Below are 56,975 nucleotides of genomic sequence, written 5' to 3'. Positions count from 1 at the left end.
AACGACGAGCTCTACGGCATGGAGCAACCGGACGATCCTGTTCGCTGACACACGTTCAGTTGTGTTCAAGCTGCCGCGCGCGGCGTGGCGGAGCGCCATAGCGTTTGGCGAAAGCCCGGGAAAAGGATGCCGGGCTGGAAAACCCGCACATATTGGCGACAGCCTTGACCTGACGCCCGGCAGCGAGCTCATCCCGTGCAATGTCGAGCCGCCAATTCGACAAATATGTCATCGGCGTAATCCCGATCAGGCTCTTGAAGGTCACCGCAAATTGGGTCCGCGACATGCCAGCGATCTCCGCAAGCCGTTCCAGTGTCCAGTTTTCGCCCGGTGCCTCGTGAATGGCAACAAGCGCCTGCGCGACCCTCGGATCAGAAAGCCCGTTCAAAAGCCCTGAATCGATCTCATTGCCTTCCATCGCATGGCGCAGCAACCGAATCACCACCACCTCGCACAAGCGCTGAAAGACAGCCTGGCCGCCACAGCGGGGCCGCATCACCTCTTCCACCAGCGGCATCACCACTGACGACAAACTCGGATCGTCTGAAAGGTCGACGGACAAACAAATGGGAAGCGCGGCAAAGAGCCGTTTGCCAACTCCGGATATCTCGATGTTTGTCGATACGATGATGCTTTCATCAGCCCTTGGGCGAACGAGATCAAGAGCACCTGAAGCACTGTCTTCCGGCGGGCGCAACACAAGACGAAGGTCTTGGCGCGGATCTTTGCAGATCATCAGCATGGCATGCTGTACATCCGGGCCGCCTGCTCCGCCGTCGCTCACATGAACCCGCAACCTGTCGATCAGGGACGACAACCGGTCCAGCCGGCCATTGAAGTTTGTGCGATAAGGCGCCTGCATATCCGTACTCTCGGCTTCTTTATTTGTACTTTTATATCGAGATCGTTCGATATTCTAGCCCAAGTCGATCCGATTTATCCAAGACAAAGGAAGCATCATGCTCATCCCTAGACAGACCGTTCCAGCACTGACCGTTGAGACACTCGGCGGCGGGTCGTTTGATCTTTCAGCGGTATCCGCTGACTTTGCAACACTGGTCGTCTTTTACCGCGGGCTGCATTGTCCGATTTGCGCCACCTATCTGAAGGAACTTGGCCGTCTTCTGCCCGATCTGAAAGAACGCGGCGTTGAAGTCATTGCTCTGTCATCCGATGATCAGGAGCGGACACAACAAATGGCTGAAAAGGTCGGACTCGATGACCTCACGTTCGGTTACGGATTGCCGCTCACAATGGCAAAGGACTGGGGGCTCTACATCTCCACGGGCCGTGGCAAGACGTCTATCGGGATTGAAGAGCCAGACCTGTTCTCAGAGCCAGGTGTCTTCTTGGTCAAGCCCGATGGCACTCTCTACTTTGCATCCGTCCAAACGATGCCGTTTGTCCGGCCGCATTTTCAGGAGATGCTCGGCGCGCTGGATTTCGTCAAGAAAAACGACTACCCGGCACGTGGCGAGTACACTGGCGCAGTCTAACCCAGGACACCTTATGAATTGCAGGCGCCCGCGGAGGTCGGGCGCCTGCGAAATCCGGGGCCTATCGCTTCAGAAGCTGAAGGCTGCTGCTTAAGAAGGCCGGACATCGGACCCCGGACATTTGATGACCAAGCACGGTGTTTCAAAAAATGCGCAAGGCGCATTACCAAGTCACCGCAAGTCCGGGCCCTGCCAAAACGGCTTTTCAATCTCAACCAGCACATCGGATCTCTTCAAGCCGATGTCCTTCAATTGATCATCCGTCAGGCTGGCCAATTCGCGCCGGCTTCTGGCAACGGCCATCCATTGCAAGACCAACCGCGCTAGATTCCAGCGCGGGAACGAGACTCTTGGCTGGTCTGTGCAGCTGGGTGCGAAGATTGATTCCAATGCACTCATTTTAGATACTCCAAGAGATACAATCGACACAATCACTGTGTCTTTCACGGTGACAATCTTATGAATTGACTCCTTGACGGTGGCAATATACTAAATTGTCACCATGACAAATTGGCTTCCTCAGATCCCGGACGGGCAAGGTCCGATCTATCTGCGGCTCGCAGATCAGATCTCCGCAGATATCGCCTCCGGCGCGCTCGCAGCCGGAACCAAGCTGCCGCCGCAGCGTGACCTCGCCTATGATCTTGGCGTCACGGTCGGCACCATCGGCCGGGCCTATGCCACTATCCGTCAACGTGGTCTGGTGAATGGCGAAGTGGGGCGTGGAACATACGTTCTTGGCAGTGCAGAGCCGATCCAGCTTCAAGAATCTACAAAACCGAACCTTGACGCCCCCGCAGGCAACCCTGCCCCGTCCGCTCCAGCCGTTCACCAACGCACCGGAGACACTTCGTGGGTGCAAGGTGCGATGCAGCCGCCAAAAGACCGGGCGTTTGCGGGCACGCGCATCGCGGTTCCGCACGAATCTTCCATCCGGTTCGACAGCACATCAGCACCGGAAATCGGACAGGCAAAGCTGATCGCGCAAATCACGTTGGACATCACACGCGACCATCCGCACGAGATCGCCAGTTACACCCGCGCTGTCCCGCCGGATTGGCGCGCCGCCGGTAAGATCTGGTTGTCACGCGGCGGCTGGGAACCTGATGAAGGCAGCATTGTTCCGACTACCGGTGCTCAGGCGGCAATCATGTCGATTATTGCAGCGACCACAGCACCTGGTGACCGGATTGCCTTTGAAGATCTGACCTACAGCTCTATCGCGCGGGGGGCGGCCCTGTCTGGACGACGGCCGGTGTTGGTCGAGCGGGATGAAGAAGGGCCCTTGCCCGAGGATCTGGCTCGCGTGTGTGCCCAAACACACCCACGCATTCTGTTTTTGATGCCGACCATGCACAATCCGACAACGGGGTTCATGAGCGAAACGCGCCGGCATGAGCTTATCGAGGTTGCCCGGCAGCACAATCTCTGGATCATCGAGGACGAGGTCTACGGCTCTTTGCGGGATACATCGGTTCCGCCGATTGTCTCCTTGGCTCCGGAGCGCACCTTTCACGTCGGATCGTTGTCAAAGTCTGTGACGGCCGGCGTGCGCGGCGGCTGGCTCTCCAGCCCTCAGTCCTACGCCCAGCGCATTTACACCGCCCACAAGATGCTGACCGGCGGCATTTCTTTTCTTCTCTCGGAGCTGTCTTCCAGGCTGATCTTGTCTGGTGCAGCTTCTGACTTTCGCGAGAAAGTCGGTGAAGAGATCGCGGCCCGCCACGCGCTTGTGCGGCAGCATCTCAGCCCGTTCGAGTATCGCTCAGCCGCCGACTGTCCATTCCTTTGGCTAAAGGTGCCCGAACCCTGGAACCCCGGAACTTTCAAAGCAGCAGCCGCTGCGGAAAATGTTCTGGTGGATGATGAAGACGAGTTCAAACCAGGTCGCACAGGCAAGGTCTATCACTGCATCCGCATTGGCTTCAGCAATCCGCTAACCCGGGATCAGACCGTTGAGGGTCTTGTGGCTGTGCGCGACCTTTTGAACGACAACTGCGCCTGCTACGACAGCTTCGAGTGACGTTGCCAGTCGCGCAGCCAAAAGCCTTCCGGACAACATGCAAATGAATCGGCTGAGGCCTCTCCCATTTTGAGGTTTTGTCTGCTAAACCGGCGCGAAACTGGCCCAGGCGCACAAAAGCATTTCGCAAAACGCTCTAAACGCCGCAGATTTCCGGACCGACATGATCCCGAACGACATCAAGATCACGCCCGAGCTCATCGCTTCCCACGGCCTCAAACCTGACGAATATGACCGCATTCTGGAATTGATCGGCCGTGAGCCGTCGTTCACGGAACTTGGCATCTTCTCGGCGATGTGGAACGAGCATTGCTCCTACAAGTCTTCCAAAAAATGGCTGAAAACCTTGCCGACGGAAGGCCCACGTGTGCTTCAGGGTCCAGGTGAAAACGCCGGGGTTGTCGATATCGGCGACGGTCAGGCCGTTGTCTTCAAAATGGAAAGCCACAATCACCCGTCCTACATCGAGCCCTACCAGGGCGCGGCGACAGGTGTTGGCGGCATCCTGCGCGATGTCTTCACAATGGGAGCCCGCCCGGTCGCAGCCATGAATGCCCTGCGATTCGGTGAACCGGATCATCCGCGCACCCGCCACCTCGTCTCCGGTGTTGTCTCCGGTGTGGGCGGTTATGGCAACTCCTTCGGCGTTCCGACCGTCGGCGGCGAGGTTGAGTTCCACGCCCGCTACAACGGCAACTGCCTGGTGAATGCCTTTGCCGCAGGCCTTGCCGACAGCGACAAGATCTTCCTGTCCGAAGCCAAGGGCGTCGGCCTGCCGGTCGTCTATCTCGGTGCCAAAACCGGCCGGGATGGTGTTGGCGGGGCGACCATGGCGTCAGCAGAATTCGACGACACGATCGAAGAAAAGCGTCCCACCGTTCAGGTGGGCGATCCGTTCACGGAAAAATGCCTGCTGGAAGCCTGCCTTGAGCTGATGGAGACTGGCGCGGTCATCGCGATCCAGGACATGGGCGCCGCCGGCCTCACCTGCTCCGCCGTTGAAATGGGTGCCAAGGGCGACCTGGGCATTGAACTGAACCTCGACCAGGTGCCGGTGCGCGAAGAGCGCATGAGCGCCTACGAGATGATGCTGTCGGAAAGCCAGGAGCGCATGCTCATGGTTCTCAGCCCGGAAAAGGAAGCTGAAGCCGAAGCCATCTTCAAGAAATGGGGCCTCGACTTCGCCATCGTCGGCGTCACGACCGACACGCTTCGCTTTGTGGTCAAACACCAGGGCGAGATCGTTGCCGACCTGCCGATCAAGGAACTCGGCGACGAAGCCCCGGAATACGACCGTCCATGGATCGAACCTCAAAAGCGTCCTGTTCTGGCAGCCAGCGACATTGCCGAACCCGACGACTATGCCGAAGCGCTTACGACACTGGTCGGCAATGCCAACGGCTCGTCCCGCCGCTGGGTCTATGAGCAATATGACACGCTGATCCAGAGCAACACCGCGGCAACCCCGGGTGGCGATGCCGGTATCATCCGCGTGGACGGCACCCGCAAAGGTCTCGCCTTCTCCGTCGATGTGACGCCGCGCTACTGCGAGGCGGACGCCTTTGAAGGCGGCAAACAGGCGGTGGCCGAAGTCTGGCGCAATCTGACCGCCGTTGGTTCAGAGCCGCTTGCGGCCACCGACAACCTCAACTTCGGCAATCCGGAGCGCCCAGAAATCATGGGCCAGTTCGTCGGCTGCATCAAAGGCATCGGCGAAGCCTGCCGGGAACTCGACTTCCCGATCGTCTCGGGCAACGTCTCGCTTTACAACGAAACCCACGGCGAAGCGATCCTGCCGACCCCGGCAATTGGCGGCGTTGGCCTGTTGCCGGATGTGACCGTGCGCGCAGGTGCGGCCTTTGCCAACGAAGGCGACGTTATCCTCGTCATCGGCGGCCGCGGCACCCATCTTGGCGCCTCGCAGTATCTCAGCGACATCCTCGGCCGTGAAGAAGGCGCTCCGCCACCGGTCGATCTCGCGGCTGAGAAGCGGCGCGGGACGCTTGTCCGCCAGCTGATCGGCGCAGCACGCCTCACCAGTGTCCATGACATTTCCACCGGCGGCCTCGGGGTTGCTCTTGCCGAGATGGCGATGGCCGGCGGAATGGGCGCGAGCGTGGAGATAGACGGACCTGCGCACGCAGCGCTCTTCGGCGAAGACCAGGGCCGCTATGTCGTCACTGTCAGCCCGGACCGGCTCGATGCGGTGCTGGAAGACATTGTCGATGCCGGCATTGAGGTTGACCGGATCGGAACAACCGGCGGAACGGATTTGACAGTTCAAGGTGTTCTCACCATATCCGTTGCAAAGCTGAAAAAAGCACACGAAAATTGGTTCCCAGATTACATGACAGCCGTGTGAGTCGGCCATGAGGGGGAAACAGGCAATGAAGGGGCGCGCTTAACATGCCAATGAACGCAAATGAGATTGAAACCCTGATCAAGGAGGCATTGCCCGATGCTCAGGTGGAGATCCGGGATTTGGCTGGCGATGGCGATCATTACGCGGCGAATGTTGTCTCCGAAGCATTCCGGGGCAAGAGCCGCGTGCAGCAGCACCAGATGGTCTATGAGGCGCTGAAGGGCAACATGGGCGGCGCCCTGCATGCCCTCGCCTTGCAAACCAAGGCACCTGATTAAACCGAATTTGCCCCGTGCATTTGACCGCCTGATTGCCCATATACGTATTATCCCGCATTATCAGGCATCATAAGGTTAGCCGCCCGCTGCAGGCAGACAGACAAGGACAAGTGAAATGAGCATCCAAGAGTGGATCAAGAACGAAGTCGACACCAACGACGTTGTGCTGTTCATGAAGGGCACACCGAACTTCCCGCAGTGCGGGTTCTCCGGTCAGGTCGTTCAGATCCTCGACTATGTCGGCGCGCCATACAAGGGCATCAACGTTCTGGAAGACGATGAACTTCGCAACGGCATCAAGGAATTCACCAACTGGCCGACCATCCCGCAGCTTTATGTGAAGGGTGAGTTCGTCGGCGGCTGCGACATCATCCGCGAGATGTTCCAGAACCAGGAACTCCAGGGCCTGATGAGCGACAAGGGCATCCAGACAGCCCAAAGCGCCTGATCGGCGGCTTCAATCAGACGGGTTTTGGAGGGGCGGTTTTCCGCCCCTTTTTCTTTGTGACCTGCCTTTTTCCGAGCGCCGGCACCCAGGCAGCATCGGCACCTATGCATCTAATCGATTAAACAAAAAGTGGGTCTGGACATTGCGTTTGGTCTAGCGATAAACCGCACGCGCAGGCGGGAAAACCCGCCCATCATTGTGCGTTAATCACCCAAAGGGAGTTGGTCGGCATGGCGGCTATGGATAATCACTTCGATAACTGGAAGGAACAACAATCCGCCGCTGAGCAGATGATCCCGCTGGTTGGCCACCTTTACCGCGACTACGGCATCAACATCCGGATTTTCGGCCGACGGCTCCTCAACAACTCCGCCATCGAGATCATCAAGGCGCACCGCTACGCCCTGCAGATCACCGGCCAGGAGCTGGACGTTGCCAAGAGCCTTGAGATCGTCAAGGCGATGCTGGAAATGGATCTCGCCGCCTCGCGCGTCGATCTCGGCAAGCTGTGCCACCGCTACATGACGGAAGGCGGCGATGCCAAGACCCTGGTTGAAGAGCAGCTCGCCAGCATCAACACCGGCAAGACCTCCATCCTGCAGGAGCCGCAGGACGTTGTTCTTTACGGTTTCGGCCGCATTGGACGCCTGCTGGCCCGCATGATGATCGAACGTGTTGGCGCCGGCAACAAGATGCGCCTGCGCGCCATCGTCGTGCGCGGCGGCAAGGAAGGCGATCTGAAAAAACGCTCCAGCCTGCTGCGCCGCGATTCCGTTCATGGCGCCTTCAGCGGCTCGATCACGGTCGATGAAGACAAGAACGCCATCATCGCCAACGGCAACTACATCCAGGTGATCTACGCCAATTCTCCGGCCGAGGTCGACTACACCCAATACGGCATCAAGAATGCACTGGTCGTCGACAACACCGGCATGTGGCGCGACGAGGAAGGCCTTAGCCAGCACCTGAAGTGCCCGGGCGCTGCAAAAGTCATCCTGACCGCACCGGGCAAGGGCAACATCAAGAACGTCGTCTATGGCGTCAACCAGGGCGACGTCACCCCGGACGACGACATCCTGAGCGCAGCGTCCTGCACCACCAACGCGATCACGCCGGTGCTGAAGGTCATCAACGACGAGTTCGGCATCGAGAACGGCCACGTCGAAACCATCCACGCCTTCACCAACGACCAGAACCTGATCGACAACTACCACAAGGGCGACCGCCGCGGCCGTGCCGCCCCGCTCAACATGGTTCTGACCAGCACGGGCGCTGCCAGCGCGGTTGCCAAGTGCCTGCCGGAAATGAAGGGCAAACTGACCGGCAACGCTGTCCGCGTGCCGATCCCGAACGTCTCCATGGCGATCCTCAACCTCAATCTCAAGCGCGAGACATCAGCTGAGGAAATGAACGACTACCTGCGGCAGGTGTCGATCCAGTCGCCGCTGCAGGACCAGATCGACTACACCGCCTCCACCGAGCTGGTCTCCTCCGATCTCGTCGGCTCCATCCACGCCGGCGTCGTCGACAGCCAGGCCACCATCGTCGATGGCGACCGTCTGGTGCTTTATGTCTGGTATGACAACGAGGCCGGCTACAGCACCCAGGTCATCCGCCTGATGCAGGAAGTCGCCGGCATGAAATACCCCTCCGTCCCGGCGTGATTTTTCTGGGACTTGGGCTGAGTATTATTTGAGAGATTTGTGAAAGGGGCGGTTTTCCGCCCCTCTGAGTTGGCGGAGAATAAACTTGGGTCCTTCCGTGTCTGGTAATTGTGAGCGGAACCTACGTCAATCGGGAAACGATGTATTGCTCAAACATCAGCGCAAATCGACATCCGCTGATGCTGTTATCTGAAATGGTTTTCACTGTTTCAGATAACTGAGCTCGTTTCAGTCACCCCATTCAATTCTCACAAATTTCCCTATTCGAGCTGCACGGTCGGTCACTTGAACCTCATCCCAATCACCGCGCTCCTTAATAATTGCCCCAACAGCCATTGTATCCCGCAGCCCACAGCTAACATACGCATCGGATTTCTGGCATGGAGGATCGTCTTGCAGAGATGAGTTCATACCCGGTGTGAGCATAACAAGATTTCCCAAGTGATGCTTAAACTCCGCATCGGCACTTTGTGGCACTATATGCTCAACAGACGTCGAAGGCTCGAGTGTCCAGATTTTATTCCACTGCAACTGGTTGATTTGCTCGCCAGATTGTGCCGCAAGATACTCATCATATCTGAAAAGTAAGTAACGCAGCTCCTCCGCCCACCCTTCGTAGGAATTGCTCCAAAAATCATTATCCGATAGCAAATCTTCTACACAGTAGTCTCGGCCTAACTCATTTATATATTTCAATATTTGGTCCGATGAAAGATTATCTTTAAAGACACTCTGTGCCAGTCTCACATATTCTCCCACCTTCATTCGAGTGTCAGCGCCAAAGAGCCCAAAGATACGAAAAGTTATTTTCTCCCACGCGCTAAGCAACTCCTCTTGGACTTCTTTATCAAACTCGCGCGCCATAATCGAAATTGCAAGGAACCTCGCATGAGAGATTTTCGTGACTGCTGCACGCCGCTTGTCAGAATTTAGATCGCTTACTAGACGAACCATTTTACGTAGCCACTGTGCAGTGTCGACGATAGTCCTCAGTTCGTTTCCACCGCTCTTGATCAACTCCAATGCAGCGTCTTCCTCTCCCAGTACGCGATTGGGCCGTGTTTCAATTGAAAGAGTAGCCGCAAACCGCAAAGACTCGCTCCCTAATTGCTGCTTAAGACCAAGAATTCGGTAAATATCTTGCCAGATACTACGCATTTCGCGAAGAGCATCAGCGCGTGAACCCTCGTCAACAAACTCGAAAATCGATGCCATTAATTGGCTTTTTGTTTTGTCGATCCACCTGACATCTAGGCCGCGGCTGTTTAACACCTCAAACACGCGGTATACTGTCGCCTCGTCAGAAAGTTCATGGTATACCATGGTCAATCGGTTGCGAATTGTTCCAAGAAGATCGATAATTTTGCCATTGGCAGCCCAGTCCGCAACAAAAGTCTCACACTCTTCTACTGCATCAACAATGTTTTTGTCAGACGCAGCGCTAATAGATTTTTGATCAACCCTACCAGTACGAATATAGCTAGTGAATACATTGCTACTATCGTGATTTGTTTGCAAAAGAACAAGTGAATGATCATCACCTTTTACAAGGAGGCTACCAAGAACGTGCTTGGCTTTTGATTGACCTGAGTCACCATCAGCAGGAAGTGCTTTTTCAATAGCTTTTAAGAGAATTACGATTGTTGTAATCCGCTGCTGACCATCAACCAGCTCCGCGGTTTGAAACTCGTCGGCCGCAATCCACCTCTTGTCTCGTGCGAGCGCAACGACAGTAGCCATAAAATGCTCACGGCCGGACCGATGCGCTTCCTCTATATCGCTAAACAGATCTTTCCTCTGACGCGTTTGCCAAGAATATGCTCGCTGATAGTCTGGAATCTGAAATAGCCGCCCATCAAGAAGTTTCGCCACAGACAAATGCATTGGATTGAGGCTCATCGGAAAATTCTCTCCTAGATAGAAATAACTGTAAAAAATGCGTATATAATAGCAATGATTTTAAGAAAAGAAGCTAACTAAAATTTCCTCGCACATCACTCGTGACGTCGACTGATTGGCGCTACGCCCCCTTGCCTACCTTGAGCACTTCATAGCTCATCGCACCCCGCCTTACCAATTCCCCCGCCCCAACAAATCCCTTGTCCGATCCCCACCAAAAATGCCAATTAGGGCCCTGATAAGAACAAAAGGACATCTCGATGTTTCACGGCAAGGTGCTGGTTGCGCAAGGGGGCGGGCCGACCGCGGTTATCAATCAATCCATGGTCGGGGCGGTGCTGGAAAGCCGCAAGTTCCGCAGTGTGGAGCTGATCTATGGCGCGGTGCATGGCGTGCGCGGCATCCTGGACGAGGACTTTTACGACCTCACCCAGGAAACCACCCACAATCTGGAGATGGTCGCCAACACCCCGTCCTCCGCGCTCGGCTCGACCCGCGACAAGCCGGACCTGAAATACTGCCAGGAGATCTTCAAGGTGCTGCGCGCCCATGAGATCGGCTATTTCTTTTATACCGGCGGCAACGATTCCTCCGACACGGTGCGCATCGTCAACGATGAAGCGCGCAAGGCCGGCTACGATCTGCGCTGCATCCACATTCCTAAAACCATCGACAACGATCTGGTCGAGAACGACCACACGCCGGGCTTTCCCTCCGCCGCGCGCTATGTCTCCCAGGCGTTCATGGGCATCAATCTCGACAACGCCGCCCTGCCCGGCATCTATATCGGGGTGGTCATGGGCCGCCATGCGGGCTTTCTCACCGCAGCCTCGGCCTTGGGCAAGAAATTCTCCGACGACGGGCCGCATCTCATCTATATGCCGGAGCGCACCTTCGACATCGATCAGTTCATTCAGGACGTCCGCGAGGTCTACAACCGCCTTGGCCGCTGCGTTGTTGCGGTCAGCGAAGGTATTCATGATGCCTCGGGCGAGCCGATCATCTCCAAGCTTTCCCAGGAGATCGAACGGGACGCGCACGGCAATGTGCAACTGTCGGGCAGCGGGGCGCTCGCCGATCTTTTGACGCAGAAGGTCAAGGATGCGCTCAACGTCACGCGGGTCCGGGGCGACACGCTGGGTTACATCCAGCGCAGCTTTGTCGGCTGTGTCTCAGATGTCGACCAGCATGAAGCCCGCGAAGTCGGTGAAAAGGCGGTGCAATACGGCATGTTCGGCGACCGCGACGGCTCGGTGACGATCAAGCGCACCGGCCACTATTCGGTCGACTATGAGCTGGTGCCGCTGGAAGCGGTTGCCGGAAAAACCCGCACCATGCCCGATGCGTTCATCTCCGCCGCCGGCAATGATGTCACCGATGAATTCCGCATGTACCTGCGCCCGCTTCTCGGCTCCGGCATGCCCGACGCCCATCGCCTGCGCCCCAACAAGGTGCCGAAGATCCTGGCGGCCGGGTCTTAAAGGGCGACTAAGCGCGTTACGCCTCTCCCGCTTTCCGGGGGAGATGTCCACGTCACGAGACAGAGGGGCGTTTCCAGGAACCAGCGTTCGCAGACCGAGAACGTCAAAGGGACTTCGTTGGCCGGACCGTTTGACAGCGGTCATCCCCGCCCCGTGAAACGGAAATGTGCGGGGATCCACTCTTAACTCCGCTTGCCGCAGGCTAAAGAGATCTTTCCAAGCATGCTCTGCAAACGAGTAGATCCCCGGACAGCGCTGCGCCGGGGATGACCGCCTTAGGGAGGGCAAATCCAATCTCCGAAGCGCCCATCGCGCGGAAATGGTCCGTTTCCCTATTCAGCTATGTTCAATCCACCCGCGGAAAGACGCCCGTTTTCTTGACAAAGCCATAGACGAAACTGGAGTCGATCGAGGCGATGCAGCCGATGGGGTGGATGCGGTGGCGGATGAAATCCTCATAGGCATCAAGCCCGGAGACGACGACGCGCAGCTGATAGTCGGTGGCCCCCGTCATCACGACACATTCCAGAACCTCGTCCATCGCCATGACCCGGCTTTCGAAGTGTTTGACGTCATCGGCGTTGTGCCGCTCAAGCCGGATGCGCACGAAGACGGTGACCGGCAAGCCGTAAGCTTTGGGGTCGACCTCGGCCGTATAGCCCTTGATGGCCCCGCTCGCCTCCAGGATCTTCACCCGGCGCAAACACGGCGACGGCGACAGGTTGACCTTAGCGGCGAGTTCCTGGTTGGTCATGCGGCCATTTTGTTGCAGTGCACGGATGATTTGACGGTCTTTCGCGTCCATTTCCAAGTCCTGTTAGCAGATTATGCCAATAACTAATCTTCTGATGGCATAATTTGAAATCAATTGCCATCGCCCTCGGCCCATCATGTCTTCAATTCAACGAGGGGACTTCCATGACCGATCATCTCAAGGGCTTTGCCACCCGCGCCATCCACCACGCCTATGATCCGCTGCAGAACGAGGGCGCACTGACCCCGCCGCTGCACCTGACCTCGACCTTCGCGTTCGAGAGCGCGGAAGCGGGCGGCGAGATGTTTGCAGGCGAGCGCGCCGGTCATATCTATTCGCGCATTTCCAACCCGACGCTGGACCTTCTGGAGCGCCGGATTGCATTGCTGGAAGGCGCGGAAGCCGGGCTGGCGCTCTCATCCGGCATGGGCGCGATCACCGCGGCTCTCTGGACGCTGCTGTCACCAGGCGACGAGATCATCGTCGACAAGACGCTCTACGGCTGCACCTTCGCCTACATGCATCACGGCCTGTCGAAATTCGGCATCACGGTGACCCATGTCGACCTGACCCAGCCGGACAACCTGATCCCGGCGATCAGCGGCAAGACGCGGGTCGTCTATTTCGAAACCCCGGCCAATCCGAACATGCGCCTTGTCGATATTGCGGCTGTCTCCAAGATCGCCCATGAGGCGGGCGCCACTGTGGTTGTCGACAACACCTATGCGACCCCCTACCTCACCCGCCCGATCGAACTCGGCGCGGATCTTGTGCTGCATTCAGCCACCAAATATCTCGGCGGGCACGGCGATGTCGTCGCCGGGTTGATCGCCGGCCGGGCCGAGCAGGTTCAGGAAATCCGCCTTGTCGGCATGAAGGACATGACCGGCGCCGTGATGGCCCCGTTCAACGCCATGCTGATCCTGCGCGGGCTGAAGACACTTGCCCTGCGCATGGACCGCCACTGCGCCTCGACCCAGCCGGTCGCCGAGTGGCTGGAAGCGCACCCTGCTGTCGGAGAGGTCCATTTCCCGGGCCTGACAAACTTTCCTCAGCATGATCTTGCCACGCAGCAGATGGCCAAGCCGGGCGCGATGATCGCGTTTGAGCTGAAAGGCGGGCTGGAGGCCGGGCGGTCCATGATGAACCGCTTGCAGATGATCGGCCGCGCCGTGTCCCTGGGCGATGCGGAAACGCTGATCCAACACCCGGCAACGATGACGCACTCGACCTATACGCCGGAAGAACGGGCCGAACACGGCATTACCGACGGGCTCATCCGTTTGTCCGTTGGCCTGGAAGACATTGAGGATATCCTGGCGGATCTTGATCAGGCGCTGTCAGGTGTCCCCGCGTCCATAGCCGCATAAGGCTTAGGGTGTTCGGGCGACGCCGGATTTGACCCTTCTGAGCGGGATGGAGCTTTCGATATTGGCAACGCCGGGCACCTTTGTGAGCTTGCCGGTCAAAAACGCTTCAAAGGCGGCAAGTCCAGTGGTCGCCACCCGCAGGAGGTAGTCCCGGTTGCCGGTCATCAGCCAGCAATCGACCACCTCCGGGAAAGCCTGAATGGCGGCTTCGAACTGATCAAGCGCAGCATCGACCTGCTTGTCCAGCTGCACGGAGACGAAGACAGACACTTCGTAGCCGAGTTTCATCTCGTCAATCAGCGCGCAATATCCGGTGATGATGTCCTGATCTTCGAGCTGTCGCAGCCGGCGGGCAACGGGCGTTGCACTCAGCCCGATCCGCTCTGAAAGGTCCTGTATCGAGATACGGCCATCCCTACGCAATTCGCGCAGGATCTGAATATCAAATGCGTCAAGCGCGCCGAAAGTCACCAAGTTTATCCCAATCCATAGTGATAACCAGCAACAAATAGCCTGATGTGGCGAGAGATCGCAAGAAACCAACTGAGGTATCGCGCTATATTTGCGTTACGGCATGCCTTTGCGGGAGTTTGGCAGAATGAAAACCACCCATCTGAAGACCATTGAACAACGCCTTTTGTGGCTGTCGCACTGGATGATCCATCACGCCAACCACATCCGGCCAAAGGTAGATGGCATCAAGATCGGCGGACACCAGGCCTCATCAGCGTCGATGGTCTCGATCATGACGGCCCTCTACTTTTCCGCGCTCCGCCCGGAAGACCGGGTCGCCGTCAAACCACACGCCTCGCCCGTGTTCCATGCGATCCAGTATCTGATGGGCAACCAGACCCGCGAGAACATGGAGAATTTCCGGGGCTACGGCGGCGTGCAGAGTTACCCGTCCCGCACCAAGGATGTCGACGATGTCGACTTCTCAACCGGTTCCGTCGGCCTCGGCGTTGCCATCACCTCCTTTGCCTCTCTGGTGCAGGATTACATCGCCGCCAAAGATTGGGCGGGCGACCAGCCACTCGGCCGCATGGTGGCGCTCGTGGGGGATGCCGAACTCGACGAGGGCAATGTCTACGAAGCGCTTCAGGAAGGCTGGAAGAACGATCTGCGCAACACCTGGTGGGTGATCGACTACAACCGGCAATCACTCGATGGCATCGTCCGCGAAGGCCTGTTCGAGCGCGTTGAAAAGATCTTTGATGCCTTCGGCTGGGACGTCGTGCGGGTTAAATACGGAGCTTTGCAGCGCGCAGCTTTCGAAGAACCGGGCGGCGACAAACTCAGAAGCTGGATCGATGCCTGTCCGAACCAAGAGTATGCCGCTCTTACCTTCATGGGAGGTGCGGTTTGGCGCAAACGCCTGATGGACGACCTCGGCGACCAGGGCGATGTCAGTGCCTTGATCGACCGCCGCAGTGATGCTGATCTGGCAGCACTGATGGAAAACCTCGGCGGCAATTGCGTAGAGACGATGGCTGAAACCTTCGCGTCGATCACCCACGACCGTCCGACCTGCTTCCTCGCCTACACGATCAAGGGTTGGGGCACGCCGATTGCCGGGCACAAGGACAATCATGGCGGCCTGATGAACAAGGCCCAGTTCGCCGATTGGCAGGCTCATATGGGCGTTCCGGACGGCGCCGAGTGGGAGCCGTTCGCAGCGGTTGATCATCCAGAAGATCTGCAGGCCTTCCTGAATGACGTCCCGTTCTTTTCCCGTGGCACGCGCCGGTTTGCCGACGCCAAGCTGAATGTGCCGGATATCTCCCTCGACACGGCGAAGTCGACATCAACCCAGGCAGCGTTCGGCAAGATCCTCGATGATCTTTCCAAAGGTGACAGCGCGTTGGCAGAGCGAATCGTGACGACATCCCCCGATGTTACCGGGACCACAAGCCTCGGCGCCTGGGTCAACCGGCGCAAGCTCTTTGCCCGCGCCGCGCAGGCGGACGCGTTCATCGAGCACCGGATCCCATCCACGGCCAAATGGGAATTCACGCCGGACGGCCAGCACATCGAACTTGGCATTGCCGAGATGAACCTGATGCTGTTCCTGGGCGCAGCCGGCCTGTCGCATTCCCTGTTCGGCAAACGCCTCATTCCAATCGGGACTGTTTACGACCCCTTCGTCTGCCGCGGTCTCGATGCCTTGAACTACGCCTGTTATCAGGACGCCCGCTTTATTCTGGTCGGTACGCCCTCCGGCGTTACCCTGGCGCCGGAAGGAGGCGCGCACCAATCGGTCGGCACGCCCCTCATCGGCATAAGTCAGGATGGTCTGGCGGCCTTTGAACCGGCCTTTGCCGATGAGCTTGCCGTTATCATGCAATGGGCCTTCGAATACGTTCAGCGCGATGGCGATGGCCAACCGGATGAGCGCACATGGCTGCGCGATGAGACCGGGGGATCTGTCTATCTGCGTTTGACCACCAACCCGATCGAACAACCGGGCAAGCGGGTCGATGAAGACTTCCGGCAAGGAGCCATTGATGGGGCTTACTGGCTGCGCAAACCCGGTCCGAACTGTGATGTCGTTATTGCCTATCAGGGCGCGGTCGCGCCCGAAGCGATCCGTGCGGCCGGAATGATTGGTGAAGCGCGCCGGGACGTCGGCGTTCTCGCAATTACGTCAGCCGACCGGCTGAATGCCGGTTGGACTGCAGCCCAGCGCGCCCGGTCCCGCGGCAACAAAGCCGCCACATCGCACATCGAAACCCTGATGTCCGGCCTGCCCAGGCACTGCAAGGTCATCACGGTAATCGACGGGCATCCGGCAACGCTGTCCTGGATCGGGGCGGTGGGCGGTCACCAGACGATCCCGCTGGGCGTGGAGCACTTCGGCCAGACCGGCACCATTGGCGATCTCTACCGCCACCACGGCCTGGACGCGGCAGCCATTGTCGAAAAAGTGCAAGGCCTGACCGACGGCAAGCCTGCGCCGGGCTACGGATTGGCTGCGGAATGGCCGCAGTCGTTCCGCCGCCACAAAGGCTCTTAATTTTCGTTTATCCCACGTTTAGCGTTTCAGATATCCCCTGAAACGCTGGCGTTATTCGGCAAAAATTGCCGAATCGCCTAACATGAACGCAAGGTGAATGCCGGATTCAGGGTGAGTATAGGTGCGTTCCGCCATTCTCCGTCCATACCGCAGCGCCCCATAACGGACCGGGGCCAGGACATGGGAACGGGGACTATGAACAAGTTTGCTTACGCAACCATCGCAGTGGCCGCAGTGATCGGCGCCGGATTGACCTTCGAATTGGTGATGCCCACACCGCAGGAAAGTGAACTGCGCCGGGTGGAATGCCAGGCCCTCACCATGTTCACGCCTTCCCGCAGCAAAAGCGCCGACGAACTTTGCGAGAACTATGGTGGCGTTGCCCTGAAAGATGCAGAGCCAAGCAAGGAAGGGCTCGTGATTCTGGTGCGCAACCAGCCGGTTGGAGGTTTCGCGGGCAATCCGAAGGTCCAGTAACGAGTTTAGGACGCAGCTAGCGCCTTCGAGACGGAATGTGCAAAAGCTTCGACGTCTTCCTGGACATTATGAAGGGCGAGCGCCCCCAGCCGTTCCATCGGGTTAGCCGTCGCTTCAGCCACTTCTCGTGACATAACAACGGCATGGCCGCGGGTCTTGCCATACTCTCCTAGCCGGGCAGCGATATTGGCAGCGCTACCGATGACTGTGAAATCGAGCCGCTCCCGTGACCCGACGTTGCCGTAAGTCACCTCACCATACGCGATGCCGATGGCAGAGGTTAGCGGATGATGGTCGGTTCCTGCGACATCGGCCAGTTTCTCGACAATCTGTTCCGCACTTGTAACCGCTTGAGCGCAAGCCTTCTGATTGCCCTGACTGGCCGGGAAAATCGCAAGAACGGCATCCCCGATAAATTTCAGAACCTCGCCGTCATGGGCATTCACAATGTCGGTGGCGACTTCAAAAAAGCGGTTGAGCTCCCGCACATAAGCTTCCCGGCCAAGCTCCGTTTCAAGCCTGGTGGAATGCCGCAAGTCGCAAAACAGGATCGCCGCGTCAATGACATCGCCGTCTCCGCGCCGGATCTCACCACCAAGAACGCGGGCCCCGGTTCTTTTGCCCAGATAAGTCTCCAGCAGAGAGGTCGCATTGGATGTAAGCGCGAACACCTCAAACAAGCGGCTGATCAGCGCGGAGCATTCATAAACCAGTCCGAGATTGGCTGTCGTAAAGCCGTTCGAGTGATCGCTGGCAAGGGTCAAAACATTGACGCGGCCGTCCGAAAACGGCAAAGGCATGGCGACATAATCCGTCACACCTTGCTTTCGGAAATCCTCCATCACAGGGAAGCTGAACTCATCGGGGTTGGTGTCGAGTTTTTGCCGGATCCCGCCCAGCCCATCAGCCACATGCCGGAGCGGGCTTTCCTGAAAAATCGGGCTTTCCATGAGCTCATAGGACGGCTGCCGGCTCTCGATCGTGTCCCCTTCCCGGTTCCAGATGATGTGCCGGCCGGCAATCATGGGATGAAGCGACCAGACGAGAACACTCATTCGCCAGACTGCAACGCCATCAGCGACCAGCCGCTTGCCCAGCGCAGCCAACAGCTCCTCAGGCGACTTGGCTGTCCAGGCCTCGCGCAAAAGCCAGTCTACCGTTGGGCCGGAAATATTGCCTCCGAGGATCGTATCAATCGCCGATCCGTTATGAGTAACATGCAGCCCATCTGCCGGCATGAAAGCAAGGCATCCGTCCACGGCCTGACCTTCAGGCAGGGCATTGGGATACCGCCAGGCCCCGTTTTCCAGAACGCGAGCGCCCACATGGACATGACTGTAAGAAGCCGTTCCCTTGAACGGGCAGAACGTCCTGTGCTCTGAGGCCGGCTCCAATTCTGCGACAATGTCTTCTTCTGGAAAATAGACCACCGGCGGCAAACGCGTTTCATACATCACCCGGGCACGAGTGGAGCGCGCCAGAACCTCACCACCAAGTGAGGCAACGGTTTCCCCAGCAAGCGGCTCCACCACGATGGTGTAGTCGTTCGACGTTAATTGCGGGCGCGCTGTCATGCCGGAAAGATAGAAACGCACCGGAGCATTGTCCAGCAATCCAGCGATGCGGGTCCGCAAGTAGGTTTGTTTCGGTTACTCAGCTGCAAAGAGCTTCGCGGTCATGGCAAGGCTCGCCCCGCACGGCTCTTCTGCTTCACCGCTGCTCTCTTCCCCGGCGCCTTCCTGTGGGCGCAAATTGACAAAATCATAGAGCTTGCGATCAAGCAGATGCGATGGCCGTGTGTGGCCGAGCGCGCGGGCCATAACACCCAGACGGCCCGGTGTTTCTCTTTCCCAGGCCTGGAGCATGCGTTTGACTTCCTCACGCTGCAGACCGTCTTGGGAGCCACATAAGTTGCATGGGATGATCGGGAATTCCATGCCGTCGGAAAACTTCTGGATGTCGCGCTCCGCCGCATAGGCAAGCGGGCGCAAAACCAGGAGATCGCCCTCGTCGTTGATCAGCTTGGGCGGCATCGACGCCAGCCGCCCGCCATGAAACAGGTTCATGAAAAACGTTTCGAGAATATCGTCGCGGTGGTGACCGAGGACGATGGCCTCGCATCCCTGCTCCCGTGCCACGCGGTAAAGGATTCCCCGGCGCAAACGCGAGCACAGCGAACAATAGGTTCGATGCTCCGGGATCTTGTCGGTGACAATGGAATAGGTGTCCTCGCGCACGATGATGTGCTCGATGCCGTTGTCTTCAAAGAACTTCGGCAGGATCTCCGGCGGGAACCCCGGCTGGGCCTGGTCGAGATTGCAGGCGACCAGATCTACCGGCAGCAGCCCGCGCCACTTCAGCTCGATCAAAACCGCCAGGAGCGTGTAGCTGTCCTTGCCACCGGACAGACAGACCAGCCACTTTGGCCGGCTGGTCTCCGATGCCCCCTCCGGCACCATCCCGAAATCGCTGATGGCTTCGCGGGCCTGGCGCAGAAGCCGTTTGCGCAGTTTCTTGAACTCAACGCTCGACGGCGCTTTGCGCAAGAGCGCTGGAACGTGGATGTTCGTGCTGTCGGCAATGTCGTACATGATCTGATGCCCTGGTACCCTGTCCGGAAACAATTGACGGCTGACATACCGGATTGCGGTCTCAAGGCCAAGAACTCTGGGCGGATTATTCCCCTCCATCATCCACCAGCCCAGTTCTGATCCAATTTCTCGGTTGCCAGACATGTCATAAATGACTATTGGTTTTTCTGTTATGTAATAACATTACATATCTTGTAAAAAGAGGTTTATCGTGAAGTTTCATTCGTCTGCAGGTCTTCTCCAAGCAACTGCTCTCAAGTTGGGTTTGGCCGCGGCACTGTTCGCTGCCGCACCTGTCGCAGCAACCGAAAAGGCCCAACCAAAAGACCACAATCACAGTCACTCTCACGGGTCCCATTCCGAGAAGTCAGAAATCTACAAAGGCTACTTTGAGGATGATCAGATTGAGAACCGGTCCCTTTCCGATTGGGCGGGAAACTGGCAATCGGTCTATCCGTACCTCACTGAAGGGACACTGGACCCGGTCATGGAACACAAGGCCGAACACGGCACAAAAACTGCCGATGAGTACAAGGACTATTACCTGATCGGCTACAAGACCGACGTCGATTCCATAGAGATTGACGGAGATATCGTCCGCTTTGTCAAAGACAGCGGAACCGCAAGCGGCGCCTATACCTATGACGGCTATGAAATCCTGACCTACAAGAAGGGCAATCGTGGTGTTCGCTACATCTTCCAAAAAGTGTCAGGCGATGAAAGCGCGCCGGAGTATATCCAGTTCAGCGACCATAAAATCTCACCGGCAGCAGCAGATCACTACCACCTGTACTGGGGAGACGATCGGGCTGCCCTTTTGAAAGAAGTGACCAACTGGCCAACCTACTATCCGGCTGAGCTGACCGGTCAGCAGATCGTGGAAGAAATGGTGGCCCACTAAACCGCCTCTCCACGGCGCTCTCGAAAATACATCTCCGCCACCGTGGCGGGGATGTAACTGCATAAGACCCAGCGCCAAAAGAAGGTCAAAAGTCCGGAATCTTTATTCCGTATTTGGCATAGACTTCGCCGAGAACACCGGAAGCCTTCAACCCACGCAAATAGATATTCAGTTGCTCAACCGTGATTGGCGCATAGGGAAAAACGACGAATTGCCGATTGTACGTGTGGTCCGGCTGGTCAGCGAATATCTGCAGTTTGGCGTAGACTTCTGGCTCGGATACCGAAACCCAATTGAGAAACGTTTCGCTCGCAATGCCTTTGTCAACGCGGCCATATTCGACGAGTTTGAGCACACCGCTTTCGTCACTAACAAGGCTCACATTCGGCATCGACCCAAGTTTTTCAGCATCAAAGTTTGAAAATGCATAGTGAAACCCCATCACCGCACCGATCTGCGCAGTGATTCCGTTTGTTTGGTTAGTGCCTTTCAGCTGAAAAAACAGATCCTTGCCATTGGTGAGATTGACACTTGGCTTACCGCCACGCTGCGCCCACCCCCAAAGAACGTCATTGTAGGCGATAAGATGAAAATCATCTGTCTGATGATTGGCAAGCAATCGCTTGGCTGGAACGAGGCTCGGCGTGAAAGTGAAGTCGTCCTGATGATCGTTAAGAGCGGCCAAAACATCGTAGATCAGGCCACGTTCTTCGCTCCCGCTGAAGACCAGTGGGGGTTGAATCGATGTCAAACCAACATTGACAATGGTTCGCGCTGACAATTGCCCTGACCACAAGACAATTGCGGTGAAAAGAAAGAAGCGAAATACCATTCAATGCCTCGTCCGGTGAAACCGAATGAAAACTCGCGGCCTGCTGCCATTGGGGATTAGGCCGCTCAATTCGGGCATCAGATTTTCTTTTTCAAGGAGAGCCGTCAAGGTCCGTAATCGAACGAATACGTTTTCGCAAAACACGGCCCTACCGATCGGTACAAATCTATCGAACCGCCATGCTTTGGAAAACAATTATCCGCCACAAAGAAGAAGGGCTGCCCGAAAGCAGCCCTTAGGTGTTTTGTATTCGGCGCTAGGTTTAGCGCGAATAGAACTCGACCACCAAGTTCGGTTCCATCTGCACCGGGTACGGTACATCTGAGAAAGCCGGAACGCGGGAGTAAGTTGCAGTCATTTTTGCATGGTCCGCATCGACATAGTCCGGCACGTCACGCTCAGCAGACTGGACAGCTTCCAGAACGATGGCGAGTTGCTTGGACCGTTCACGAACTTCAATCACGTCACCTAGTTTAGTTAGCCCGAAAATTTACGACACCTAAAATAGAATTTATTTTTAAAACACTCAAAAGTCGTGATAACCTTACCTTGCGGAAGTTCACTTATTGAACCCGTAGATTGTACAATAGGGAGAGTAGTTATGTCTGACGACTTTGCTAAGGTATTTTCAAATCTCAATCTCAAAGACGTTCGTGTCGACAGCATGGGCAATATCAGAATTACCAATCCTGATATCGCAAAACAAATTGCAGACATGAAGGGTGCATTTGACGCCGATGCTCTGGCAGACAGCTCCAATTTTGGAACCTGCAACAATACCGCGTGTATGGCACCAGCAATGGACCAACTTGCTCAGCGCCGGTGACATCCAAACGAAGATACTGGCACCCCTTCTGAGCCAGTATCTTCCTCACGAAATGTGTTAGGTTAGTTTGGAGCACCACTATGGAAGCGGGATCCAATTTCCCCAACAACGGGGGCAGTTTACATCTGGCTGACAACTTTAAAGCCGCTTGGAACCAGAACCATCTTCACCTCATCATCATGCCAACGGAGAAATGCAACTTTCGTTGCGTCTACTGCTATGAGGATTTTAAGATAGGCAAGATGAAACCCGATGTTTTGTCGGGTGTCAAAAACCTGCTTCGAACTCGTGTGCCCACCATTAAATCACTGGAAATTAACTGGTTTGGCGGGGAGCCAACAGTTGCGTTGGACACCGTCCTTGAGGTGATGGAGACTGCGAAATCCGTATGCCGGGAACACAACGTTTATTTGCGTGCCGGCATGACCACCAACGGTTTTCTGCTGACCGCAGACGCGTATCGCGCATTGGTCGACAATTATGTGGTCGATTACCAGATATCACTCGATGGCCCGAGCGAATTTCACGATACTACGCGCCTTCAGGCAAATGGAAAAGGTAGTTTCGAGCAGATAATGGCCAATCTGGATGCCATTTATCAATTGCCGATAGAAGCAGGAGAGATACTACTTCGGCTGCATCTGACCCGAAAAAACGAGTATGTTCTTAATGATTTCGCGCAGTGGCTTGAAACTAGGTACGGACAAGACAAACGTTTCCGCTTCACACTCCAGCCTGTCGAAAATTTAGGTGGTGACGCCGACCTATCTGAGCTTGTCCTGGAAAACCAGGAGCGCGGCTGGGGTGAAAACTCCCACCCGGTTCCATCAGATGAAGAAACCAGCGGCATGGAGCGCAAGCATGACGAGAGTTACGTATGCTACGCAGCGAAAGCGAACTCGTTTGTATTGCGCGCTGACGGTCGGGTCGGCAAGTGCACCGTAGCTCTCAACAATGATTACAATACAATTGGTGAGCTGAAACCGGATGGCAGCCTGTCGTTGGATGAAGCGAAGACCGCGCGATGGTTCAGAGGCTGGAGCACTCAAAACCAAGCTGATCTTGCCTGTCCGGCCGCATCGGTATTTTTATAATGAAACCGGTGTTCACACAGCCTTTCTGGAACGGCGACTATCTGATACGCCGCCCCATCCGGGAATGGCAACAAACAGTCCACGCAGCGTTCGACTCCGCCATAGCGGCTAATGACAACACAAGCCTCGCCGCAGCCGCCAACTCCTTTGCACTTTTGTTGGTGAAATGCCGTCAAATCGCAGATGCGGTATCGCTCTGCGATAGTCAGAAAAAAGCATTTTTACGCATCGATCCTGAACTCGCGGTTCAGCCGCATATAAATCTTGGACGGATCGCAGCACGCCAAGGTCATTGGGAAACGGCTCAGCACCATTTTTTTTGGCATGAAAGAGGTCACTGCCAAAACCAAGTTTTGGTGGACAATAAAACTGTGGTTCTCACGAACGCAGCCAACGTAGATGTCTGCACTACAGTTTGTATTACAGAAGGAACAGCGTCTTTTTTCAATTATTTGCGCAGGAATGGGAGTTCCTTGGAACCAGCTTTTAAGGCGTTGCACGAATTCGAAACAGCCAATCCGGGCCTCGTCGCTGAGACAACCGCATGGCTCGCTTTTCATACTAACGACGAAGTACGTTTAGCACGTGCTATTGGCAAATTGGTGCAATCAGGCGGAGATCCGCTAAGGGTGCTGTTTTTGCAGTCGCTGCAAGCATCCAAAAATGGAGATATGGATCGTGTTCTCCAAACGGTTCTGCTGCTGGCTAGCTGCCTTGATGATCACACCGACCAACTGCCTCGGCTGGCAAGTTTGTTGATATCCATTCGCACGCTTATGATCGAGAGTAATTTCCAACCCGACCAGATACGCATGATTGGCAGGCTACCCGCGATCAAATCTGCACTTTACTCGCTAAATGACTGCGAAATGTCTGCTGCATTTAACTGCGAAACATTCTCGTACAAAACAAATGAGAAGGAACAGAAGCGCGTAGATCAGACACTCGAGAAAATGCGTCAAACGTTTTACATGATGCAAGAACCGCGCAGGGCGTTTGCGTGAAACTCCAGGTGTCATGAAAAACCCCGCTGTCGCAAGCGGGGTTTGAAGTTTTTTCTATATTCGGCGCTAGGTTTAGCGCGAATAGAACTCGACCACCAGGTTCGGTTCCATCTGCACCGGGTACGGTACATCTGAGAAAGCCGGAACGCGGGAGTAAGTTGCAGTCATTTTTGCATGGTCCGCATCGACATAGTCCGGCACGTCACGCTCAGCAGACTGGACAGCTTCCAGAACGATGGCGAGTTGCTTGGACCGTTCACGTACTTCAATCACGTCACCCGGACGCAGTTGGTAGCTCGGGATGTTGACGCGCTTGCCGTTGACCTTGACGTGACCGTGGTTGATGAACTGACGGGCAGCGAAAACGGTCGGTACGAACTTCGCACGGTAAACGACTGCGTCGAGACGGCGCTCCAGCAGACCGATCAGGTTCTCAGAGGTATCGCCTTTCAGACGGGACGCTTCTGCATAGACCTTGCGGAACTGTTTCTCGGAGATGTTGCCGTAGTAGCCTTTCAGCTTCTGCTTTGCGCGCAGCTGAACACCGAAGTCGGACAGCTTGCCTTTACGGCGCTGACCGTGCTGGCCTGGGCCGTACTCACGACGGTTGACCGGGCTCTTCGGACGGCCCCAGATGTTTTCGCCCATCCGGCGGTCGATTTTGTATTTAACGCTATGGCGCTTTGACATCGCGGTTTCCTTTAAACTTCGCGTTGTTTTTCTAACAAGGAAACGCGCCCTCCTTCTTCTGGTCATCCGCAGCAGCGAGCGATCAGATCGACAGGGTTTCAACAGACGGCGCCGGCTGAAAACCCACGGGTGCGTATACCGGCCAGATCAAATCTAGCCAGATCGCGCGGAGTTACCGTTTCGGCTATCAAAAGTCAATGCCACCTGCCCGTTCGCGGCAGATTTCTTTCAGTTTCTAGGACTTGCTGCCGGACAAGACCGGCAAAAACGGACCTCAATCGGCCTCCTCACCAATCAGTGATGCCCGTACGTAATTTTCATGTCAGAATTAATGCATACATTTAGAAAATTTTAATTGCAGTTTTTCACTATGCCCGCCAATCACAACCATAAGAATAATTGCCAGTGAAATCTGCAACTCGGCCTCTTTTATGGCCCCAACGATTTTTCGTATTCTGAAGACATTAGTAGGTAGACATGTTCTCGCCCTCACATTCCGAACAAGAGGATGATGGCCCCGAGCCGGTTCCCGGCCAGCCGCCCATCAAGCACATATTAAACAGCCTGGATTATGCCCTTCAGCCGATTGTTGATGTCGGTACCGGTGTTGTTTACGGCTACGAGGCACAGATCCGCAATTGCAGCCGGGCTGGCGCCAGTTCTCCAGATGATCTTCTCAACCAGGCCCACGCCCAAGGTTTTCTACCGCACCTGGAAACCGCGCTCTTGCGCAAAGCCGCGACCAAATTTATGGCGCTACGGACCGCCAAGGGCACCAAACTGTTTTTTAAACTGGACGGCCGCGGTCTCGGTGAAAACGAAGACCCGCGCATGAACATGGACGCAATCCTGGTCGAATACGGATTGCAGAAAAGCCAGATATGCCTTGAGTTTTCCGGCCGCCATCAGGAAACCCTGAGTGATGTCTCCCACCATGCGCTGAGCGACCTGCGCCAATCAGGCTTCATGATTGCCCTGGATGATTTTGGCCGCGGGTCATCAGAACTGCGTCTTCTTCACGATATGTCTCCGGAATATGTCCGGATCGACCGGTTTTTCCTGAGCGGTATCGACAGCGATCCACGCAAGAAGCTCTTCGTCACAACAGTCGCAAATCTTGCCCACGTTTTAGGCGCCCGAGTCATCGCAGAATGCATTGAAACAGAACGCGAGTTCCGCGCCTGCCGGGATGCCGGTTGTGACCTGGTTCAGGGGTATTTTATTGCAAAGCCCTCGGCTGCCCCCGGATCAGCAAAGCTTTTCTACGACCACATCCGCGCCGACACGCCGAATGGAAAACGCAAGGAAGAGCAATGCCGGATCCGCAATGAGCTGTTGGAGTTGCCAACCGTTCAATTCGATTCGTCCATGAACGATCTTCTGGATCTTTTTGTTCACAATCAGGATGCCAGCATCATTCCCGTTCTGGATGCCAACCAGGAACCCCGCGGCATTATTCATGAACGCGATTTGAAAGCTTATCTTTACGCCGGAGGGCCGGATGACGAAGACGCCAAGGCGGCGCTCGACTTTCCATTGCGGTCATTCGTGCGGGCCTGCCCGATCGCGGATATCGATTCCAATGCGGACATGTTGCTGGTGACGTTTGCCTCCTCGATCAACTCCGATGGCATCATCATCACGCAGAATTTCCGTTACACCGGGTTCCTCTCGGCAACCTCCCTTTTAAAGATCATTCACGAGAAGCGTCTACAGGAGGCGCAAGATCAAAATCCTCTCACTGGCCTTCCCGGAAATGGCGCGGTGAGCCGGTTCATATCGAAATCAGCCTGCACGACGGCATCGGACCGGCATATTTGTTACATCGATTTCGACAACTTCAAGCCGTTCAACGATACGTACGGATACCGTCAGGGCGACCGCGCAATCATTCTCTTTAGTGAACTTCTGCAAAAACATGTAACCGGCAACAATTCGTTCCATGGGCATATCGGCGGCGACGATTTCATGGCAGGGTTCCTGACCGGCGATCAGATGGAAATCGCAACGAGAATGCGGGCTCTGCGACGCGCGTTCCGGACCGACGTTGAAAGCTTCTATCAGCCGGAACACCGCGAGCAGGGCTTCATGCGCGCGCAGGACCGCTATGGGACGATGCGGGACTTCCCACTTCTGCAATGCTCTGTCTCGATCCTGACCCTGCCGAAGGGTGTTCCGGCGAGCACCGGCTTGATCACGGAAGAACTCGGTCAGCTGAAGGGCGCGGCCAAAGCCACTGAAAACGGGATTGCTCTTAAGACATTGGCAGCCTGAGACCGCAACCGCGGCACCTGATTGAGTGCGGTCTTACGCATGATCATTCGCCCGGCATAAGCGCCAGACCAAAACCGGCGAGAAGCCGCTCGATTGCAGGTTTCCGGGCCCCTGACGTCAAAATGGCAAGGTCGGCAGTTTCGGATGGGGCCGATGCCAGATCCGGTTCCAGAACACGTGCCAACTGGCGCGCGATCGCCTCGGCCGGGTCCAGCCAGTCGACGGGCCATGGTGCGATCTTCCGGAACCGGTTCGCCAGAAAAGGATAATGGGTACAGGCCAGAACAACGATATCTGTCCGCTGGCCATTTTGCTCCAGAAAACAGTCCGAAATCTCCTGTCGCAGTGCCTCGTCAGACACCGGTTCACCGCGCAGATGCTGTTCGGCGAGTTCTGCTAGATTGTCAGAGCCTACGAGCCTGACATGACACTGCGCGGCGAAACTCTCTATCAACGAGCGGGTATAAGCCCGCCGGACCGTGCCAGGTGTCGCCAGCACCGAAATCAGACCCGACGCCGTCCGCTCTGCTGCCGGTTTGATCGCCGGGACCGTTCCGACAAACGGCACATCTGGAAAAGCTTTACGCAATGCCTCTCCGCCAAGCGTGAAGGCGGTGTTGCACGCGATCACGACCGCCTTTGGATCATATTCCTCGATCAGCCTGGCAAATTGGTCATTTAATCTGACAAGAAGTTCTGCTTCCGGCCAGCGACCAATTGGAAAAGCCGCATCGTCCGCCACATAAAGAAGGCGCTCATAGGGAAGCAGGTAACGCGCCTCACGAAGAACCGTGAGCCCGCCTAACCCTGAATCATAAAAGAGCACTGGCCGGACATCACCCACGGGCACTTCCTCAGGCTTCTGTCTCGTCGACGTCACGGGTTTTACGCGGACGTGTTTCCCGACGCTCCAGCGCAGCTATCACGCCCCGCAAGGTGCGGACTTCCTGTTCGCTGAGCTCAGCTTTTTGGAAAATGTTGCGCAAGTTCCGCACCATATGTGGGCGGCGCTCCGGCGGACGAAAGAAACTCACTTCGTCGAGAGAGCTTTCCAGGTGTTCGAACATCCGCAAAATGTCGTCCTTGGACGCCGGCGGATGCTCTTCCTCTGACAACAAGAATGGCAATTCACCTTTGCTCGCTGTTTTCCGCCACTCGTAGGCGCAAACAAGAACAGCCTGAGCAATGTTCAGCGATGCAAAATCCGGGTCGACTGGCAAAGTAACGATTTCGTCGGCAAGCGCGACTTCCTCGTTGTTCAGCCCCCAGCGTTCACGGCCGAACAAGTAGCCGACACCATGCTGGCGCTCACCAAGATCCACGGCCTTGACTGCTGCTTCATCCGGACCGCGGACAGGTTTTGGCACCTCGCGCGAACGGGCTGTTGTTGCGTAAACGAAATTCAGATCGGCGATCGCAGCTTCCGTTGTCTCGAAGACCTGAACCTTGTCGATCACATGGTCTGCCCGGCTGGCTGCAGCGCGCGCTTTTTCACTTGGCCAGCCATCGCGCGGATTGACGATCCGTAGGTCAACCAGGCCAAAATTGGCCATCGCCCGGGCGGCTGTTCCGATGTTTTCGCCCAGCTGTGGCTCACATAGGATCACAGCAGGCGGCCGCGCAGTAATTGTCCGCGCTTCATCTCTGATTTTTGCGTTTTTGCTCATGAAGCGGGATTTAGCCGAACGGCGGAAACTTTTAAAGCCCCTGCATTCCCAACCCGCACCGGAGTCAATCGGGGCCGCATCGAACGATGTCTTGAGATCTCTGGAAAACAAACTCCAAACATTCAACTCCGACACACCCAAATCAAGACACCTATTACGGGAGCCTTGGCAAACCTTCCAACCAAAAGCGGAAACAAACAAACAGGCAATAAACCAAAACCTCGTGTTTTTTGCTTTAGCTCAACACTCTCTTATTCTTCCTCTGAGAGAGTACGATCTGGTTCTATTAGCTATCAAAGAAGGATGCCATGCACCGTGCGGCAATCATTCCAGCTATAGTAATGGGGTTTGCGATTGGACTTGTGCCAATAACGGCAGCTTCTCAAGAGTGCCCCCGCGGCGGCACACTGATCGCTGGCGCAGGTGATTACCGGCCCTACAACATTGTCGAAGATGGAGAAGTCCGGGGCATGGACTTCGAGATCATTGAGACAATCCTCGACAAGCTCGGCTGTGATCTTGTGAAAGTACCCCTGCCCTGGACCCGACACCTCAATGCCTTGCGCAACGGCACGGTAGACATCGCCACACCCGTTACTAAGACACCTGAACGTGAGGCGTTTGCACATTTCTCAGCGCCCTACATTAAAGCCGACGAAGTGCTGTTCGTGCGGGCAGAAAACGTCGATACCTATGAAAGCCTCGGCGACTTCTTCCAAAACGATAAACGGTTGGGTGTGGTACGGGACTATGCTTATGGGGGTTCGTTCCCAGCACTGTCGGACGCCTATCCGCACCTCATCGAGACGACGGACAGCCTGGAACTGAACCTCAAGCAGCTTGAGCTCGGCCGGGTCGATGCGATTTTGGGGGAGATTTATGTGGTCACATCCGCGATCCAGTCTCTCCACCTTTCGAAAATAATCAAACCAACAGAAGTGATTGTCGCGTCAGAGCCAAATTACATCATGTTCAGCAAGAAAAGCGTTTCGGAAGGCTTCGTCGCCGAGTTCTCCAAAGAACTGCAAACCATGCAGGAGAACGGCGAGTTCGATCGCATCACGGCGCGCTACAAGGACAACGGCGGCGCAATCAACTGATTGAGAAAACGGGTTGAACCAGCTCCCAGTGGCTGATGGAAACAAATGGCATACTGGCATCTGTTTTCCTTCCGCCAATTGCGTTTTTCGTCCTGTTTGCTAGAACACCCACGGCTTTTGCGGCCTTCGCCTTTATGAGGGCTGGCAATTGATTGCGTACAATTGTATACGCTCTTCGAACTCCGTCCGGAGGCGCCTCCCTGCCCCGGCAGATCCCGTTGGACCATCAGGAAACGTGAGCAACATGGCCGATATTATCTACACCAAGGTTGACGAAGCGCCGGAACTGGCATCAGCTTCCTTCCTTCCGATCATCCGCTCCTTCACCAAGGCCGCCGGCCTGACCATCGGCACCAAGGACATCTCCCTTGCCGGCCGGATCCTGGCAACGTTTCCCGATTTTCTGACCGATGAACAGAAGCAGTCGGATGATCTCGCGCTCCTTGGCGATATGGTGAAGCAGCCGGACGCCAACGTCATCAAGCTGCCGAACATCTCCGCCTCGCAGCCACAGCTGAATGCAGCCATCAAGGAGCTGCAAAACCAGGGCTACAAGCTTCCGGATTACCCATCTGATCCAGCAAACGATACGGAAAAAGACATCAAGGCGCGATACGACGGAATCAAGGGCTCTGCCGTGAACCCGGTTCTGCGCGAAGGCAACTCAGACCGCCGCGCACCGAAAGCGGTCAAGGAATACGCCAAGAAGAACCCGCATCGCATGGGCGCCTGGGCGTCTTCTTCCAAGACGCATGTTGCGACAATGGGCGAGAACGACTTCCGCTCCAATGAGAAGTCCATCACTGTTTCCGCAGCTCAAGCCGGCACCGCCAAGATCGTCTTTGCTGCCAAGGATGGTTCCGAGACCGTTCTCAAAGGCGACTGGCCACTGGAAGACGGTGATGTCATTGACGGCACCTACATGAGCGTCAAGGCGCTCAGCGCATTTCTGGAAAAGGAAATCCAGGACGCCAAGGATCAGGGCATCCTGTTCTCGCTGCACATGAAGGCAACCATGATGAAGGTCTCCGACCCGATCATCTTCGGTGTCTGTGTAAAGGCGTTCCTGAAAGACGTCTTCGAGAAGCATGCGGCCACGTTCACTGAACTCGGCGTCAACCCGGATCTCGGCATCGGCGACCTCGAAGCCAAGGTAGCCACCCTGCCCGCCGACAAGGCGGCAGAAATCCAGGCGGACATCAAGGCCGCGCTTGACAACGGCCCGGCCATGTACATGGTGAACTCCGACAAGGGCATCACCAACCTGCACGTTTCTTCGGACGTCATCATTGATGCCTCCATGCCGGCTCTCATCCGCGCAGGCGGCAAGGGCTGGGGCCCGGACGGCAACGAGGGTGACGCCAAGTGCGTGATCCCGGACAGTTCCTATGCTGGCGTTTATTCTGCCGTCATCAATTTCTGTAAGGAAAACGGTGCCCTCGACCCGGCAAAAATGGGCACAGTGCCGAATGTCGGCCTGATGGCCCAAAAGGCCGAGGAATATGGCTCCCACCCGCAGACCTTCAAGGCACCAAGCGACGGCACGATCAAGGTCGTCAGCGCATCCGGCGAAACCCTGATTGAGCATGCAGTTGAAGGTGGTGACATCTGGCGCGCATGCCGGACCAAAGACGCGCCAATCCGCGACTGGGTGAAACTCGGCGTCAACCGCATGCGCCTGTCCGGTATGCCGGGCGTCTTCTGGCTGAACTCAGAACGCGCACACGATGCGGAGCTGATCAAAAAGGTGGAAGCCTATCTGCCGGATCACGACACATCCGGCCTCGACTACCGCATCCTGGCCCCGACCGAGGCCGCGAAATACTCCACCGAACGTATTGCCCGCGGCGAAGACACGATCTCCATCACCGGCAACGTACTGCGGGACTACCTGACCGATCTTTACCCGATCCTGGAAGTCGGTACGTCTGCAAAGATGCTCTCCATCGTTCCGCTCATGAACGGCGGCGGCCTGTTTGAGACAGGTGCTGGTGGTTCTGCGCCGAAACACGTTCAGCAGCTGCAGGAAGAAAACTACCTGCGCTGGGATTCTCTGGGTGAGTTCTGTGCGCTTGGCGCCTCTCTGGAGCACCTTGCAAACGTCAAGGGCAACGCCAAGGCCCAGGTTCTGGCTGATGCGCTCGACAAGGCAATCGAAGGCCTGCTTGACAACAACAAGTCACCGGCCCGGAAGGTCGGCGGCCTCGACAACCGCGGCAGCCACTTCTACATCGCGCTTTATTGGGCACAGGCTCTAGCCGCTCAGGATCAGGATGCGGATCTGAAGGCCCAGTTCGCTCCGATCGCCGAAGCCTTGTCCTCGAGCGAAAACAAGATTGTAGGGGAACTCAACGGCATCCAGGGCTCTCCTGCCGACACCGGCGGCTACTACCATGCCCCGCAGGCGAAAGTCGACGCCGTGATGCGCCCAAGCGCGACGCTGAACGGCATCATCGGCTGAGGCGAATAAGCCAAATTTAAAGATACAAAAGGCGGTCCAAGTGGCTGCCTTTTTCTTTGCGTTCAAAGGATCCCGTGTCACCTTCTGACAGCGCCTTTTCGATAGCGCCGAAAGAGAACCGCAGGGAGGATAAAATGAATGCTGCAGATCTGAAGATCATGAACTCGATGCCAGTGATCTTTTGGGCAAAAGACGAAGATGGGGTCTACATCTTCGGCAACGACACCATCAACGAATTCGGCGGCGGCGTTGTTGGCAAGACCGACCATGAACTCCCGTGGGCAGACACCGCGGATGAGCTCGTAGCCCATGACAAAAAGGTTCTTGCAGCGGGAAAACCTGGCTATATGCATGAATTCGTTCACAAGTCCTCCAAAGGTGAAGCGACCCTCAACGTATGCAAATGGCCAGGTGAACTTGACGGCGTTCGCTGCACCTTCGGCATTTCCTTCATCATCGAGGACTAACCAGCTTCATGGCCTGTACAGTCAAGGCGATCCTCTTCGACAAAGACGGCACGTTGCTGGACTTTGATGCGACTTGGGCAACACCACAGGAACAGGCAGCTGCATTCGCGGCAAACGGCGACGAGCTCTTGTCGAAGCGTTTGCTGGTTGCCGGTGGGATGGATCCGGGGACACGGAAAACTGCGGCTGGCAGCCTGTTTGCTGCCGGTAACGCTCTGGAGATTGCAGAGGCTTTCATAAACGACGGCGCACCGCGCACCCTTGAGCATCTGACATCGGTGTTGGACCGGATATTTCTGGAAGGGATGCAAAAGGCCAAATTGCTGCCGGAGCTCGAAGCATCGCTCCGCGAACTGCACAACGCTGGATATATCCTGGGGGTTGCAAGCAGCGACAGTGAGGCGTCTATCGCCACCTTTCTGCGCGCCACCGGTGTTATAGACCTGTTTTCATTCATCGCCGGCTATGACAGCGGTCATGGGCACAAGCCCGGCCCCGGCATGGTCAAAGCGTTTTCCGGAACCACCGGCATCCCAGTCAGCCAGATCGCAGTCGCCGGCGACAACACGCACGATCTGGAAATGGCAGCAAGCGCCGGAGCGGGTCTGAAGATCGGTGTCCTATCCGGCACAGGAACCGCAGCCGACCTCAGCCCTCTCGCCGATCTCATCCTCGAAAGCTGTGCGGACCTCTCAGAGCAGGTGCTTGTCCGCCCGTGATCTCACACGAGTTGGTGGTCAGCGCGACACCTAGTGCAGCACGGACGCAACTTCTGTTCTGACGGCACCGACGGACTGTGCCAGGATCATGGCGCGATATTCCGGAAAGGCCACAGCCGGGCTCCAAAGATACCCTTGTCCCAAAGTGCCGCCCCAAGCCTTCAGGTAGTCCTTTTGAAGCGGCGTCTCGATGCCTTCCGTCACTGTGTCGAGATTAAGCTGGTGAGCCATCAGGAAAATCAGTTCCACAATGGTCCGGCGATCCGCACATGTCGCAATATCCATGATGAAGGAGCGGTCGATCTTCAAAGTGTCGAAGGGCATGTTTGCCAGACTGCTGAGGCAGGAATACCCCGTCCCGAAATCATCAATGGCGAATTTGATACCTTGTTCCCGGATGGGGCGAATGCGATCCAGAACAGTGTCTGAGTAATCCATGAGGCTGGACTCGGTGATTTCCAACTCGACCTTTTCCGTCGAGACGCCACTTTCGCTGACGGTTCCAATTGTCTCTTCGATAAAGGTTTCTTCCTGAAATTGCGCCGGGGACACGTTCACAGCCACCGAGGTTTCTAGCCCTTCATTGTGGAGGTGCTTGGTATCGTGAAGCGCTTTTTGCAAGACGAACCGGCCAATGAGTGCAATCAACCCCCGTTCTTCGGCGATCGGAATAAACTTCGCAGGCGAGACATGCCCAAGGACTTCATCATTCCACCGGAGCAAGGCTTCCGATCCCACGATCCTGCCATTTTCCGGGATGACTTTTGGCTGGTAAAAAACCTCCAGGCCACCCGTATCAACCGCATGCCGCAGACGATCGGCAATCAGTTCGCGCTCATTGGCCTGTGTTCTGAGCGCTTCACTGTAGGAAACCGCCCGGCCCCGGCTTGCCGACTTTGCCTGATACATCGCCAGATTGGCGTTCTTCATAACCTCTTCAGCAGTATCACCTTGTTCCGGGTACGTCACAAAGCCGGCACTTGCACTCACTGAAAGAGACATGCTCCCGATCTGCACCGGCCTGCTCAGAAGCCGGAGTACGGTTTCTGACACCTCGGTCAATTGGTCCGGATCTGTGAGACCGGGAAGGATCGCGACAAACTCGTCTCCGGAGAAACGGGCCAACGCAGGTGCATTCTTGGTGTGCGGATGGGCGACCTTGTCGAGCAACCTGCCGAGGCGTGCCGCAAGCTGCCGCATGACCTCATCACCAACACGGTGGCCATGCATATCGTTGATAAGCTTGAACCGATCAAAACCAACATAAAGAACCGCGCCTTCCGCACCCGGTTTGTGGTCGATCATTGTCGCGGCCAGCTTGTCCAACTTGGCGCGATTGGCCAGTCCCGTGATCATGTCGGTATAAGCAAGCCGTTCGATCTCTACGATGTTGGATCGCTGGGTCTGGAGCATATGGCGAAATGCAGCTTGTAAATCTCCAACTTCCCCCGGCGCGTCAGTCTCAAGATCGCAGTCAAGATAGCCTTCGGTTGCCTCTTTCGCCGCTTGGGTAACCTCGCTGATCCCGGCGGTGGCCTTGTACATCAGCCAGCCAAGAGCCGGAATGAACGCGAATGCAACGACGCCCAATAGAGCGGCCACCTGCCACAGCGTGTTGTAGAAGATGCCAGCAATCTCAGCCTTAGAAACGCGGACGAGCACACTGCCGACAGCCGTTCCATTCCGAAAGACAGGAAGGACGTAGTCGATCGAACCGTCGGTTTCCAAGAGATTGGCCGCGCCATTCTGTGCAGCGTTGAACGCGTATTCGTTGAACTGGACTTCGCTTGTTGGCGCTGCCGACATGAAATCGCTTGCAAATTCCTGCCCAAACCGGCTGTAGGCCTTTGCTGCGGTCACGTGATCATCTTTGGCAACCGCATTCAGCAGCCGCTCCATCTCACCGTAATTTTTGTTTTCGATTTCACGAGCGGAGATGTTAGCAACGAATTCCGCTTTTTGCCGTGCGTCTCGCTCAAGTCGTTCTGTTATGCCCGACACTTGAGAGTAATAGCTGATGCCTATGAAAAAGAAGGAAAATCCTAGGATTCCGCACACTGCATACAGTGTTGACCTGACAAACACCCGCCTCAGGACATTTTGGCCTGCCGCTATGAAACTCACCGGCATCCGGACCCCCAACAAAACTCAGCCGTTCTGGCATCTACGCGTTCTTGGATGATCTCATCGGGATTAATTCAACAAATAATGAATATCGGCAGCAGAATGCACGCTTTTGCACTTTGTCATGAAGTATGCCGACGTCACTGGTTAGAAAAAGTTGAACACACTGCCCAACACTAGTTGTTTCGCCAATGTCAACGCTACGGAAGAAACCTAAGATCTCTTTTTAGGACGAGGAAATGGCGCGCGCACTCTCTGGCACCCGCACTTGATGCGTTAATACTACTGCACTTGCGCCCACACGCTTTTACGCTTCAAAAAACTCCGAGAATTTTTCAGAAGAACCTGATCGAAGTTTCTCCTTGACCCTGCCTGATCACTTTGCCATAACCACCATCCGAACCGTACCGTACGGTTCTTGCAAAAATCACAGAGCCCCGCCCGTACCCAACAGTTGACTGAAGCCAAATGCCTGCCGCCAGTTTTGACATCGCCACTTCCCGCCCGGACGCTGCACCAGAGTTCTCGCCGCGCCAGCAAGTGGTCTTGCAACATGCGCTGACGCTTTTGGTTGAAGGCGGTGAAAAAGCCCTGACAACTGCCGGCCTTGCGCGCACGGCAAGCTGCTCCAAGGAGAGCCTCTACAAATGGTTCGGCGACCGGGATGGCTTGCTCGCAGCCGTCGTCGCCTATCAGGCGAGCCAGGTGCAGTTTCCTTCAGAAAGCGGTGCCACAGCTGATCCGGACACGTTCCGCGCCCACGTCACAGCTTTTGTCGAGGCCTTGCTCGCCGTCCTGTTTTCGGAAAGCTCATTGGCCCTGAACCGGCTCTCGATCGGGCAGTCGAACACCAATTCCAACCGTCTCGGCCAACTTTTGCTTGTCCGCGGCAAACACATGATTTCAGCCCGCGCGCGCAACATGCTTGAGACCGGCCGGCGCCACGGGCTCTTGAAATTCGACGATGCGGAGGACGCCTACCAGGTTCTCTACGGCCTGGCGATCCGCGATGTCCATATCCGTCTTCTTCTCGGCGAGACCGCAAGTGCTGCCGAGAAGGATCTGAAAAGCCAGGCAAAAACAGCCGTGGCCCGATTTTATCAACTGTTCGGGGCCTGACGCCCGGACGGAGGAAACAAAGAACATCAGGCCCGGATCAAAGCAGATCCGGTCTTGATCATCATCTCAAGGAAAGGGAATTCCCATGCGTGTCTATTACGATCGTGATGCTGATCTGAACCTCATCAAGTCCAAGAAGGTTGCCGTCATCGGCTACGGCTCCCAGGGCCGGGCCCATGCCATGAACCTGAAGGACAGCGGCCAGAAGGAAATCGTTGTTGCTCTGCGCGCCGGTTCAACCACGGCACTGAAAGCAGAAGCTGATGGCTTCAAGGTCATGACGGTTGCAGAAGCTGCCGCATGGGCCGACTTGATGATGATGGCGACCCCGGACGAACTGCAGGCCGACATCTACAAGGACCACATCGCCGACAACATCCGCGACGGTGCCGCGATCGCTTTCGCCCACGGCCTTAATGTTCATTTCGGCCTGATTGAGCCGAAGTCCACGGTCGATGTCCTAATGGTTGCGCCGAAGGGCCCAGGCCACACAGTGCGCGGCGAATACCAGAAAGGCGGCGGTGTCCCGTGCCTTATCGCCGTTCACCAGGATGCATCCGGCAACGCGCATGACCTTGGCCTGTCCTACGCCTGTGGCGTTGGCGGCGGCCGCTCCGGCATCATCGAAACAACTTTCAAGGAAGAGTGTGAAACCGACCTCTTCGGCGAACAGGCCGTTCTCTGTGGTGGTCTGGTTGAACTGATCCGCGCTGGTTTCGAAACTCTGGTTGAAGCTGGTTACGCCCCGGAAATGGCTTACTTCGAGTGCTTGCACGAAGTGAAGCTGATCGTCGACCTGATCTATGAAGGCGGCATCGCCAACATGAACTACTCCATCTCCAACACCGCTGAGTGGGGCGAATATGTCACCGGTCCGCGCATTGTAACGCCGGAAACCAAGGCGGAGATGAAGCGCGTTCTGGAAGACATCCAAAACGGCAAGTTCACCTCCGATTGGATGCAGGAGTACCGCGCTGGCGCTGCGAAGTTCAAGGCAACCCGCCGTTTGAACGACGCACACCAGATCGAGGAAGTTGGCGAAAAACTTCGCGGCATGATGCCCTGGATCAAGTCCAACGCCCTCGTCGACAAGACCAAAAACTAAGGCTCTGCCCGCGTTGGACTTGTCCATGACCAGAAAAACCTCAGCGTTCGCCAAAGGCGAAACGCGGGGGGATCAAGTCCAACGCTCTCGTCGACAAGACCAAAAACTAAGGTCTACGTGACTGAGAATTCAAAAGCCCCGCTGGAAACAGCGGAGCTTTTCATTAAGCCCGCGGGAGACACGCACATTTCGGAAGTCTGCGCTGCCGACGTATTTTTGAGCAGTTGGCGTAAGAAAACGCTTTCACCGATTACACTTTGATGAAATTTTGGCTGGCAGAGATAATTGGCCGGAAACCCGCTCTGCCCTAGAGTAAGAACAAGCGCCTCGGATAAAAATCCCGGAGACCGATTTTTCATGACGCCATTGCCACTGTTTTCGGCAAACATGCTCCTGTTGTCGGTCTTCGCCATTTCTTTTTTGGCCATTTCCTTCAGTGCGCGTCCAAACACGCATTGGCGAAGCTGGGCGGCTGCCAACGCATTGTCGGTCGGCGCCCTCGCAGCATTTGCAAGTCTTCCAGTCCTGCCGGTGATTGCGACTTACTTGCTGCCCAATGTTCTCCTGCTAACCGGGTTTGGATTTCACCTGCACGCTGCGCGCAGTCTCAAAAAAGCGGGCACCCCGTTCGGCCTCATGATCGCGCCCGTGGGCATCTACGCGATCATAGCCGCCCTGGCATACGCTTTTGAGGTGTATGCCCTCGCCTATATAGCTTCCAACCTGCTATTTGCAGCGCTTTGCGTTGCCGTCGCTGTGACTTATGGCTCAGCTTCGTTCCGTGGCCTCGTTTCCAGTTTCCCCCTGATCGTTGCGTTTGGACTGTTGGCCTTGGAGGCTGGCGTCCGGCTCCTGAATGGCCTTTTGGCCGAAGGCCCATTGGGTCCCGGTATGATTGAAGATGGAACAGTCAACATTCATCTGATGATTTCGCTCATGTTCGTTGCCATATCCGGCGCATTCTTTATGGCGATTTCATTTGAGCAGCTGGCGCGCAACAATCATGAAGACGCCCGGCGGGATCCATTGACCGGGACCTTTAACCGCCGGGAGTTCCTGCGGCGCCTGGAGGGCCAACTTCAGCCTGCAACCGGAACACATTTTGGTCTGATACAATTTGATTTGGACCATTTCAAACAGGTCAACGACCGGTTTGGCCATGTGGCCGGCGACGAAGCGTTGGTAAAGGTCTGCCAGGCGATCCGCCACCATCTGCGCCGCAGCGATTGTTTCGCGCGCCTTGGCGGCGAGGAATTCGGCCTTCTTCTGCCCAATGTTGGCCGGGAAGATGCGCTCATGATCGCAGAGCGAATCCGCAAACTGGTTGAAAACGAGTCCTATGATTTTGCACCGGAAGGCTTTCAAATCACCATTTCTGGCGGCATGTATCACGGCATCGGCGAGGGCCTGACACCAACAGATCTATTCAAGATCGTGGACGCCGGTCTTTACACGTCAAAGAATACAGGCCGCAACCGGATCACCATGGCCGTTCAAGAGACAGAAACGCCAAATTTTTCCAGTGAATTGATGCAAATCGACGGCCTCAGCCAACCTGGAAATGAGCTTCAGTCAGCCGTGTGAATTCAGTGTTTGCTGGTCCGTGCAGTGACAGACATTGATAGACTTTCTACGAAGCCAGACAATTTTGCGATAGCCGCTCTGTCTTGGCGGCACAAGACACCAATAGTGACAAAGCCGTGCTGACTAAAAAGGGCTGCAGAGTGGAAGTTCGTACGCAGACTGCGTCCAGCAGTTAAATGATTTTTACTGAAACTCGCCTTCGCACTAGAAGTCCCAAACAATCAAATCGCAATTCTTACACCTTAAAATACTTTTCGTTTGAAGTGTTTCTTTAACTGAATCACAGTTTATCTAGATTTGCCGGCACAGAAATAATCCTGAGTGCGACTTGATGATACTGAATATTCCGACGCTCTTTGCTGTCAACGTTCTTTGTAGCGTTATATTTTTTATCGCCACGCTCATCGCCGGATATGTTGAACCAAAACGGAGTTTCTGGCGCAGCTGGACATTCTGTTTCGGCTTTGGAACCGTTTCGCTAATTTTCTCGACAGTCGGATTTGCCTACAGCCAGTTTGCAGCTTTGCAAATCGGCAACTTTTTACTCTTTCCGACATTTTATTTCTACGTCGAGGGAATGGCACGTCTGGCAAACAAAAGTGTTTCGCGGACATTCCTTTATATCGGGACCCTATTGGCCGCTTGCGCTGCATTTTATTCCTTCACAGAACAGCAAAGCCAATACACAGATACATTGAACCAGATCACCGTTGTCGTCAGCTGTATTTTCTGCATACGCCTCCTTTTGACATCCCCATTACAAGAACAAACATCCCGGTATGGATTTTTGTTCTCTGCCGTGCTTCACAGTAGTATTTCTGCATTTCACCTAATACACATAATATTTTCACCTTGGAACGAAATCGAAGATGAAATACACGCCGGCATACTAACAACACATCTTTTAGTTGGTATCATTTTCACTGTTTTAAACGGAACATTTCTCTTTGCGTTTGTTCATGAGCGGATAGCTCGTGATAACCGCGAAGAAGCGTTGCGAGATCCGTTAACAAACGCCTTCAACCGACGGGCGTTTGATCAGTTCCTAAAGTTGCTGCTGGCCCGGAAGGATCCTGAACCATTTGCACTATTCCAGTTCGACCTGGATCACTTCAAATCAGTGAACGACAAATACGGTCACCCGGCAGGCGATCAGGTTCTTATCGAGTTTGTAAGCCTGTTAAAAAGCATGACACCAAAACCAAGGTTTGTGGCCCGTCTTGGCGGCGAAGAATTTGCTGTGATAGCAAGCAATACAACGAGAGAGCAGACGGAACGTACAGCGGAACGTATTCGCCAGTCGCTTCAAGACATGTCTGTTCAACTGGGAACCGGGCAAAAAATAAATGTCACCACTTCAATTGGCGTATACTTCGGCCTTAGCAATCGCCCCTATACCGAACTGCTGTCAGCTGTAGACCAAAGCCTATATGCAGCTAAGAAATCCGGCCGCAATCAGACGATTATGACGGACTGCAGCCAAGCTGGATGATGCTTTTTTTGGTCTATAGACTCTTCTAAACCAGTTCAAAAATGAGCTTCGATCAGCCGTGTGACTTCGGCATCGCGAGCCTGCTCCGATTTACCGCCCATGACTACAACAATCAGTTGCTTGCCGCCGCGGCGGACTGTGGCGACGAGATTGTAGCCAGACATGCGCACGTATCCGGTTTTCAAACCATCAACGCCCTGGACCTTGCCCAAGAGATTGTTGGTCGCCCGGAATGACCGCCCATTGTAGGTGAACGACTGAGACCGGTAATAACTGGCATATTGCGGAAACCGGCGCTTCAGCGCGAGGCCAAGCTTTGCCATGTCCCGTGCTGTGGTCACTTGCGCCGGATCTGGAAGGCCGGTGGCATTGACAAAACGGGTGCGCGACAGGCCCAGCGCACGGGCCTTTTGGGTCATTTCACGCGCAAAAGCGGCTTCACTGCCGGCGAGGTTTTCAGCAACGGCCACGCCAACATCATTGGCGGACTTGACGGCCAGTGCCCGGGCCGCCTGCTCGACCGTAATCGTGCTGCCGGCTTTCAGGCCAATCTTGGCCGGTGGCTGGGACGCTGCGTTTGCCGAAATATTCAAGGGGCTCGACAACCGGTTTTCGCCGGAACTGACGCTCTCAAACAGCATGTATAGCGTCATCATCTTTGTGAGGGACGCCGGGAAGCGCGGGGCATCTGCGTTGACAGCATAGAGTTCCTGGCCCGTTGCGGCATTCAGCACAAGGGCCGAGAAGCCCCGCTCCTGAGCGGTTGCCGGTGCATAGCTGACAACCGGCAAAGACGCGGTCTGAACCGCTGCAGACTGACCGGAAGGTGTGCCAGATTGCGAAGGCGCACCTGCCGTTTGACAGGCAGCCAAAAACGCCGCCAGCACCACCGCCGAAAGACTGCGCAAAAAGCGCGAAGAACTCATAATGCCCCTCAAACTCAACTCGGAGACCCCTTACGGTTTCAGCTTGTAACCCGTTTTAAAGATCCAATGAACAATCGCAAGGGAGACACCCAAAAACAGGAGCGTCATGAAAAGCGAGAGCCAAAGAGAGACGTCGGCCTGGCCGTAAAAACTCCACCGGAATCCTGAAATCAGATAGACGACCGGGTTGATCAACGTCACCTTCTGCCAGACCTCAGGCAACATCGAGATCGAGTAAAAGCTCCCCCCCAGAAAGGCGAGCGGCGTCACGATCAAAAGCGGGACGAATTGCAGCTTCTCGAAATTGTCGGCCCAAATGCCGATGATGAAACCGAGCAGCGCAAACGTGATGGCCGTCAACAAAAAGAAGGCCGCCATCCAGAACGGATGTTGGATTTCAATGTCGACGAAAAAGTTGGCCGTGATCAGTATGATCAAACCAACAACAATCGATTTTGTTGCAGCGGCTCCAACATAGGCGATCGTTATTTCCAAAAATGAGATTGGTGCCGACAACACCTCGAAGATCGTGCCTGTAAACTGCGGGAAATAAATGCCGAAGGAGGCGTTCGACAGGCTCTGCGTCATCAAAGACAGCATGATCAGGCCCGGTACGATAAACGCGCCATACGAGACACCATCCACCTCGCTAATCCGGGATCCGATTGCTGCACCAAATACAACAAAATAGAGAACCGTGGAGATCACCGGTGAGATGATCGACTGCATGATCGTGCGTTTGGTGCGCGCCATTTCGGCGAGATAAATTGCTTTGACCGCTTCAAAATTCATTCGTTTTGTCCTTGCTCAGCGGCAGAAAAGTCAGGTGCATAGGGCTCAGTCTCCCTTTTTCACAAGATCGACGAAAATATCCTCCAGCGAGGACTGATCGGTCTGAAGATCATGGAAATAAACACCGGCTTTTGAAAGATCCGTCAGCAAGGCGGTGATGCCCGTCCGCTCACCTTGCGTGTCGTAGGTATAGGTCAAACTGCTGCCGTCTTCGGACAGCTTGAGATCGTACTTCTGCAGCTCAGGGGGAAGGTTTGTTACCGCGCAACTGAGAGACAGCGTCAACTCCTTGCGGCCGAGCTTTTGCATGAGCCGGTTCTTGTCCTCAACAAGGATGATCTCCCCCTTATTGATGACCCCGACCCGGTCGGCCATCTCTTCCGCTTCTTCAATATAGTGCGTTGTCAGGATGATCGTGACGCCCTTGTCCTTCAGCTCGCCAACGATGCGCCACATGTCGTGGCGCAGTTCCACATCCACCCCTGCTGTCGGCTCATCCAAGAACAGGATCTCCGGCTCATGGGCCAGAGCCTTGGCCACCAAAAGCCGGCGTTTCATACCTCCGGAAAGAGCCATGATCGGGTTTTTGCGCTTATCCCAAAGCGTGAGGTCCTTGAGTATTTTCTCAACCAGGTCCGGGTTTGGTTTCAAACCAAACAGACCCCGGCTCAAGGCCACGGTATCGCCAACCATTTCGAAGGGCGCTGTCGGCATTTCCTGGGGCACCAGACCAATCATTCGCCGCGCCGCGCGGTAGTCTTTGAGTGCATCGTGCCCGCCAACGGTGATACTTCCAGATGTCGGGCGGACGAGACCGCAGATTGTGCTGATTAAGGTCGTTTTGCCGGCACCGTTGGGACCGAGAAGCGCGAAAACCTCACCTTTCTCAATCTCAAGGGACACCGATTTCAGCGCCTGAAACCCGCCATCATAGGTTTTTTCCAGATCTTGGACGGAAAGGATCGGCGTCATGAAAATCTAACCAGTTTTTTGAAATAATTCAGACCGGCAGACTGCGGGTCGTTTGGGCGGGCACACTCGCATGTGGTCCAATCAACTGCAAGATACAAGGCTGGCTCCATCTTGACAGCTCCTGTCAGCAGAGGACCGATGATTGTTTCAAATGGCGAAACGCTGCGTCCAACCGCTCCCCTATGGGTTTCCGAGACAGATCCGCTATTTTTCAAGGCAACACTCAATCAAGTCTGGAAAATGCCATGTCCGTTCGCCCAGTAACCCATATCGGTTCAACCCAGTCCACACTTGAAGGCGCTGGCGTCAAGTTGGAACGGGTCTTCGGTTTTCAAGATCCGGAGATGCTGGATCCGTTTCTGATGATGGACGATTTCCGCAACAACCGCCCTGAAGACTATCTCGCCGGATTTCCCTGGCACCCGCATCGGGGCATTGAGACGATCACTTATGTGCTGAAGGGCACCGTGGAGCATGGCGACAGTCTGGGAAACACAGGCACACTTGGCGCAGGCTCTGTGCAATGGATGACGGCGGGCCGCGGGATCATGCACCAGGAGATGCCCAAGGGGGATGAGACCGGCAAGATGCACGGATTTCAACTCTGGGCCAACCTGCCCTCATCCCTGAAAATGACGGAACCGCGCTACCAGGATATCGAAGGCAAGGACATCCCCGTCGTCGTGGATGATGACGGCACATCCGCACGTGTGATCATTGGCGAGTTTTGGGGCAAGAAGGGTCCTGTCGACGGGATTGCAGCCGACCCGCAGTATCTGGACATTCATGTTCCTGCGGGACGAAAAAAGCGTTTCAAAGTCGATACTTACAAACAGACCTTCGCATACATCTTCGAAGGTTCAGGAAAGTTTGAAGGTGCTTCGGATCCATTTGGCGTGCTGACCGAAAAGGAGTTCGGGGGCGAAGAGCTCAAGATCCGCGACCAGACCGGAGACCGCACGCTGGTCATATTCGGTACGGGCGACGAGATCGTGGTTCATGCCGGTGAGAACGGGATCCGTTTTCTGCTGGTCTCGGGCGCCCCCATCAATGAACCTGTAGCGTGGCACGGTCCGATCGTCATGAACACCCGTGAAGAACTGATGCAGGCGATCACGGAACTCCAGAACGGAACGTTCATCAGGTAGGCCATCAACCGACTTGCAACTTTCACATTCAATCACTACGGCTGTCTGATCATAACTGATTGGACAGCTATGCCTTTGAAACTCCGTGCCGCGCACGCAGACGATGCGTCGGCTCTCACTCAGATCATGCACGATGCAAAGGCCTCTTGGGGGTATCCCGAAGACCTGATGTGCCAGTGGCGTGAGCAGTGGCAAATCACATCGGATATGATCACCGAGCAGGAGATGATTGTTGCCGAAGACGCCGGTCATGCGATCGCTTTTTCCGGACTAAAGCAAAACACGCCTCAATCCGTCACACTCGAGTATCTCTATGTTTCGCCAGGCGCTCAAAAGAAAGGCATAGGCACCCTGCTTCTCCAGCGCAGCGAAGATCGTGCCCGTCAGATTGGTTGTGACAAGGTCACTCTGCGCAGTGAGGTGAATGCAGGCGGTTTTTATGAGCGGAGACAGTACAAGACTGTCGGCCAGGAAGCCAGCAAAATGGCGCCAGGCCGGTTCATGCCCCTGATGGAAAAGACACTTGTGGGCAATGTAGTGCCGATTTCAGAAATCACGCTGTCGGTCTCATCAAACGCTTGGGATTTTGAAACGGGAAATGCCACTGAAATTTCCGCACACTTTGCGGAGCAACAAAGGCGGATCCCGGAGCTTTGGAACGGCAGAACGCTCAAGCTTACCAGTCATTCATTTGACAATGGAGCCCTCACCGGTGTGTGCACGGAATGCTCTTATGCCGCGTTCCTGACTTGGCGGGATTGGGGCGCTCCGGATCTGACAACATTCAACCTCTTCGGCTCGGCGGTCATACGCTCATCGGACGGCGCACTCCTCTACGGTGTCATGTCCGCCCATACAGCAACCGCCGGTCAGATCTACCCACCTGGTGGCAACCTTGATCCGGCTGACGTCGGCCCGACTGGGCTGATCGACATCCGGGGTGCGATCGCGCGGGAACTGAAGGAAGAGACTGGGCTTCGCTTAAATGATCTTGTGCCAGACGACTTGCTGATCGTTTTCGACGGTGCTCGTATCAGCGTTGCGCAAGTTTTCGACAGCGACCGGTCAGCCGAAGCGCTCCGTCATGACATCATCGCACATTCGATGGCCTCAGAGGAAAAGGAGCTTGCTGACATCCGCATCATCCGATCGGGACGAGACCTTACCGATCGTAAGGTCGCCTCCTATGCGAGGGCGCTTGGAAACCATATCTTGCGCTAGACACAAACGCTGGAGCCATGGGAGATCCCGAAAAGGGCTTATCCGAGTGTATCAATTGAAAGACTTTTAGCATTCAGCAACTGAGGACGCCTACCCTTTGTAAACACCAACGCAAGAGCTCAATTGAATAAACCGCCGCCACGCCCGTGAAAGATGATCGCAAGCCCCCGACCAGTCATCGATGCCGGTTATATCAATGCCGCAGTTGGTCAAATTGAGATAGACCCCGACACACTTGGTTCAAATGGCTGTTCATTGGTTCTCAAATTGAGAAGATCCAGCCAATCTGTGAAGAAGCGACGCCAACAATGAAAAATGGTAAGAACAACGACAATACTATAGCGGTTGAGATCGCTGATCTCATTTTCGACAATATAGATTCTGTAAAGACCCATCTTAATCTGGACAGTTATGATACTACCGCAGTTGTCATGCGAATAACCGCTGCGTCTGATGGCGAAGGTGGTGTCTCTGAGGCCAAGTTGGCACAGCAATTAAACATTACCCGGCCGACCATGAACCGGATCATCCGCAGGTTGCTTGATACCCAGCACATCCTTGCAATTTCAGACACTTCGCCGAAGAAATACGTCTTCAATTTTGACTATGAACCAGCCCAATCAAAGTCCGATTCAAAGCGCGCGAAGTTAAACTTTCAGCGTTCTGTAATAGATCGGTGTGTGGCAGCGCTCCTCGCGGTCTTCTGGTCATTTGAACGTTATCAATTTGAGAACGAAGACGAATAAGGCTTGAAGACCGAACAGCCGCTCAGTAGCATGGATATATTGCTGATGATATTTCAGTAGAGCAGAGATAGGGAGCAATTTTTTGTTTCGGGCATACTATCTTCTGCTTGGGCCACTTTGAGACTTTTTAAATCAGTATGAAGATGGGCGGGTTGATTTCTACCGCTTATTGGCAGACTGGCAAAGAAACCTTTCGAAGGACTGCTTCTCCAAGAGCAGTCCTTTTTTTTTGCTTGACCGTCTCGACCATACGTACCGCCCCACCAAAACGGAGCCTTCTAAAAGTGTCTTTGCAGACCAGCTGTCTCACGTCCTTGGAGAGCTCTGATCTCAACAAAGCGCTTATTCCGCATTTAGCGCAGCTATCCGTCAATCACAGCCATCAGCACCCGGCCACGCAAGAGTTTGTTCACCAACAATCGCGGCAAAGGTCTGGCGGGACTTGCGAAGAAATGTAAAAGTCCGCTCACCTTCGAACTATAAACGCGTTCGATCTCCAGGGAGAACACTGCATGAGCCGCCGCTACGCGATCTTGGACGTCTTTACAAACAAGGCATTGGCTGGAAATCCGCTGGCCGTGGTGCTGGACAGTGAGGACCTAAGCGATGAGCAAATGCAAAAGATTGCCGGCGAGTTCAACTTGTCCGAAACTGTGTTTGTGTTCCCGCCTGAGAACCCTGGCCACTCTGCTTCCATGCGGATTTTCACACCGAAATGCGAGTTGCCCTTTGCAGGTCACCCAACTGTCGGCACGGCGATTTTGATGGCCGTTGAGCGCTTTGGCGATGTCTCCGGAGAGCAAGACGCGGTGGTCGTCCTGAAGCAAAAGATCGGTACAGTCCGCTGTGCCGTGATCTTGCGGGAAAATGCAACTGCATTCGCGGAGTTTGATGTGCCGGCGCTGCCGGAACCGGCTGGTCCGACGCAGAATATTGAACTCATCGCGGCCGCGCTCAATCTGGAGCCGTCAGACATTGGCTTTGAAAATCATGCACCCTCCCGGTTCAAGGTCGGTCCAGCCTTCAATTTCATCCCGGTCCGGGATCTGAATGCCCTGGCGCAGGCAAAGCCGGTCCCCGCAATGTGGAAGAAGGGCTTTGGCAATGACGAGCATAACGATGCCTACGTCTATTGCCGGGAAACCCGGTCTCATGACAGTGCGTTCCACGCCCGCTTGTTCGCACCCGACATGGGCATCATGGAAGACCCGGCGACCGGCTCCGCCGCAGCCGCTTTTGCGGGCGTGATCCGGCATTATGATGGGCTGACAGCTGGCACCCATCACATCCGGATCGAGCAGGGCTTCGAGATGGGCCGTCCGTCGTTGATCGATCTGGAGATCGATATTGAAAACGGAGACATGCATGCCATCCGGGTTGGCGGACAGGCAACGCTGGTCGCCCGGGGTGAACTCTTCCTCTAATAGCTAATTTCACTGTCTGCCGGCAAAACGCACCGTCCGCCTGTCTCAGGCGTCGGCAATGCGGTGGTGCCTGTGAAAAAACATGAATTAGTTCTCATAAAAAGGCCTGGCGAACTGGGCCATGTCTATTGCTGAACAACACTCAACCAATCGGTTGACTTTTTTCTTCAACATTATACTCAACCAAAAAATTCACTAAAGCACATGAGCGATATGCAGCAACTTGACGCCACCTTCTCCGCACTCAGCGACGGCACCCGCCGCGCCATTGTCGCCAGGCTTGCGAATGGCGAAGCAACCCTGTCCGATTTGGCCGCCCCCTTCGACATGTCTTTGACCGCAGTTTCCAAACACATGCGCGTTCTCTCAGAGGCTGGATTGGTTGATATCGAAAAGCGTGGCAGGACCAAACACTGCCGGCTGAAAGGCGCCCCGATCAAGGAAGCCGTCGACTGGCTCAGCAAATACGAAGCCTTCTGGCTTGACCGATTTGACGCTCTGGCTCTTCACCTTGCCAACAAGGACACTCAAAAATGACAGCTCAACCGTTTGAAAAAGACTTCCTAAAATCCGCGCCGGGACAGGAGCCTATCCTGGTTGAAGGCCTTTTCCGCGCAACACCTGCCCGGGTTTTCCGGGCATTTACGGTGCCCGAAGAGATCAATGACTGGTTCCTGCCAGCTGGCCGCCTGGCCGATGTTGAGATCGACCTCAAGGTCGGCGGATTATGGCGGTTTGTCCTGCAAGATGACCACGAAAAGCAGGAGCGTCTGGAAGGTGAATATCTGGAGATTGCGGCACCAAACCTTCTGAAATTCAGTTGGCGTCACATTGTCGAGCTCGCAGATGGCACACGGCAGGAAACCGATCGCTCTTTCGTGTCCATTTCTTTCAAAGCGGCCGGAAGCGCCACGCAAGTGCGGCTGCGGCACGAAGCCATCAAAACTGAGGACGCCCGTCTTGGTGTTGGCACCGGCTGGGCGGATTGCCTCCACCGAATGACCGGATTTCTTGCCGAATAATAGGCTGAGGAGGATTGCGCAATGGAAGTGAATTTCGTCGACCGGACCACCTGGCTGGACGCCCGCAAGGTTCTTCTGGACCAGGAAAAAGCTTTTACCAAAGAACGGGACAGGTTGTCGGAAACCCGGCGCGCCTTGCCGATAGTCGAGGTGACTGAAGATTATGTCTTTGAGACAGCAAATGGAAAGAAAACCTTGTCAGAGCTGTTTGGGCCACATCCGCAACTGCTTGTCTATCATTTCATGTTTGGCGAAACCTGGGAGGAAGGCTGCCCGAGCTGTTCCTTTTGGGCCGACAATTATGAGCGATTGGATGTCCACTTGGCGGCCCGAGACACAGCGCTGATTTCCACATCCAACGCCGCCATTGAGACGCTCATAGAATACCAAAAACGCTTTGGCTGGTCTTTCACCTGGGCCTCCACGGCCGGCAACTCCTTCAGCAGGGATTTTGGAGTGACCTTTCCGGGTAAAGTAGTCTCAAATGGCAATGGGTACAATTACAAGGAAACGACTTTCGCGGAAGAATTGCCGGGCGTCAGCGCGTTCTTGAAATTGGATGATGGCCGCATCGGCCATAGCTACTCGACTTATGGCCGGGGCCTGGACATCCTCAACATGGCCTACAATCTCTTGGACCTGACCCCAATGGGACGTCATGAAGACGATTTGCCCTACCCCATGTCCTGGGTCCGGCGGCGGGATCAGTACGGTCAATAAAAACTTCCTCTGACAAGGGAAGTTTTACTTGGTCAGGAGATACTCCCTCGGACCGCCATCATTGGCGCCGTCATACATGATCAAGATCTTGACGGTTTCCGGACCTTCATTCAGGACCAGAACAGTTTCGGCTTTCTGGTCTTTGTCCGGCATCTCCAAATCAGCCAGCTTCTTCAGCGCGCCGCTGGGAAGCGCCAGATGATGGACAGAATAGCCGCCCTTCGATTGCACCGGCCCCGCCAGAACAAGAAGACCGTCAGAAACGGCGGCGAGATCCCGGACCCCGGTTCCACTTCCGAGGGCCAACTCAATCACGTCCAAATCCGGTTTTGAGTTGGAAAACAGCGCATCGACATTGACACTGCGCAGAAATGCACGGCCATCGACGGAAGGACCGCGCAGACCAATGTAAAGCCTGCCATCATGGTATGCGAGGCCTTCGATGTTGACGCCGCCGCCGCCCTCACCCAGCGGCTTTTCGGCATATTGGCCAATAGGATCCGGCGCACCTTTCAAGATCGCTCTGAGCGCATCGGTCCGCTCGATGTCCGGGGCAACCTTCTTCTTGGAAAACTCGAACTCTGGAAACCCGGTCTCTTCATCAACCGAAAACCGGAATAGAAAGAAAGAGGAGGGATTGAACTCTGCTTTCTTGCGGCTCAGCCCATGCGATCCGACGATATAGAAATACCCGTCACCGTAAGCGGCGCCTTCTGCATCGATCTCGCCGGTTTTTGCGCCGTTCAGCTCCTTTGGCAACAAACGCATGGATTTACCCGGTATGATCCGATTGCCGTCTATGGTGAAAAACTGCGTTCGCTGCTTTTCATCCAGAGCGACGACACAGACTGGCGGCGAGACGGGGGCACAGGCGGCACCGCTGATGCTCTTCCGCAGCTTCTTTTTGCCATCGAACTCGGGCTTAACCGACCATTCTGCGACAAAGCCGTCCTCATCTGCACTCGCAAGACCGTTCGGCACACAGAGCAAGGCGACCGCTCCGGCCACGGCACACATCAATGTTGCTGTCTTCCGGATCACCGCTCTGCTCCCAAAAGTGTTTCGGACATCCGTTTTAGCAAAACATCCGCCAAAGCCAGCCCTTTCCAACGACCAAAATATGAAATCCAGAATTTTTTCTATCTCGATCAAACAGGGTAAGCTCCGCAAAAGCTGGTTGCATCAAAAACAATCCTGCCCTAAGAACTACGGACATTAACGCACCAGTCACTCTTTGAGAGCAGACTTGGTGTCGTATTTTGGAACGACCAAAGGCCAAAAGAAGACCCATGATCGCTCATCGCGACATTGCAGCATCTTCTATCGACGCGCAGATCCAGCAGCGCGGCGGCCTTCTCCTACTTGGCGATCTCCTCCTTCTTAGATGCCCCTGAGCGTCGGCTGTTCGCATGTTTTGAAGCGAACGGGCACTTAGGGGAGAAGTCTTAGAACCGCATCAGAAAATTAGGATCGCGCGCCCCACCCGATAGCTCAAAACGGCCCGATCCAGCTAAGGGACGAAACATCATGACTGCCACCTCCGGGAAGGATCAGATCCGCATCTTCGACACAACCTTGCGCGATGGAGAACAATCGCCTGGTGCGTCGATGACATTGGAAGAAAAGCTGCAAATTGCAGAAATTCTCGATGAAATGGGTGTCGACATTATCGAAGCCGGTTTCCCGATCGCCTCCAACGGTGACTTTGAAGCCGTACGTGAAATCGCCAAACGGTCCCAGAACTCAACCATCGCTGGTCTGGCCCGCGCTATTCACGCCGACATCGACCGGTGTGGCGAAGCTGTCAAATATGCGGGAAAGGGCCGGATCCATACATTCGTTTCCACCTCCCCGATCCATCTGCAGTTCCAGATGAACAAGAACCAGGAAGAGGTTCTGGAAATCATCACCGACACCGTTACCCGCTCACGCAATCTGATCGACGATGTCGAATGGTCGGCCATGGATGCGACTCGCACACCGATCGACTATCTGTGCCGTTGTGTGGAAGCCGCGATCAAATGCGGCGCGACCACGATCAATCTGCCGGATACCGTCGGTTATGCGACGCCGGATGAATACAAGGCGATGTTCGAGCAGATCATCGAGCGCGTCCCGAACTCCGATCAGGCCATCTTCTCCGTACACTGTCACGACGATCTGGGCCTGGCGGTTGCCAACTCCCTGGCTGGGGTTGCCGGCGGCGCACGGCAGATCGAGTGCACGATCAACGGCTTGGGCGAACGTGCGGGCAACGCGTCCCTGGAAGAAATTGTCATGGCGATCCGCACCCGTGGCGACATCCTGCCTTACGAAACGCAGATCGACCCGCAATTCCTGGTCCGCGCATCCAAAATGGTGGCTGGCGCGTCCGGCTTTGCCGTTCAGTACAACAAGGCCATCGTTGGCAAGAACGCGTTTGCTCATGAGAGCGGCATTCACCAGGACGGCATGCTGAAAAACGCAGAAACCTACGAAATCATGCGTCCGGAAGATGTCGGCGTCAAAGCCACGTCTTTGGTCATGGGCAAGCACTCCGGCCGCCATGCGTTCCGCGACAAGCTGCGTGAATTGGGCTTTGAGCTGGGTGACAACGCCTTGCAGGATGCCTTCCGCCGATTCAAGGATCTGGCCGACCGCAAGAAGCACGTCTACGACGAAGACATTGAAGCGCTGGTCGAGGACGAAATCAACATCCTGGGCGAAAGCACCAAGGTTATCGCTCTGACGGTAATTGCCGGAACGGGCGGCCCCCAGAAGGCTATCTTGACCATGGATGTGGACGGCCAGCATGTAACGAAAGAAGCAACCGGCGATGGCCCGGTCGATGCGACGTTCAACGCGATCAAGGCGATCTCACCGCACGAGGCAACCCTGTCGCTCTACCAGGTGCACGCGGTGACCGAGGGCACGGACGCGCAAGCTGAAGTGTCAGTCCGCTTGGAAGCAGATGGCCGGATCGCGACGGGTAAGGGCGCGGATACAGACACGCTCGTCGCGTCTGCAAGGGCGTATGTATCTGCCATGAACAAGCTGGCGCAGCGCCGGCAGGCGAGCAATCCAGGCGCGCTGCAGGCGGTCTGATCCGAAGGGACAGCAGGGTCATGTCCCTGAGGCCAAAAAAGCGGCGCCAGAAGGTGCCGCTTTTTTCGTTTCGCATTGGATTGTGTGGACCTCAAGCGCTCATGAGGTAGGTCTGCATCGACGGGCTGAGCATTTGGAAAAGATCGGCCTGCATGCCACCGATGGCCTTGCTCTCCCGATGCGTGAAACCGGCGTCCAGGATAACCTGCCGCATGGCTCGATTATCAACCCGTACGACGGATACAAGATGGGAGAAATAGGTTTCTCGGAAGAACCAGTCCGTCAGCGCTTTGCACAAACGTCGGGGCACATTCGATATCTTTCCGTGCGTGGACGGCAGGCAATAACCAAGACTGATTTCAGACGTCTCCGACAAGGGCGTGAACCCTGCCCAGCCCAGAAATTCCCCATCTTGTGTCTCAACCTTCCAACGGGAGACACCGAAGTCATCTTGTGACTGGAGTGCGGACTGGACGAATTTTTCGGCAGCCATGGCTTTGCAGGCATCACTGCCTTCCAGACATCCATTGCCGCCGCAATTCACCTGAAGTGATTTGATGAGGTCGGTGTCCGACAAGGACAGCGGAACAAGGCGAATGGTGTCGCATTCGAGAATTATCGTCTGCATATCATCCTCCTGGGTACCGGCTTTGGAGTTATCCATGACGAGGGTTCGCGGCCTCGTTTCTTTTCACAGGGCTCATGTAACCCTGAATTGTGCCTTTCGCATGACAGACCAAAGTATAATGCGTAATTATCGATGAAAATATTCGTATTTACAACAAGTTAACGTGAAACTTACAGTGTACTGCACAAACTTCTGGTTTCACTCAGCGCGCAGAAATTCGTCGGCAATTCGGGCAGTGTCAATTTCTTTCGACGGGTCAAGCCGTTGCCAGTCCGGCATCTGATTGCGGAACCAGGTTTCCTGACGTTTGGCGTACTGACGCGTTGCAACAACAAGCCGGTACTCCGTTTCCCCAATATCGCGGCTGCCTGTTAATAAACCTGCGATTTCCTTTACGCCAATGGCCCGCATGGCCGGCAATTTATATGACAACTCCCGCGCGAGCAGGGTTTTGACTTCTTCCATTCCCTCCGGGGTCAGCATGAGGCCGGCCCGTTTTTTAATCCTGTCGTGAAGCCATGGACGTGGCGGCGCGAGTACCAGGCACAGGCAGTCGTCGATGTCCAAAAGCGGTGGTGACTGCTGTTCGGTCTGGAGCTCCGTCAGCGGCCGGCCGGTGGTCAAAAGCACTTCGAGCGCCCGCGCCAAGCGCTGCGGATCATTGAGCCCTTCAGCGCCGTTGCGGTCGCCCGCCTCGGCCAATGCCGCCTTAAGCGCTGGAACGCCGCCATCGTCGGCTAGAGAGCGGGCTTTTGTGCGCACGTCTTCCGGAATTTCGGGGAGCTCGGCAAAGCCCTCGGTTAATGCCTTGAAGTACAGCCCCGTTCCGCCAACAAGGACCGGGATCTGCCCGGCAGACCAGATCAGCTCCAGTTCTTCTGACATCCGGCGCAACCACGCGCCTGTCGAAAAAGCTTCCGACGATGGCAGGACGCCATAGAGGCGATGCGGAACCTCAGCCTCCTCGTCTTCGGATGGGCGCGCACTGACAAGGCGCAGATCCTCGTAAAGCTGCATGGAATCGGCATTGACAACGACCCCATTGACCCGTTTTGCCAATTCAATCGCCAAGGCTGACTTGCCGCTGGCCGTTGGGCCCGCTATCAGAATGGCGCGCCGCTTGTGCGCACTGCCCGGCCCTGTTTCAAAGGATTTGTCCATGTCTCTCGTCGCTACCCTGGTGTCAAAGCCGACTGCCCCTGCCGTAGGCGTAGATTTGGCTCAAAGGGCGGCGGACGCGCTAAAATCTGACACGCCGCCAACCACACTTAATCCCGGTGTAGCTGCGGATATCTTCTTTGATGGGGTCGACGCAAGGGCTGCCGACACAAAGCTGCGGGAAATCATAGCTGCCGCTCCGGTTGATGTGTTCGTTCAGCCAGTGGAAAGCCGCAAGAAAAAGCTGCTGATTGCGGATATGGACTCCACAATGATCCGCCAGGAATGCATCGATGAACTGGCGGCCGAGCTCGGCCTGAAAGAGAAAATATCCGAGATCACCGAGCGGGCCATGCGCGGTGAGATCGATTTCGAACCGGCCCTTCGTGAACGGGTGTCCCTCCTCAAGGGCTTGCCGCTTTCTGCCATCGATAGCGTTCTGAGCAATCGCATCACGCTTATGCCCGGTGGCCGAACGCTTGTGCAAACCATGAAAGCCAATGGGGCCTATTGTGCCTTGGTGTCAGGGGGCTTTACCCACTTCACAGGCACGATCGCCGCCATGATCGGCTTTGATGAAAACCAGGCCAACATCCTTCTGGAGGATGACGGAAAGCTGTCCGGCCTTGTCGCAGAACCAATTCTTGGACGCGACGCCAAGCGCGAGCGCCTGGAGGCGCTGGTCGCAGACAAGGGACTGTCGTTCGATGACACGATTGCGGTCGGGGACGGTGCAAATGATCTGGCGATGATTGAGCGCGCTGGAGCTGGCATCGCCTATCGGGCAAAACCGGCTGTCGCTGCGGCTGCAGACTTCCGCATCGACCACGGCGACCTCACCGCCCTCCTCTATTTCCAGGGATATGCGGATCAGGACTTTGTGCTGAGCTAAGAGCTTTCACAAAAGAAAAAAGGGCGCCCATTGGCGCCCTTTCGATTTTCCGTCAGAGCCGAAAAGCCTAGTTGTCCTCGATCCGAACCGGAACAAAACGAACATCGCCGGTCGGGTTGGACAGAAGCAGAAGCGCTGACCGGCGGCCGTCATCCTTGAGTTTCTGGATTTCCGCTTCGACCTCTGCCGGTGTCGACACAGCCTCTTGGGCGACCTCTTTGATGACATCGCCTGCCATCACCCGCTTTTCTTCTGCAGAAGACCCGGCCTCGACTTCGGTCACAACGACCCCTGTCACGTCTTCTTCAATGGAAAACTGCTGGCGCAATGCGTCATCAAGCTCTGCCAAGGTCATGCCAAGCACCTTGCTGGTTTCAGCCGGCTGATCCGGCTCCTGCTCTGCAGGCGCGCTTGCCTCGGTGACCTGGTTTTCTTCAAGACGCTCCAAGGTCACGCGGATCGTCACTTCCTCGCCTTTCCGAAGCACAACGACATCGACTTCCTTGCCAATCGCCGTTTCGGCAACCATCCGCGGCAGTTCCCGCATGGATTCAACGGTCTTGCCGTCAAACTTGATGATGACGTCTCCCGCCTCGATTTCGCCCTTGGCAGCCGGGCCATCATCGGTCACGCCGGCAACAAGCGCCCCAATCGCATCGTCCATGCCAAGGCTCTCTGCGATTTCGTCCGTCACTTCCTGGATACGGACACCAAGCCAGCCACGGCGGGTTTCACCAAACTCGCGCAGCTGATCGATAACGCGGATGGCAGTCTTCGCCGGAATCGCAAAGCCAATGCCAATGGATCCGCCGGACGGCGAGATAATGGCCGTGTTGATGCCGATCACATTGCCGTCCATATCAAACAGCGGGCCACCGGAGTTGCCGCGGTTGATGGAGGCGTCGGTCTGAATGAAGTTGTCGTAAG

52 protein-coding genes and 1 pseudogene (2 of these 53 cut by a window edge) are annotated in these 56,975 nt (G+C 55.6%); 33 read left to right on the top strand and 20 right to left on the bottom strand.

Features of this window, described 5'->3' with window-relative positions; translation table 11 throughout:
- On the top strand, positions 1 to 48 hold the 3' portion of the coding sequence (locus tag AC0J4F_RS13505) for a DUF2164 domain-containing protein (protein WP_133946691.1). 207 nt of this gene lie to the left of the window's left edge; only the last 48 of its 255 coding nucleotides appear in the window; its start codon lies off the left edge, out of view; the stop codon is at positions 46 to 48.
- A gap of 7 nt (positions 49 to 55) precedes the next feature.
- Here AC0J4F_RS13505 and AC0J4F_RS13500 read toward each other — a convergent pair whose 3' ends face one another.
- The gene (locus AC0J4F_RS13500) at positions 56 to 862 is read right to left on the bottom strand and encodes an AraC family transcriptional regulator (protein ID WP_133946690.1); all 807 of its coding nucleotides are present in this window, start codon (positions 860 to 862) and stop codon (positions 56 to 58) included.
- 97 nt (positions 863 to 959) lie between these two features.
- On the opposite strand from AC0J4F_RS13500, the gene AC0J4F_RS13495 reads away from it, so the two are divergent.
- Positions 960 to 1,496 carry a peroxiredoxin-like family protein gene (locus AC0J4F_RS13495; RefSeq protein WP_473023729.1) on the top strand — a complete coding sequence of 179 codons (537 nt, stop codon included), beginning with the start codon at positions 960 to 962 and terminating at the stop codon, positions 1,494 to 1,496.
- Between the two features lie 171 nt (positions 1,497 to 1,667).
- On the opposite strand, the gene AC0J4F_RS13490 is transcribed toward AC0J4F_RS13495, so the two are convergent.
- Positions 1,668 to 1,895, bottom strand: a complete 228-nt coding sequence (locus tag AC0J4F_RS13490) for a DUF1127 domain-containing protein (protein WP_473023728.1) — start codon at positions 1,893 to 1,895, stop codon at positions 1,668 to 1,670.
- Positions 1,896 to 1,998: 103 nt separating this feature from the next.
- On the opposite strand from AC0J4F_RS13490, the gene AC0J4F_RS13485 reads away from it, so the two are divergent.
- The 5 genes from AC0J4F_RS13485 to AC0J4F_RS13465 all read left to right on the top strand — a co-directional run bounded on the left by AC0J4F_RS13485 (position 1,999) and on the right by AC0J4F_RS13465 (position 8,271).
- Positions 1,999 to 3,519: an aminotransferase-like domain-containing protein gene (locus AC0J4F_RS13485; protein WP_473023727.1), complete on the top strand. Its 1,521-nt coding sequence runs from the start codon at positions 1,999 to 2,001 to the stop codon at positions 3,517 to 3,519.
- A gap of 163 nt (positions 3,520 to 3,682) precedes the next feature.
- On the top strand, positions 3,683 to 5,881 hold the full coding sequence (gene purL, locus AC0J4F_RS13480; RefSeq protein WP_473023726.1) for a phosphoribosylformylglycinamidine synthase subunit PurL: 2,199 nt from the start codon (positions 3,683 to 3,685) through the stop codon (positions 5,879 to 5,881).
- Positions 5,882 to 5,925: 44 nt separating this feature from the next.
- On the top strand, positions 5,926 to 6,159 hold the full coding sequence (locus tag AC0J4F_RS13475) for a BolA family protein (RefSeq protein WP_133946685.1): 234 nt from the start codon (positions 5,926 to 5,928) through the stop codon (positions 6,157 to 6,159).
- A gap of 115 nt (positions 6,160 to 6,274) precedes the next feature.
- Complete coding sequence (grxD, locus tag AC0J4F_RS13470) at positions 6,275 to 6,607, top strand: Grx4 family monothiol glutaredoxin (protein ID WP_133946684.1); 333 nt, start codon at positions 6,275 to 6,277, stop codon at positions 6,605 to 6,607.
- Between the two features lie 230 nt (positions 6,608 to 6,837).
- A complete protein-coding gene (locus AC0J4F_RS13465) occupies positions 6,838 to 8,271 on the top strand; it encodes a glyceraldehyde-3-phosphate dehydrogenase (protein ID WP_473023725.1) in 1,434 nt (477 codons plus the stop codon).
- A gap of 228 nt (positions 8,272 to 8,499) precedes the next feature.
- Here AC0J4F_RS13465 and AC0J4F_RS13460 read toward each other — a convergent pair whose 3' ends face one another.
- Positions 8,500 to 10,170, bottom strand: a complete 1,671-nt coding sequence (locus AC0J4F_RS13460; RefSeq protein ID WP_473023724.1) for a DUF262 domain-containing protein — start codon at positions 10,168 to 10,170, stop codon at positions 8,500 to 8,502.
- 260 nt (positions 10,171 to 10,430) lie between these two features.
- Between AC0J4F_RS13460 and AC0J4F_RS13455 the strand changes: the two genes are divergently transcribed.
- A complete protein-coding gene (locus AC0J4F_RS13455; RefSeq protein ID WP_040450794.1) occupies positions 10,431 to 11,651 on the top strand; it encodes a 6-phosphofructokinase in 1,221 nt (406 codons plus the stop codon).
- A 346-nt stretch (positions 11,652 to 11,997) separates the two neighbouring features.
- Here AC0J4F_RS13455 and AC0J4F_RS13450 read toward each other — a convergent pair whose 3' ends face one another.
- Entirely contained in the window at positions 11,998 to 12,456 is a 459-nt protein-coding gene (locus tag AC0J4F_RS13450) for an Lrp/AsnC family transcriptional regulator (RefSeq protein ID WP_473023723.1), read from the bottom strand.
- A 113-nt stretch (positions 12,457 to 12,569) separates the two neighbouring features.
- On the opposite strand from AC0J4F_RS13450, the gene AC0J4F_RS13445 reads away from it, so the two are divergent.
- Positions 12,570 to 13,775: a methionine gamma-lyase gene (locus AC0J4F_RS13445; RefSeq protein WP_473023722.1), complete on the top strand. Its 1,206-nt coding sequence runs from the start codon at positions 12,570 to 12,572 to the stop codon at positions 13,773 to 13,775.
- Between the two features lie 3 nt (positions 13,776 to 13,778).
- Here AC0J4F_RS13445 and AC0J4F_RS13440 read toward each other — a convergent pair whose 3' ends face one another.
- The gene (locus AC0J4F_RS13440) at positions 13,779 to 14,246 is read right to left on the bottom strand and encodes an Lrp/AsnC family transcriptional regulator (protein WP_473023721.1); all 468 of its coding nucleotides are present in this window, start codon (positions 14,244 to 14,246) and stop codon (positions 13,779 to 13,781) included.
- A 127-nt stretch (positions 14,247 to 14,373) separates the two neighbouring features.
- Here AC0J4F_RS13440 and AC0J4F_RS13435 point away from each other — a divergent pair, with 127 nt between their 5' ends.
- Both AC0J4F_RS13435 and AC0J4F_RS13430 read left to right on the top strand, forming a co-directional pair.
- Positions 14,374 to 16,788 carry a 1-deoxy-D-xylulose-5-phosphate synthase N-terminal domain-containing protein gene (locus AC0J4F_RS13435; protein ID WP_473023720.1) on the top strand — a complete coding sequence of 805 codons (2,415 nt, stop codon included), beginning with the start codon at positions 14,374 to 14,376 and terminating at the stop codon, positions 16,786 to 16,788.
- A 195-nt stretch (positions 16,789 to 16,983) separates the two neighbouring features.
- The gene (locus tag AC0J4F_RS13430) at positions 16,984 to 17,265 is read left to right on the top strand and encodes an antitermination protein (protein WP_420340426.1); all 282 of its coding nucleotides are present in this window, start codon (positions 16,984 to 16,986) and stop codon (positions 17,263 to 17,265) included.
- Between the two features lie 5 nt (positions 17,266 to 17,270).
- Here the strand turns inward: AC0J4F_RS13430 and AC0J4F_RS13425 are convergent, their stop codons facing one another.
- Positions 17,271 to 18,860, bottom strand: coding sequence for a DUF427 domain-containing protein (locus AC0J4F_RS13425; protein ID WP_473023719.1), 1,590 nt, complete (start codon positions 18,858 to 18,860; stop codon positions 17,271 to 17,273).
- A gap of 54 nt (positions 18,861 to 18,914) precedes the next feature.
- A complete protein-coding gene (ttcA, locus tag AC0J4F_RS13420) occupies positions 18,915 to 19,856 on the bottom strand; it encodes a tRNA 2-thiocytidine(32) synthetase TtcA (protein WP_473023718.1) in 942 nt (313 codons plus the stop codon).
- Positions 19,857 to 20,067: 211 nt separating this feature from the next.
- Between ttcA and AC0J4F_RS13415 the strand changes: the two genes are divergently transcribed.
- Entirely contained in the window at positions 20,068 to 20,757 is a 690-nt protein-coding gene (locus AC0J4F_RS13415; RefSeq protein WP_473023717.1) for a ZinT family metal-binding protein, read from the top strand.
- A gap of 85 nt (positions 20,758 to 20,842) precedes the next feature.
- On the opposite strand, the gene AC0J4F_RS13410 is transcribed toward AC0J4F_RS13415, so the two are convergent.
- Both AC0J4F_RS13410 and AC0J4F_RS13405 read right to left on the bottom strand, forming a co-directional pair.
- Entirely contained in the window at positions 20,843 to 21,589 is a 747-nt protein-coding gene (locus AC0J4F_RS13410; protein WP_209002139.1) for a hypothetical protein, read from the bottom strand.
- Positions 21,590 to 21,851: 262 nt separating this feature from the next.
- Positions 21,852 to 22,064 (bottom strand): annotated as a pseudogene (locus AC0J4F_RS13405) (30S ribosomal protein S4); the annotation flags it as partial.
- A gap of 126 nt (positions 22,065 to 22,190) precedes the next feature.
- On the opposite strand from AC0J4F_RS13405, the gene AC0J4F_RS13400 reads away from it, so the two are divergent.
- The 3 genes from AC0J4F_RS13400 to AC0J4F_RS13390 all read left to right on the top strand — a co-directional run bounded on the left by AC0J4F_RS13400 (position 22,191) and on the right by AC0J4F_RS13390 (position 24,513).
- Positions 22,191 to 22,415, top strand: coding sequence for a hypothetical protein (locus AC0J4F_RS13400; protein ID WP_133946673.1), 225 nt, complete (start codon positions 22,191 to 22,193; stop codon positions 22,413 to 22,415).
- An 80-nt stretch (positions 22,416 to 22,495) separates the two neighbouring features.
- Complete coding sequence (locus AC0J4F_RS13395; RefSeq protein ID WP_133946672.1) at positions 22,496 to 23,509, top strand: radical SAM protein; 1,014 nt, start codon at positions 22,496 to 22,498, stop codon at positions 23,507 to 23,509.
- Positions 23,509 to 24,513, top strand: a complete 1,005-nt coding sequence (locus tag AC0J4F_RS13390; protein WP_473023716.1) for a hypothetical protein — start codon at positions 23,509 to 23,511, stop codon at positions 24,511 to 24,513. The genes AC0J4F_RS13395 and AC0J4F_RS13390 overlap by 1 nt, the downstream gene beginning before the upstream one ends.
- Positions 24,514 to 24,585: 72 nt before the next feature.
- Here AC0J4F_RS13390 and rpsD read toward each other — a convergent pair whose 3' ends face one another.
- Positions 24,586 to 25,203 (bottom strand): 30S ribosomal protein S4, encoded by a 618-nt coding sequence (gene rpsD, locus AC0J4F_RS13385; RefSeq protein ID WP_133946670.1) that lies wholly within the window; start codon positions 25,201 to 25,203, stop codon positions 24,586 to 24,588.
- Positions 25,204 to 25,680: 477 nt separating this feature from the next.
- On the opposite strand from rpsD, the gene AC0J4F_RS13380 reads away from it, so the two are divergent.
- Entirely contained in the window at positions 25,681 to 27,477 is a 1,797-nt protein-coding gene (locus AC0J4F_RS13380; protein ID WP_473023715.1) for an EAL domain-containing protein, read from the top strand.
- 43 nt (positions 27,478 to 27,520) lie between these two features.
- Here AC0J4F_RS13380 and murI read toward each other — a convergent pair whose 3' ends face one another.
- Both murI and AC0J4F_RS13370 read right to left on the bottom strand, forming a co-directional pair.
- Complete coding sequence (gene murI / locus AC0J4F_RS13375; RefSeq protein ID WP_473026431.1) at positions 27,521 to 28,327, bottom strand: glutamate racemase; 807 nt, start codon at positions 28,325 to 28,327, stop codon at positions 27,521 to 27,523.
- Between the two features lie 4 nt (positions 28,328 to 28,331).
- A complete protein-coding gene (locus AC0J4F_RS13370; protein ID WP_133946667.1) occupies positions 28,332 to 29,144 on the bottom strand; it encodes an RNA methyltransferase in 813 nt (270 codons plus the stop codon).
- Positions 29,145 to 29,452: 308 nt separating this feature from the next.
- Here AC0J4F_RS13370 and AC0J4F_RS13365 point away from each other — a divergent pair, with 308 nt between their 5' ends.
- The 4 genes from AC0J4F_RS13365 to AC0J4F_RS13350 all read left to right on the top strand — a co-directional run bounded on the left by AC0J4F_RS13365 (position 29,453) and on the right by AC0J4F_RS13350 (position 33,891).
- Positions 29,453 to 30,244 carry a substrate-binding periplasmic protein gene (locus AC0J4F_RS13365; RefSeq protein ID WP_473023714.1) on the top strand — a complete coding sequence of 264 codons (792 nt, stop codon included), beginning with the start codon at positions 29,453 to 29,455 and terminating at the stop codon, positions 30,242 to 30,244.
- Between the two features lie 244 nt (positions 30,245 to 30,488).
- Positions 30,489 to 32,705: an NADP-dependent isocitrate dehydrogenase gene (locus AC0J4F_RS13360; RefSeq protein WP_473023713.1), complete on the top strand. Its 2,217-nt coding sequence runs from the start codon at positions 30,489 to 30,491 to the stop codon at positions 32,703 to 32,705.
- A 134-nt stretch (positions 32,706 to 32,839) separates the two neighbouring features.
- The gene (locus AC0J4F_RS13355; RefSeq protein ID WP_473023712.1) at positions 32,840 to 33,172 is read left to right on the top strand and encodes a PAS domain-containing protein; all 333 of its coding nucleotides are present in this window, start codon (positions 32,840 to 32,842) and stop codon (positions 33,170 to 33,172) included.
- A gap of 8 nt (positions 33,173 to 33,180) precedes the next feature.
- A complete protein-coding gene (locus AC0J4F_RS13350) occupies positions 33,181 to 33,891 on the top strand; it encodes an HAD family hydrolase (protein WP_473023711.1) in 711 nt (236 codons plus the stop codon).
- Between the two features lie 30 nt (positions 33,892 to 33,921).
- On the opposite strand, the gene AC0J4F_RS13345 is transcribed toward AC0J4F_RS13350, so the two are convergent.
- Positions 33,922 to 35,751 carry a putative bifunctional diguanylate cyclase/phosphodiesterase gene (locus AC0J4F_RS13345; protein ID WP_473023710.1) on the bottom strand — a complete coding sequence of 610 codons (1,830 nt, stop codon included), beginning with the start codon at positions 35,749 to 35,751 and terminating at the stop codon, positions 33,922 to 33,924.
- A gap of 732 nt (positions 35,752 to 36,483) precedes the next feature.
- Here AC0J4F_RS13345 and AC0J4F_RS13340 point away from each other — a divergent pair.
- From AC0J4F_RS13340 to AC0J4F_RS13325, 4 genes are all read left to right on the top strand, one after another.
- Positions 36,484 to 37,134 carry a TetR/AcrR family transcriptional regulator gene (locus tag AC0J4F_RS13340; protein ID WP_133946663.1) on the top strand — a complete coding sequence of 217 codons (651 nt, stop codon included), beginning with the start codon at positions 36,484 to 36,486 and terminating at the stop codon, positions 37,132 to 37,134.
- Between the two features lie 85 nt (positions 37,135 to 37,219).
- The gene (gene ilvC, locus AC0J4F_RS13335; RefSeq protein ID WP_008194118.1) at positions 37,220 to 38,239 is read left to right on the top strand and encodes a ketol-acid reductoisomerase; all 1,020 of its coding nucleotides are present in this window, start codon (positions 37,220 to 37,222) and stop codon (positions 38,237 to 38,239) included.
- Between the two features lie 357 nt (positions 38,240 to 38,596).
- Positions 38,597 to 39,823, top strand: coding sequence for a GGDEF domain-containing protein (locus AC0J4F_RS13330; protein WP_473023709.1), 1,227 nt, complete (start codon positions 38,597 to 38,599; stop codon positions 39,821 to 39,823).
- Positions 39,824 to 40,154: 331 nt separating this feature from the next.
- A complete protein-coding gene (locus AC0J4F_RS13325; RefSeq protein WP_133946662.1) occupies positions 40,155 to 41,315 on the top strand; it encodes a GGDEF domain-containing protein in 1,161 nt (386 codons plus the stop codon).
- Positions 41,316 to 41,350: 35 nt separating this feature from the next.
- On the opposite strand, the gene AC0J4F_RS13320 is transcribed toward AC0J4F_RS13325, so the two are convergent.
- The 3 genes from AC0J4F_RS13320 to AC0J4F_RS13310 are packed head-to-tail and all read right to left on the bottom strand — an operon-like array spanning position 41,351 to position 44,005.
- Positions 41,351 to 42,241 (bottom strand): D-alanyl-D-alanine carboxypeptidase family protein, encoded by an 891-nt coding sequence (locus AC0J4F_RS13320; RefSeq protein WP_473023708.1) that lies wholly within the window; start codon positions 42,239 to 42,241, stop codon positions 41,351 to 41,353.
- A gap of 30 nt (positions 42,242 to 42,271) precedes the next feature.
- Complete coding sequence (locus AC0J4F_RS13315) at positions 42,272 to 43,033, bottom strand: ABC transporter permease (protein WP_209178550.1); 762 nt, start codon at positions 43,031 to 43,033, stop codon at positions 42,272 to 42,274.
- Positions 43,034 to 43,078: 45 nt separating this feature from the next.
- A complete protein-coding gene (locus AC0J4F_RS13310) occupies positions 43,079 to 44,005 on the bottom strand; it encodes an ABC transporter ATP-binding protein (protein ID WP_473023707.1) in 927 nt (308 codons plus the stop codon).
- A gap of 245 nt (positions 44,006 to 44,250) precedes the next feature.
- Here AC0J4F_RS13310 and AC0J4F_RS13305 point away from each other — a divergent pair, with 245 nt between their 5' ends.
- From AC0J4F_RS13305 to AC0J4F_RS13275, 7 genes are all read left to right on the top strand, one after another.
- On the top strand, positions 44,251 to 45,153 hold the full coding sequence (locus AC0J4F_RS13305) for a pirin family protein (protein WP_473023706.1): 903 nt from the start codon (positions 44,251 to 44,253) through the stop codon (positions 45,151 to 45,153).
- A gap of 69 nt (positions 45,154 to 45,222) precedes the next feature.
- On the top strand, positions 45,223 to 46,374 hold the full coding sequence (locus tag AC0J4F_RS13300; protein ID WP_473023705.1) for a GNAT family N-acetyltransferase: 1,152 nt from the start codon (positions 45,223 to 45,225) through the stop codon (positions 46,372 to 46,374).
- Positions 46,375 to 46,682: 308 nt separating this feature from the next.
- A complete protein-coding gene (locus AC0J4F_RS13295; protein WP_133946656.1) occupies positions 46,683 to 47,120 on the top strand; it encodes a hypothetical protein in 438 nt (145 codons plus the stop codon).
- A 512-nt stretch (positions 47,121 to 47,632) separates the two neighbouring features.
- Positions 47,633 to 48,544 (top strand): PhzF family phenazine biosynthesis protein, encoded by a 912-nt coding sequence (locus AC0J4F_RS13290; protein WP_209178553.1) that lies wholly within the window; start codon positions 47,633 to 47,635, stop codon positions 48,542 to 48,544.
- A 213-nt stretch (positions 48,545 to 48,757) separates the two neighbouring features.
- On the top strand, positions 48,758 to 49,081 hold the full coding sequence (locus tag AC0J4F_RS13285) for an ArsR/SmtB family transcription factor (protein WP_235812880.1): 324 nt from the start codon (positions 48,758 to 48,760) through the stop codon (positions 49,079 to 49,081).
- Entirely contained in the window at positions 49,078 to 49,566 is a 489-nt protein-coding gene (locus AC0J4F_RS13280) for an SRPBCC family protein (RefSeq protein WP_473023704.1), read from the top strand. Before AC0J4F_RS13285 ends, AC0J4F_RS13280 begins: the two co-directional genes overlap by 4 nt.
- A gap of 21 nt (positions 49,567 to 49,587) precedes the next feature.
- Positions 49,588 to 50,286 (top strand): DUF899 domain-containing protein, encoded by a 699-nt coding sequence (locus AC0J4F_RS13275; protein ID WP_473023703.1) that lies wholly within the window; start codon positions 49,588 to 49,590, stop codon positions 50,284 to 50,286.
- Between the two features lie 24 nt (positions 50,287 to 50,310).
- On the opposite strand, the gene AC0J4F_RS13270 is transcribed toward AC0J4F_RS13275, so the two are convergent.
- Positions 50,311 to 51,327 (bottom strand): DUF3616 domain-containing protein, encoded by a 1,017-nt coding sequence (locus AC0J4F_RS13270; protein ID WP_473023702.1) that lies wholly within the window; start codon positions 51,325 to 51,327, stop codon positions 50,311 to 50,313.
- A gap of 486 nt (positions 51,328 to 51,813) precedes the next feature.
- On the opposite strand from AC0J4F_RS13270, the gene AC0J4F_RS13265 reads away from it, so the two are divergent.
- Positions 51,814 to 53,370 carry a 2-isopropylmalate synthase gene (locus tag AC0J4F_RS13265; RefSeq protein ID WP_473023701.1) on the top strand — a complete coding sequence of 519 codons (1,557 nt, stop codon included), beginning with the start codon at positions 51,814 to 51,816 and terminating at the stop codon, positions 53,368 to 53,370.
- A gap of 91 nt (positions 53,371 to 53,461) precedes the next feature.
- Here the strand turns inward: AC0J4F_RS13265 and AC0J4F_RS13260 are convergent, their stop codons facing one another.
- Positions 53,462 to 53,998: a GNAT family N-acetyltransferase gene (locus AC0J4F_RS13260; protein WP_473023700.1), complete on the bottom strand. Its 537-nt coding sequence runs from the start codon at positions 53,996 to 53,998 to the stop codon at positions 53,462 to 53,464.
- Between the two features lie 198 nt (positions 53,999 to 54,196).
- Positions 54,197 to 55,159 carry a tRNA (adenosine(37)-N6)-dimethylallyltransferase MiaA gene (gene miaA, locus AC0J4F_RS13255; protein WP_473023699.1) on the bottom strand — a complete coding sequence of 321 codons (963 nt, stop codon included), beginning with the start codon at positions 55,157 to 55,159 and terminating at the stop codon, positions 54,197 to 54,199.
- Here miaA and serB point away from each other — a divergent pair.
- Positions 55,158 to 56,048: a phosphoserine phosphatase SerB gene (gene serB / locus AC0J4F_RS13250; RefSeq protein ID WP_209174027.1), complete on the top strand. Its 891-nt coding sequence runs from the start codon at positions 55,158 to 55,160 to the stop codon at positions 56,046 to 56,048. The two genes, miaA and serB, sit on opposite strands and share 2 nt — an antisense overlap.
- Before the next feature lie 67 nt (positions 56,049 to 56,115).
- Here serB and AC0J4F_RS13245 read toward each other — a convergent pair whose 3' ends face one another.
- Positions 56,116 to 56,975: the 3' portion of a Do family serine endopeptidase gene (locus AC0J4F_RS13245; protein ID WP_473023698.1), read on the bottom strand. Its footprint extends 634 nt past the window's final position; the window shows 860 of its 1,494 coding nt (coding positions 635-1,494); the start codon falls outside the window, past its right edge; the stop codon is at positions 56,116 to 56,118.

This window comes from Roseibium sp. R5 (assembly GCF_055755305.1).
The sequence above is the reverse complement of the archived record's forward strand: the minus strand, read 5'-3'. Positions and strand labels throughout refer to the sequence as shown.

What these genes read in the sequence shown, in the direction of transcription:
- AC0J4F_RS13355 (WP_473023712.1), top strand. Translation starts at nt 32,840, where the DNA reads ATGAATGCTGCAGATCTGAAGATCATGAACTCGATGCCAGTGATCTTT.
- AC0J4F_RS13330 (WP_473023709.1), top strand. Translation starts at nt 38,597, where the DNA reads ATGACGCCATTGCCACTGTTTTCGGCAAACATGCTCCTGTTGTCGGTC.
- rpsD (WP_133946670.1), bottom strand. Translation starts at nt 25,203, where the DNA reads ATGTCAAAGCGCCATAGCGTTAAATACAAAATCGACCGCCGGATGGGC.
- AC0J4F_RS13465 (WP_473023725.1), top strand. Translation starts at nt 6,838, where the DNA reads ATGGCGGCTATGGATAATCACTTCGATAACTGGAAGGAACAACAATCC.
- AC0J4F_RS13265 (WP_473023701.1), top strand. Translation starts at nt 51,814, where the DNA reads ATGACTGCCACCTCCGGGAAGGATCAGATCCGCATCTTCGACACAACC.
- AC0J4F_RS13445 (WP_473023722.1), top strand. Translation starts at nt 12,570, where the DNA reads ATGACCGATCATCTCAAGGGCTTTGCCACCCGCGCCATCCACCACGCC.
- AC0J4F_RS13340 (WP_133946663.1), top strand. Translation starts at nt 36,484, where the DNA reads ATGCCTGCCGCCAGTTTTGACATCGCCACTTCCCGCCCGGACGCTGCA.
- AC0J4F_RS13485 (WP_473023727.1), top strand. Translation starts at nt 1,999, where the DNA reads ATGACAAATTGGCTTCCTCAGATCCCGGACGGGCAAGGTCCGATCTAT.
- AC0J4F_RS13400 (WP_133946673.1), top strand. Translation starts at nt 22,191, where the DNA reads ATGTCTGACGACTTTGCTAAGGTATTTTCAAATCTCAATCTCAAAGAC.
- AC0J4F_RS13380 (WP_473023715.1), top strand. Translation starts at nt 25,681, where the DNA reads ATGTTCTCGCCCTCACATTCCGAACAAGAGGATGATGGCCCCGAGCCG.
- grxD (WP_133946684.1), top strand. Translation starts at nt 6,275, where the DNA reads ATGAGCATCCAAGAGTGGATCAAGAACGAAGTCGACACCAACGACGTT.
- AC0J4F_RS13325 (WP_133946662.1), top strand. Translation starts at nt 40,155, where the DNA reads ATGATACTGAATATTCCGACGCTCTTTGCTGTCAACGTTCTTTGTAGC.
- AC0J4F_RS13495 (WP_473023729.1), top strand. Translation starts at nt 960, where the DNA reads ATGCTCATCCCTAGACAGACCGTTCCAGCACTGACCGTTGAGACACTC.
- AC0J4F_RS13305 (WP_473023706.1), top strand. Translation starts at nt 44,251, where the DNA reads ATGTCCGTTCGCCCAGTAACCCATATCGGTTCAACCCAGTCCACACTT.
- AC0J4F_RS13300 (WP_473023705.1), top strand. Translation starts at nt 45,223, where the DNA reads ATGCCTTTGAAACTCCGTGCCGCGCACGCAGACGATGCGTCGGCTCTC.
- AC0J4F_RS13370 (WP_133946667.1), bottom strand. Translation starts at nt 29,144, where the DNA reads ATGAGCAAAAACGCAAAAATCAGAGATGAAGCGCGGACAATTACTGCG.
- AC0J4F_RS13310 (WP_473023707.1), bottom strand. Translation starts at nt 44,005, where the DNA reads ATGACGCCGATCCTTTCCGTCCAAGATCTGGAAAAAACCTATGATGGC.
- AC0J4F_RS13260 (WP_473023700.1), bottom strand. Translation starts at nt 53,998, where the DNA reads ATGCAGACGATAATTCTCGAATGCGACACCATTCGCCTTGTTCCGCTG.
- serB (WP_209174027.1), top strand. Translation starts at nt 55,158, where the DNA reads ATGTCTCTCGTCGCTACCCTGGTGTCAAAGCCGACTGCCCCTGCCGTA.
- AC0J4F_RS13320 (WP_473023708.1), bottom strand. Translation starts at nt 42,241, where the DNA reads ATGAGTTCTTCGCGCTTTTTGCGCAGTCTTTCGGCGGTGGTGCTGGCG.
- AC0J4F_RS13475 (WP_133946685.1), top strand. Translation starts at nt 5,926, where the DNA reads ATGCCAATGAACGCAAATGAGATTGAAACCCTGATCAAGGAGGCATTG.
- AC0J4F_RS13280 (WP_473023704.1), top strand. Translation starts at nt 49,078, where the DNA reads ATGACAGCTCAACCGTTTGAAAAAGACTTCCTAAAATCCGCGCCGGGA.
- ilvC (WP_008194118.1), top strand. Translation starts at nt 37,220, where the DNA reads ATGCGTGTCTATTACGATCGTGATGCTGATCTGAACCTCATCAAGTCC.
- purL (WP_473023726.1), top strand. Translation starts at nt 3,683, where the DNA reads ATGATCCCGAACGACATCAAGATCACGCCCGAGCTCATCGCTTCCCAC.
- AC0J4F_RS13430 (WP_420340426.1), top strand. Translation starts at nt 16,984, where the DNA reads ATGAACAAGTTTGCTTACGCAACCATCGCAGTGGCCGCAGTGATCGGC.
- AC0J4F_RS13290 (WP_209178553.1), top strand. Translation starts at nt 47,633, where the DNA reads ATGAGCCGCCGCTACGCGATCTTGGACGTCTTTACAAACAAGGCATTG.
- AC0J4F_RS13360 (WP_473023713.1), top strand. Translation starts at nt 30,489, where the DNA reads ATGGCCGATATTATCTACACCAAGGTTGACGAAGCGCCGGAACTGGCA.
- AC0J4F_RS13350 (WP_473023711.1), top strand. Translation starts at nt 33,181, where the DNA reads ATGGCCTGTACAGTCAAGGCGATCCTCTTCGACAAAGACGGCACGTTG.
- AC0J4F_RS13395 (WP_133946672.1), top strand. Translation starts at nt 22,496, where the DNA reads ATGGAAGCGGGATCCAATTTCCCCAACAACGGGGGCAGTTTACATCTG.
- AC0J4F_RS13455 (WP_040450794.1), top strand. Translation starts at nt 10,431, where the DNA reads ATGTTTCACGGCAAGGTGCTGGTTGCGCAAGGGGGCGGGCCGACCGCG.
- AC0J4F_RS13435 (WP_473023720.1), top strand. Translation starts at nt 14,374, where the DNA reads ATGAAAACCACCCATCTGAAGACCATTGAACAACGCCTTTTGTGGCTG.
- AC0J4F_RS13390 (WP_473023716.1), top strand. Translation starts at nt 23,509, where the DNA reads ATGAAACCGGTGTTCACACAGCCTTTCTGGAACGGCGACTATCTGATA.
- AC0J4F_RS13500 (WP_133946690.1), bottom strand. Translation starts at nt 862, where the DNA reads ATGCAGGCGCCTTATCGCACAAACTTCAATGGCCGGCTGGACCGGTTG.
- AC0J4F_RS13295 (WP_133946656.1), top strand. Translation starts at nt 46,683, where the DNA reads ATGAAAAATGGTAAGAACAACGACAATACTATAGCGGTTGAGATCGCT.
- miaA (WP_473023699.1), bottom strand. Translation starts at nt 55,159, where the DNA reads ATGGACAAATCCTTTGAAACAGGGCCGGGCAGTGCGCACAAGCGGCGC.
- AC0J4F_RS13490 (WP_473023728.1), bottom strand. Translation starts at nt 1,895, where the DNA reads ATGAGTGCATTGGAATCAATCTTCGCACCCAGCTGCACAGACCAGCCA.
- AC0J4F_RS13285 (WP_235812880.1), top strand. Translation starts at nt 48,758, where the DNA reads ATGCAGCAACTTGACGCCACCTTCTCCGCACTCAGCGACGGCACCCGC.
- AC0J4F_RS13450 (WP_473023723.1), bottom strand. Translation starts at nt 12,456, where the DNA reads ATGGACGCGAAAGACCGTCAAATCATCCGTGCACTGCAACAAAATGGC.
- AC0J4F_RS13460 (WP_473023724.1), bottom strand. Translation starts at nt 10,170, where the DNA reads ATGAGCCTCAATCCAATGCATTTGTCTGTGGCGAAACTTCTTGATGGG.
- AC0J4F_RS13275 (WP_473023703.1), top strand. Translation starts at nt 49,588, where the DNA reads ATGGAAGTGAATTTCGTCGACCGGACCACCTGGCTGGACGCCCGCAAG.
- AC0J4F_RS13365 (WP_473023714.1), top strand. Translation starts at nt 29,453, where the DNA reads ATGCACCGTGCGGCAATCATTCCAGCTATAGTAATGGGGTTTGCGATT.
- AC0J4F_RS13410 (WP_209002139.1), bottom strand. Translation starts at nt 21,589, where the DNA reads ATGGTATTTCGCTTCTTTCTTTTCACCGCAATTGTCTTGTGGTCAGGG.
- ttcA (WP_473023718.1), bottom strand. Translation starts at nt 19,856, where the DNA reads ATGTACGACATTGCCGACAGCACGAACATCCACGTTCCAGCGCTCTTG.
- AC0J4F_RS13315 (WP_209178550.1), bottom strand. Translation starts at nt 43,033, where the DNA reads ATGAATTTTGAAGCGGTCAAAGCAATTTATCTCGCCGAAATGGCGCGC.